General features: G+C 41.8%; 50 protein-coding genes and 1 riboswitch (1 of these 51 running past the window's edge). Of the genes, 26 read left to right on the top strand and 24 right to left on the bottom strand.

Going from position 1 to position 57,671, the window contains the following annotated elements; genetic code table 11:
• The 4 genes from TY87_RS19555 to TY87_RS19540 all read left to right on the top strand — a co-directional run.
• On the top strand, window positions 1-213 hold the final stretch of the coding sequence (locus TY87_RS19555; protein ID WP_072839440.1) for a BCCT family transporter. The gene continues 1,377 nt to the left of window position 1, outside the view; only the last 213 of its 1,590 coding nucleotides appear in the window; its start codon lies off the left edge, out of view; the stop codon is at window positions 211-213.
• 106 nt (window positions 214-319) lie between these two features.
• Window positions 320-515, top strand: a riboswitch (yybP-ykoY riboswitch).
• 6 nt (window positions 516-521) lie between these two features.
• A complete protein-coding gene (locus TY87_RS19550; RefSeq protein ID WP_100188350.1) occupies window positions 522-1,088 on the top strand; it encodes a TMEM165/GDT1 family protein in 567 nt (188 codons plus the stop codon).
• 57 nt (window positions 1,089-1,145) lie between these two features.
• A complete protein-coding gene (locus TY87_RS19545; protein ID WP_072839438.1) occupies window positions 1,146-3,002 on the top strand; it encodes a putative nucleotidyltransferase substrate binding domain-containing protein in 1,857 nt (618 codons plus the stop codon).
• The gene (locus tag TY87_RS19540) at window positions 3,003-3,719 is read left to right on the top strand and encodes a 3'-5' exonuclease (protein ID WP_100188349.1); all 717 of its coding nucleotides are present in this window, start codon (window positions 3,003-3,005) and stop codon (window positions 3,717-3,719) included.
• Between the two features lie 39 nt (window positions 3,720-3,758).
• On the opposite strand, the gene TY87_RS19535 is transcribed toward TY87_RS19540, so the two are convergent.
• The 7 genes from TY87_RS19535 to TY87_RS19505 form a co-directional block, all read right to left on the bottom strand.
• A complete protein-coding gene (locus TY87_RS19535; protein WP_072839436.1) occupies window positions 3,759-4,859 on the bottom strand; it encodes a LacI family DNA-binding transcriptional regulator in 1,101 nt (366 codons plus the stop codon).
• A gap of 115 nt (window positions 4,860-4,974) precedes the next feature.
• Window positions 4,975-6,594, bottom strand: coding sequence for an alpha-glucosidase family protein (locus TY87_RS19530; RefSeq protein WP_072839435.1), 1,620 nt, complete (start codon window positions 6,592-6,594; stop codon window positions 4,975-4,977).
• Window positions 6,595-6,689: 95 nt separating this feature from the next.
• Complete coding sequence (locus TY87_RS19525; RefSeq protein ID WP_100188348.1) at window positions 6,690-7,790, bottom strand: ABC transporter ATP-binding protein; 1,101 nt, start codon at window positions 7,788-7,790, stop codon at window positions 6,690-6,692.
• Window positions 7,791-7,862: 72 nt separating this feature from the next.
• The gene (locus TY87_RS19520; RefSeq protein ID WP_072839433.1) at window positions 7,863-9,005 is read right to left on the bottom strand and encodes a carbohydrate ABC transporter permease; all 1,143 of its coding nucleotides are present in this window, start codon (window positions 9,003-9,005) and stop codon (window positions 7,863-7,865) included.
• A gap of 1 nt (window position 9,006) precedes the next feature.
• Window positions 9,007-10,017: a carbohydrate ABC transporter permease gene (locus TY87_RS19515; RefSeq protein WP_072839432.1), complete on the bottom strand. Its 1,011-nt coding sequence runs from the start codon at window positions 10,015-10,017 to the stop codon at window positions 9,007-9,009.
• Window positions 10,018-10,129: 112 nt separating this feature from the next.
• Window positions 10,130-11,482, bottom strand: a complete 1,353-nt coding sequence (locus TY87_RS19510) for an ABC transporter substrate-binding protein (protein WP_100188347.1) — start codon at window positions 11,480-11,482, stop codon at window positions 10,130-10,132.
• 456 nt (window positions 11,483-11,938) lie between these two features.
• A complete protein-coding gene (locus TY87_RS19505; protein WP_072839430.1) occupies window positions 11,939-12,910 on the bottom strand; it encodes a carbohydrate kinase family protein in 972 nt (323 codons plus the stop codon).
• A 240-nt stretch (window positions 12,911-13,150) separates the two neighbouring features.
• On the opposite strand from TY87_RS19505, the gene TY87_RS19500 reads away from it, so the two are divergent.
• From TY87_RS19500 to ushA, 7 genes are all read left to right on the top strand, one after another.
• On the top strand, window positions 13,151-13,885 hold the full coding sequence (locus TY87_RS19500) for a response regulator (protein ID WP_072839429.1): 735 nt from the start codon (window positions 13,151-13,153) through the stop codon (window positions 13,883-13,885).
• Window positions 13,875-15,341 (top strand): ATP-binding protein, encoded by a 1,467-nt coding sequence (locus tag TY87_RS19495; protein ID WP_100188346.1) that lies wholly within the window; start codon window positions 13,875-13,877, stop codon window positions 15,339-15,341. The genes TY87_RS19500 and TY87_RS19495 overlap by 11 nt, the downstream gene beginning before the upstream one ends.
• A gap of 280 nt (window positions 15,342-15,621) precedes the next feature.
• Window positions 15,622-16,869 carry an ABC transporter substrate-binding protein gene (locus TY87_RS19490; protein ID WP_100188345.1) on the top strand — a complete coding sequence of 416 codons (1,248 nt, stop codon included), beginning with the start codon at window positions 15,622-15,624 and terminating at the stop codon, window positions 16,867-16,869.
• Window positions 16,870-16,965: 96 nt separating this feature from the next.
• Window positions 16,966-17,895, top strand: a complete 930-nt coding sequence (locus tag TY87_RS19485) for a carbohydrate ABC transporter permease (protein ID WP_100188344.1) — start codon at window positions 16,966-16,968, stop codon at window positions 17,893-17,895.
• Window positions 17,888-18,790, top strand: a complete 903-nt coding sequence (locus TY87_RS19480; protein WP_100188343.1) for a carbohydrate ABC transporter permease — start codon at window positions 17,888-17,890, stop codon at window positions 18,788-18,790. The genes TY87_RS19485 and TY87_RS19480 overlap by 8 nt, the downstream gene beginning before the upstream one ends.
• A 102-nt stretch (window positions 18,791-18,892) precedes the next feature.
• A complete protein-coding gene (locus tag TY87_RS19475; RefSeq protein WP_100188342.1) occupies window positions 18,893-20,002 on the top strand; it encodes an ABC transporter ATP-binding protein in 1,110 nt (369 codons plus the stop codon).
• A 248-nt stretch (window positions 20,003-20,250) separates the two neighbouring features.
• Entirely contained in the window at window positions 20,251-21,858 is a 1,608-nt protein-coding gene (ushA, locus tag TY87_RS19470; protein WP_100188341.1) for a bifunctional UDP-sugar hydrolase/5'-nucleotidase UshA, read from the top strand.
• Between the two features lie 124 nt (window positions 21,859-21,982).
• Here ushA and TY87_RS19465 read toward each other — a convergent pair whose 3' ends face one another.
• The 4 genes from TY87_RS19465 to rph all read right to left on the bottom strand — a co-directional run bounded on the left by TY87_RS19465 (window position 21,983) and on the right by rph (window position 26,828).
• Window positions 21,983-22,498, bottom strand: coding sequence for a hypothetical protein (locus TY87_RS19465; protein ID WP_072839422.1), 516 nt, complete (start codon window positions 22,496-22,498; stop codon window positions 21,983-21,985).
• 105 nt (window positions 22,499-22,603) lie between these two features.
• Window positions 22,604-25,018, bottom strand: coding sequence for a sensor domain-containing protein (locus TY87_RS19460; RefSeq protein ID WP_100188340.1), 2,415 nt, complete (start codon window positions 25,016-25,018; stop codon window positions 22,604-22,606).
• Window positions 25,019-25,041: 23 nt separating this feature from the next.
• Complete coding sequence (locus TY87_RS19455) at window positions 25,042-25,836, bottom strand: substrate-binding periplasmic protein (RefSeq protein ID WP_100188339.1); 795 nt, start codon at window positions 25,834-25,836, stop codon at window positions 25,042-25,044.
• Window positions 25,837-26,108: 272 nt separating this feature from the next.
• Window positions 26,109-26,828: a ribonuclease PH gene (rph, locus tag TY87_RS19450; RefSeq protein ID WP_012072021.1), complete on the bottom strand. Its 720-nt coding sequence runs from the start codon at window positions 26,826-26,828 to the stop codon at window positions 26,109-26,111.
• Between the two features lie 214 nt (window positions 26,829-27,042).
• On the opposite strand from rph, the gene TY87_RS19445 reads away from it, so the two are divergent.
• The 3 genes from TY87_RS19445 (at window position 27,043) to TY87_RS19435 (ending at window position 29,698) form a co-directional block, all read left to right on the top strand.
• On the top strand, window positions 27,043-27,909 hold the full coding sequence (locus TY87_RS19445) for a YicC/YloC family endoribonuclease (protein ID WP_100188338.1): 867 nt from the start codon (window positions 27,043-27,045) through the stop codon (window positions 27,907-27,909).
• A gap of 200 nt (window positions 27,910-28,109) precedes the next feature.
• Window positions 28,110-29,333 carry a tyrosine-type recombinase/integrase gene (locus TY87_RS19440; protein WP_100188337.1) on the top strand — a complete coding sequence of 408 codons (1,224 nt, stop codon included), beginning with the start codon at window positions 28,110-28,112 and terminating at the stop codon, window positions 29,331-29,333.
• A gap of 26 nt (window positions 29,334-29,359) precedes the next feature.
• A complete protein-coding gene (locus TY87_RS19435) occupies window positions 29,360-29,698 on the top strand; it encodes a hypothetical protein (RefSeq protein ID WP_100188336.1) in 339 nt (112 codons plus the stop codon).
• Window positions 29,699-29,717: 19 nt separating this feature from the next.
• Here TY87_RS19435 and TY87_RS19430 read toward each other — a convergent pair whose 3' ends face one another.
• From TY87_RS19430 to TY87_RS19400, 8 genes are all read right to left on the bottom strand, one after another.
• Complete coding sequence (locus tag TY87_RS19430; protein ID WP_100188335.1) at window positions 29,718-31,250, bottom strand: DNA cytosine methyltransferase; 1,533 nt, start codon at window positions 31,248-31,250, stop codon at window positions 29,718-29,720.
• A gap of 320 nt (window positions 31,251-31,570) precedes the next feature.
• Window positions 31,571-33,424 carry an AIPR family protein gene (locus tag TY87_RS19425; RefSeq protein WP_100188334.1) on the bottom strand — a complete coding sequence of 618 codons (1,854 nt, stop codon included), beginning with the start codon at window positions 33,422-33,424 and terminating at the stop codon, window positions 31,571-31,573.
• Window positions 33,425-34,387 carry a PD-(D/E)XK motif protein gene (locus TY87_RS19420; RefSeq protein WP_100188333.1) on the bottom strand — a complete coding sequence of 321 codons (963 nt, stop codon included), beginning with the start codon at window positions 34,385-34,387 and terminating at the stop codon, window positions 33,425-33,427. It abuts the gene before it with no gap.
• Entirely contained in the window at window positions 34,384-37,515 is a 3,132-nt protein-coding gene (locus tag TY87_RS19415; RefSeq protein WP_100188332.1) for a Z1 domain-containing protein, read from the bottom strand. Before TY87_RS19415 ends, TY87_RS19420 begins: the two co-directional genes overlap by 4 nt.
• 5 nt (window positions 37,516-37,520) lie before the next feature.
• Window positions 37,521-38,969 (bottom strand): ATP-binding protein, encoded by a 1,449-nt coding sequence (locus TY87_RS19410; protein ID WP_269777521.1) that lies wholly within the window; start codon window positions 38,967-38,969, stop codon window positions 37,521-37,523.
• Between the two features lie 244 nt (window positions 38,970-39,213).
• A complete protein-coding gene (locus TY87_RS22950; RefSeq protein ID WP_269777520.1) occupies window positions 39,214-39,339 on the bottom strand; it encodes a hypothetical protein in 126 nt (41 codons plus the stop codon).
• A gap of 104 nt (window positions 39,340-39,443) precedes the next feature.
• Window positions 39,444-39,629: an AlpA family phage regulatory protein gene (locus tag TY87_RS19405; protein ID WP_100188330.1), complete on the bottom strand. Its 186-nt coding sequence runs from the start codon at window positions 39,627-39,629 to the stop codon at window positions 39,444-39,446.
• 172 nt (window positions 39,630-39,801) lie between these two features.
• Complete coding sequence (locus TY87_RS19400; protein WP_100188329.1) at window positions 39,802-40,245, bottom strand: RNase H family protein; 444 nt, start codon at window positions 40,243-40,245, stop codon at window positions 39,802-39,804.
• Between the two features lie 249 nt (window positions 40,246-40,494).
• On the opposite strand from TY87_RS19400, the gene radC reads away from it, so the two are divergent.
• From radC to TY87_RS19385, 3 genes are all read left to right on the top strand, one after another.
• A complete protein-coding gene (radC, locus tag TY87_RS19395; RefSeq protein ID WP_100188328.1) occupies window positions 40,495-40,983 on the top strand; it encodes a RadC family protein in 489 nt (162 codons plus the stop codon).
• Window positions 40,984-41,079: 96 nt separating this feature from the next.
• Complete coding sequence (locus TY87_RS19390; RefSeq protein ID WP_198432142.1) at window positions 41,080-41,520, top strand: DUF2787 domain-containing protein; 441 nt, start codon at window positions 41,080-41,082, stop codon at window positions 41,518-41,520.
• A 215-nt stretch (window positions 41,521-41,735) separates the two neighbouring features.
• On the top strand, window positions 41,736-42,296 hold the full coding sequence (locus TY87_RS19385; protein WP_100188326.1) for a tyrosine-type recombinase/integrase: 561 nt from the start codon (window positions 41,736-41,738) through the stop codon (window positions 42,294-42,296).
• 108 nt (window positions 42,297-42,404) lie between these two features.
• Here TY87_RS19385 and TY87_RS19380 read toward each other — a convergent pair whose 3' ends face one another.
• A complete protein-coding gene (locus tag TY87_RS19380; protein WP_198432141.1) occupies window positions 42,405-42,629 on the bottom strand; it encodes a helix-turn-helix domain-containing protein in 225 nt (74 codons plus the stop codon).
• A gap of 100 nt (window positions 42,630-42,729) precedes the next feature.
• Here TY87_RS19380 and TY87_RS22635 point away from each other — a divergent pair, with 100 nt between their 5' ends.
• The gene (locus TY87_RS22635) at window positions 42,730-42,879 is read left to right on the top strand and encodes a hypothetical protein (protein WP_100188324.1); all 150 of its coding nucleotides are present in this window, start codon (window positions 42,730-42,732) and stop codon (window positions 42,877-42,879) included.
• A 336-nt stretch (window positions 42,880-43,215) separates the two neighbouring features.
• Entirely contained in the window at window positions 43,216-43,707 is a 492-nt protein-coding gene (locus TY87_RS19370) for a lecithin retinol acyltransferase family protein (protein ID WP_100188323.1), read from the top strand.
• A 167-nt stretch (window positions 43,708-43,874) separates the two neighbouring features.
• Here the strand turns inward: TY87_RS19370 and TY87_RS19365 are convergent, their stop codons facing one another.
• Entirely contained in the window at window positions 43,875-44,516 is a 642-nt protein-coding gene (locus tag TY87_RS19365; protein ID WP_100188322.1) for an inovirus Gp2 family protein, read from the bottom strand.
• A 560-nt stretch (window positions 44,517-45,076) separates the two neighbouring features.
• Here TY87_RS19365 and TY87_RS19360 point away from each other — a divergent pair.
• The 5 genes from TY87_RS19360 to TY87_RS19340 all read left to right on the top strand — a co-directional run bounded on the left by TY87_RS19360 (window position 45,077) and on the right by TY87_RS19340 (window position 52,059).
• A complete protein-coding gene (locus tag TY87_RS19360; protein WP_100188321.1) occupies window positions 45,077-45,577 on the top strand; it encodes a hypothetical protein in 501 nt (166 codons plus the stop codon).
• A complete protein-coding gene (locus TY87_RS19355) occupies window positions 45,519-46,097 on the top strand; it encodes a hypothetical protein (protein WP_100188320.1) in 579 nt (192 codons plus the stop codon). The genes TY87_RS19360 and TY87_RS19355 overlap by 59 nt, the downstream gene beginning before the upstream one ends.
• A 480-nt stretch (window positions 46,098-46,577) precedes the next feature.
• Window positions 46,578-48,986 (top strand): DEAD/DEAH box helicase family protein, encoded by a 2,409-nt coding sequence (locus tag TY87_RS19350; RefSeq protein WP_100188319.1) that lies wholly within the window; start codon window positions 46,578-46,580, stop codon window positions 48,984-48,986.
• Complete coding sequence (locus tag TY87_RS19345; RefSeq protein WP_100188318.1) at window positions 48,983-50,149, top strand: restriction endonuclease subunit S; 1,167 nt, start codon at window positions 48,983-48,985, stop codon at window positions 50,147-50,149. Before TY87_RS19350 ends, TY87_RS19345 begins: the two co-directional genes overlap by 4 nt.
• A gap of 2 nt (window positions 50,150-50,151) precedes the next feature.
• Window positions 50,152-52,059 carry a type I restriction-modification system subunit M gene (locus tag TY87_RS19340; RefSeq protein WP_100188317.1) on the top strand — a complete coding sequence of 636 codons (1,908 nt, stop codon included), beginning with the start codon at window positions 50,152-50,154 and terminating at the stop codon, window positions 52,057-52,059.
• 389 nt (window positions 52,060-52,448) lie between these two features.
• On the opposite strand, the gene TY87_RS19335 is transcribed toward TY87_RS19340, so the two are convergent.
• Entirely contained in the window at window positions 52,449-53,798 is a 1,350-nt protein-coding gene (locus tag TY87_RS19335; protein WP_100188316.1) for a type II toxin-antitoxin system HipA family toxin, read from the bottom strand.
• Window positions 53,788-54,111: a helix-turn-helix domain-containing protein gene (locus tag TY87_RS19330; protein ID WP_442919216.1), complete on the bottom strand. Its 324-nt coding sequence runs from the start codon at window positions 54,109-54,111 to the stop codon at window positions 53,788-53,790. The genes TY87_RS19335 and TY87_RS19330 overlap by 11 nt, the downstream gene beginning before the upstream one ends.
• A 468-nt stretch (window positions 54,112-54,579) precedes the next feature.
• Here TY87_RS19330 and TY87_RS19325 point away from each other — a divergent pair, with 468 nt between their 5' ends.
• Window positions 54,580-56,289: a diguanylate cyclase gene (locus TY87_RS19325; protein WP_100188315.1), complete on the top strand. Its 1,710-nt coding sequence runs from the start codon at window positions 54,580-54,582 to the stop codon at window positions 56,287-56,289.
• A gap of 84 nt (window positions 56,290-56,373) precedes the next feature.
• Here the strand turns inward: TY87_RS19325 and TY87_RS19320 are convergent, their stop codons facing one another.
• Window positions 56,374-57,207 carry an ion transporter gene (locus TY87_RS19320; protein WP_100188314.1) on the bottom strand — a complete coding sequence of 278 codons (834 nt, stop codon included), beginning with the start codon at window positions 57,205-57,207 and terminating at the stop codon, window positions 56,374-56,376.
• Between the two features lie 258 nt (window positions 57,208-57,465).
• Here TY87_RS19320 and TY87_RS22945 point away from each other — a divergent pair, with 258 nt between their 5' ends.
• Window positions 57,466-57,600 carry an entericidin EcnAB gene (locus TY87_RS22945; protein ID WP_100188313.1) on the top strand — a complete coding sequence of 45 codons (135 nt, stop codon included), beginning with the start codon at window positions 57,466-57,468 and terminating at the stop codon, window positions 57,598-57,600.
• The last annotated feature ends 71 nt before the right edge of the window (window positions 57,601-57,671 follow it).

Below are 57,671 nucleotides of genomic sequence, written 5' to 3'. Positions count from 1 at the left end.
ACTGATGCACCAATGATTCAACGTGTTTTCTGGGCGGTTCTAGAAGGTATCATCGCGATTGCTTTGCTTGTTGGTGGTGGTTCTGAAGCACTTGGTGCAATTCAAGCGGCTGCAATCACTATTGGCTTACCATTCACATTGCTCATGTTAATCATGTGTGTGAGCTTGTGGAAAGGTTTGCATAGCGATATGCATCTTTATAAAAAAGCATAGCGTTATAGCGACTTTATAGAGATTCATTGCTACTAAAAAACAACGCGAATGGCCGTAACTGGACGTTCGCGTTGTTTTCTTTTTGTAAATACTCTATTATCGGCGTCCTCTTAGGGGAGTAATCTTCTTTGCACTACACATATGTACTGCAAAGATTCTTTGTCAACATAATTGAGCCTCAAGCTCGTGGCAAAGAAGTCCTGATCCGATACAGTATCGACAGGGTTGATGAGACTTAAGACAATGACTTGGCTCAGGTGGGCTCAGGTTTGTTGTCTTTCGTTTATTGCCCACCTAGGACCTGTCAAATGGAAGCACTACTCACTTCTATCTCTACTGTTGCTCTTGCTGAAATGGGCGATAAAACCCAACTTTTAGCCTTATTCCTTGCTACTCGTTTCGCGTCTAAATCCTCTATTGTGCTTGGTATTCTTGCTGCGACATTGCTCAATCATGCGCTATCAGCATGGCTTGGCGTAGAAATTGCAAAATGGATTCCAGAAAGTGCAATCAGTTGGATTGTTGGTCTAAGCTTTATCGCCGTAGGTTTATGGTTATTGATCCCAGATAAAGACGACAGTGAAGACAATAGCATGCTGAAGTATGGTGCGTTTGGTGCGACGTTTATCTTGTTTTTCCTTGCCGAAATTGGTGACAAAACTCAAATCGCAACCGTCTTATTAGGCGCTCACTATGGCAGTGTCTGGATGGTCTTGCTAGGCTCAACTATCGGTATGATGCTGGCGAACGTACCTGTTGTGTTTGCAGGTAACTGGATAATGGACAGAATCAATGCCGACCGCACACGTCAGCTTGCTTGTTTGCTTTTCCTCATTATGGGAATCGTGACAATAGCGGCGCCGCTGCTTAAATAAAGAGGCGGTTAACCAACCGGTTCGAAAAACTGCTTTTTAATAAACAGGAACAGAACAATGGATGTCGAATTAACCGAAATACTCGAAGCACTTTGTCAGCACGCGCCATTCAATGAGATTGCCGACGATCCGCAACTCAATGATATGACCAAAGAAATAGAGATTCAGTATGTTCGTGCTGGCGAGTGGGTTATCGCTCCAAGCGCACTGAACAATACCTTGTTCTTTATTCGCAGTGGTGCAATTGAAGTGCTTAGCAAAGAGGAAAAGTTAATTCGACGTATGAATGAAGGCGAGCTATTTGGCTACTTTTCTCTATTGCGAGGTGGCAAGTCTTCACAATCCATGCGAACCATCGAAGACAGCTTGCTGTATCGCATTCCGGCGCGCTGGTTTCTAAAGCTCTACGAAGAAAACGACAATTTTTCTGACTTCTTTGAACTCGCTCGCGAAGTGCGTTTGCGCGTTGCGATGGATTCACAAAACTCAGATGTATCGTTAATGACTTGTCCTGTTGTCAGCTTGTTGAGACGACCACCGATTAGCGCAGACATCAGCTCAGACATTCTGACTTCTGCGCAAATCATGGCGGAGCATCGTGTTTCAAGCTTGCTTATTACTGAAAATGACGAATTGATTGGCATTGTCACAGACCGAGATTTACGTACTCGTGCGGTTGCCAAAGGTCTTGCCTACAGCACCTCTATCGCAGATATAATGACCCGCGATCCCATTGTTATGGACAGCGGTGATTATGCATCTGAAGCCGTTTTAAAAATGATGGAGCGTAACGTTCACCATATTCCCATTGTCAAAAATGGTCGCCCTATCGGCGTGGTGAGCACCGGAGATATTATTCAAAAAGAAAGCCACGGCAGCGTCTATCTGATAAGCGATATTTATAAGCAAACCAGCATCGAAGGCTTGAAAAGTATCAGCCGCAAGATGACACATACGTTTACTCAGCTTGTGGTTGCAGATGCTAATACACAAATGATTGGTAACGCCATGTCCCACATAGGTACTGCCTTTGTGAAACGACTGCTGCAACTTGGTGAAGAGAAGTTCGGGCCACCACCTGTGCCATATTGTTTTATCGCGCTTGGTTCACAGGCAAGAGAAGAGCAAACCATTAAAACCGATCAAGATAATGCACTTGTCTTGAGTGACAAGTACGATAAAAAACTTCACGGCGAATATTTCGAAGCGCTGACAGATTGGGTTTGCCGTCATCTGGATGACTGCGGCTACACACTTTGTACTGGCGACATCATGGCATCCAATCCACGCTGGCGTCAGCCGCTAAGAGTTTGGAAAGAAAACTTCAGTGAGTGGATACAAAAACCCAAAGCCGAAGCTCTGCTACGACTGTCTATCTTCTTTGATTTACGCGGTATCTACGGCGATAAAACACTCGCCAAACAACTAAACCAACACATACGCCAAGAAGCTCTGCAGCACTCAGGCTTTCTAACCTTTATGGCGAGAAATGCCAATCAGCGTAAACCGCCATTGGGATTTTTTCGACAATTTGTTTTAGATGGCGAAGGTGAACAGTCACGCACTTTCAATCTCAAAGAGCGAGGAATCGCTCCGATTATCGATATCGTTCGTGTCCACGCCCTTGCCTGTGGCAGTGACAAACTCAACACTCTTGAGCGCATCGAAGACATTGAAGCGGCAGGATTATTACCGGAAGGCCGAGCTAAAGATCTTGCGCTGGCATTGGAAATGATAGGTATGGTGCGGATCAAACATCAGAAAGACCAGATCGAAGCAGGCGAAGAACCGAATAACCACGTTAACCCTGAGCACTTGTCGTCCTTTGAAAAACGCCATCTACGAGATGCTTTTCATATCGTTACTCGCCAACAGGAGTTCATTAAATTCCGTTACGCAGGGAAACGCAGCTAAATGGCAAAGTTATTATTGAAAAATAAATCCAAAGAAGGCATTCAAGATTGGCAAGCCATGTTTTCAGAATGGGCAGAAGAAGCGCCAGAAGGTCCTCTGAAACGCTATTATCAAGCGGGAATGATTGCACCGCAAACAGAATTGAAAGATACGCCGTTGCTGGCCTTGGATCTAGAAACCACAGGACTTGACTCAAGCCAAGATGAAATAATCAGCCTCGGTTTAATCCCCCTCAGCCACAAAACCATTCGTTGCCAAGGTGCGCAATATTGGATGGCAAAACCAGAACGGTCGCTGAATGCAGAATCTGTCACTATCCATGAAATCACCCATTCGGAATTGGCTGAAGCACCGCGACTTCATGCCATTTTGGATGAGATTTTACTGGCACTCACACATCAAGTCATCGTTGTGCATTGTGTTGCCATCGAGCGTCAGTTTTTACTCGAAGCGTCGATGAAAATATATGGTTTCCCACTGTATTTTCCCGTGCTCGACACCATGGATATTGAGCGCCAAGCGACCTTTAAACCTTGGTGGAAACGCTTTGGCAGACAGCCTTCTTTACGCTTAGACGCTTGCCGTCAACGCTATAAACTACCGCGCTATAAAGCACACCATGCACTCACCGACGCGTTGTCATCGGCCGAATTATTGCAAGCGCAAATTTCCTATCATATGGACCCAAACGCAGATATATCAAACTATTGGGTGTGATGCTTTGCGGCCTGCTTCTGTCTTTTTTGCTGCTAACTCTTAAGCAAGTGCAGACTCGGCAAGAGCTGGTTCAGCATGCTCAGAAACTGAAGGGCAACTTTCGCGAATAACCAATTCGGTTTCTAACACCACGTCTTTGGCTTCTCGAAGCCCTAAAAACACTTCTGCAGCAACACGGCCTTTTTCCACTGTATGTTGATGTATGGTGGTGATCGAAGGATGAATATTGGCACTTTCAGGGATGCCATCAAAACCAACCACTTGCAAATCTTCCGGCACACGCAAGCCTAAATGCAAGGCCGCTTGCACCGCCGCAATCGCTATACAATCACTCATGCACAATAATAATTGCGGACGCTTAGCCATAGTTAGAGCTTCACGAGCAGCCTGATAAGCCAGTTTATGGTTGTTCTCAGGGATATTCCAAATATGCTCGGATGCGACCGACAACTGATGTTCTTCCAATGCTTGAAAGTAACCATACAAACGTTGGATCGAAATAGACGCCGCACGATCAAACAATTCGTCTTCGCGTATACGACACACTCGATCTGTCGCCAATAGACTCAAACCTAAAATAGCCACGGCGTCAGGCTTATGCTTTAAAGCGTGGCTGGCAATTCGATATGCGCCACTGTGGTTTTCGATGTTGACCGATGTGGTACCAGGAATGAAGCTATCCACTGTGATGATGTTCTTATTCGGCATCAACCAAGGCGCATTAATACATTGCTGTGGTTTATGACCATAAACGATAAAACCATCTACCATGGAAGATTGCATACGGCTTTGTGCATCTTGCTCAACTTGATCGGAAGACAACAGCAGCATGTTGTATTCATTGGCTTCAAAGACTTCCGCCATGCCTTTTAGAAACTGATTAGCTACAGGATCAGTTAAGCTATAACTGAGGTCATCAGACAACACAATGCCAACGATTCCCGTGCGACCAGTGCGTAAACTACGAGCAGCTGCATTAGGGCCAAAATAACCCATTTTTTCGCATTCGCTCAGAATATTTTCACGCAATGTCGCCGACAATTGATCGGGGCGATTAAAGGCGTTTGAGATGGTTGCCGTGGAGACTTCTAATCGCTCAGCAACGTCTTTTAAAGTCAGTTTTTTTATGTTTTTTGTCATACTAACTACTCGCAAACCAAAAGAACTTCGACAAACAAGCCGATTCACGCAAAACGCAAATCGGCTTGAAATGACAAAAGCTCAATTAAAAACTCAATTAACTGCGTAATACGACTTAAGACAACTTAGCGTAGAGCGCTTGATAAGCAGGTAAGGTCAACACCTCACCATCCAAAGTCGATTCAAAACCATGACCTTGCAATACTTCTGCAACATTCGCATTTAGCGTCGCTTGCTGCTCTTCACTTGTCATGTTTAATACAACTAACAAACGCTCACCATCGTATTCACGAACCAAAGCAATCAATTGCTCATTATCCAAATTAAGCTGAGACAATTCGCCATTCACCAAAACAGGTTGTTGCTGACGCCAATGAATCAGCTGACGAACCTTATGCAACAAGGCATCTGGATTCGCTTCTTGCTCAGCAACACTTAGCGGTAAGTGATTTTTATCGACTGGCAACCAAGGTTCGATTGTTGAGAATCCGCCCAATGTCGAATTATCCCACACCATCGGCGTACGACAGCCGTCACGGCCTTTAAAAACTGGCCATAGCGGAATGCCATAAGGGTCTTGAATACGCTCAAACGGCACCTCAGCTTCAGGTAAGCCAAGTTCTTCACCTTGATACAAACAAACACTGCCACGTAGAGACAAGATCAATGCTAACGCGATTAGAGGGTAAGCTTTGCCATCTTCGTCTGCGCCCCAACGAGTGCGAGAACGCACCACATCATGATTCGATAATGCCCAGCAAGGCCAACCATCACCCACGATGTTATTCATGTCCGCCAAGGTTTTACGAATGTATTCTGGAGAATGAGGCGTGTTCAAAAAGTCGAAGGTGTAAGCCATATGCAACTTATCGCCACCAGACGTATATTCCGCCATGCGTTTCAGAGGAAAATCGTCACCAATTTCACCAACCATGGTGCTGCCTGGAAACTCATTCATCATAACGCGTAAATCTTTTAAGAAATCCAAGTTTTCTGGACGGCTAAGATCGTACACATGACGCTGATAAGTATAAGGGTTATCGTGTGGCGCACCCATGGTTTTTGGCTCGCCAGCTGGTACAGGTGGGTTGTCTTCCAAGCCTTCGCTGTGGAAATAGAAGTTCACCGTATCCAAACGGAAACCATCCACACCAAGCTCTAGCCAAAAGCGCATATTATCCAAATGTGCCTGACGAACTTCTGGATTATGGAAGTTAAAATCTGGCTGAGACTCTAAGAAGTTATGCAAATAATACTGCAAACGACGGCTATCCCATTTCCAAGCACTGCCTCCAAAGATAGACAGCCAATTATTTGGCGGTGAACCATCCGGCTTTGGATCAGACCAAACATACCAATCTGCTTTAGGATTAGTTTTATCTTGACGACTTTCTTCAAACCAAGGATGGACATCAGCCGAGTGACTAATCACCTGATCGATCATGACTTTCAGTCCCAGTTCATGGGAGCGGTCAACCAAGACTTTAAAATCCGCTAACGAACCGAACATTGGATCAATGTCACAATAATCGGACACATCGTAGCCAAAATCTTTCATTGGGGAAGTAAAGATAGGCGAGAGCCAAATAGCATCTACACCAAGCGATGCAACGTAATCTAACTTACTTGTAATACCAGCTAAATCGCCAACGCCATCGCCATTTGCATCCATAAAACTACGTGGGTAAATTTGATAAATAATCCCACCTTTCCACCAATTCAGATTGGTTGTCATCAGACTCTCCAAAAAAGATAAAACGTGGAGCAACGCCAAAGCATTGCCCCATTTAAATAACAAGATTACTAACTGCTCAATAACATACTAGCCAGTTAGCCTTTGCGTAAGTAAGACTGCTCGTGTTCATCAAACAAATGCATTTTTTCAGCCGGTGCGGACAAATACACTTTATCCCCACGCTTAATGTTCAATGTGCCAGCTTGCTTCGCAATCACCATCTCGTCTGCGCCAGGGATTTTCACATACAGTAAAGTCGCTTCGCCGAGAGATTCCACGAAGGATACTTCACCAGAGAAAAGGCTTTCTTGTTCCGCAGACACAACCACCAAGTCTTCTGGACGAATGCCAAAGAAAGCAGGTTTCGCTTGTTCACTTGATTCCGTCACGATAGGCGTTTGAATGGAGGCAGAAGCCGACAAAGACACCAAGGTTTGTGCGCCAGTTTGCTCAATTCGGCAAGGCACAATATTCATCGCTGGCGAACCAATAAATTTCGCCACAAATACGTTCGCAGGATGCTCATAAAGATCCAATGGTGAACCCACTTGCTCAATATCACCACCAGATAACAACACAATGCGATCAGCCAACGTCATGGCTTCCACCTGATCATGGGTCACATAAATCATCGTAGAATCAGGCATGCTGTCTTTCAGGTTGGCAATTTCCATGCGTGTCGCAACACGAAGTGCCGCATCCAAGTTAGACAAAGGTTCATCAAACAAGAATACTTTAGGACGACGTACAATCGCACGACCAATCGCCACACGTTGACGTTGACCGCCAGAAAGCGCCTTTGGCAAACGATCTAAATACGGTGTTAGTTGCAGCATATCCGCGGCTTTACGAACTTGTTGATCGATATCTGCTTTGCTCACCTTAGCGATTTGTAAGCTGAACGCCATGTTGTCATACACCGTCATGTGCGGGTACAAAGCGTAGCTTTGGAACACCATAGCAATACCACGCAATGCAGGCGGCACGTCATTTACCACAACACCATCGATCTCTAACGTACCAGCGGAGATTTCCTCTAAACCAGAAATCATGCGCAATAACGTGGACTTACCACAACCGGATGGACCGACGAAAACAATGAATTCGCCCTGCTTGATATCTAGATTAATGTCTTTCAATACTTCAACATTATTCGAATAAATTTTCTTAACATTGGTGAGTTTTACATCAGCCATGATTTTACTGCCTCAATCTAAATTCATACCTTAGGTGAGGAGCAAACGCTCAACTCACCTGCCTAGGTTTTGTTATTTCACCGAGCCTGCTAGCAAACCGCGCACTAAATAGCGCTGTAGGCCAAAGAAGACACATAAAGGAATAATGATGGTAATAAACGCCGATGCCGTCAGAATTTCCCAGTTACCACCGCGAGAGCCAAGCAATTCACGAAGCTGACCTGTTAGCACCATGTGATCAGCATCATTACCTAGGAACACCATGGCAATCAGCAAATCATTCCATACCCAAAGGAACTGGAAGATGGCAAATGACGCTAATGCAGGGAAAGACAAAGGCAATACAATTTTACGGAAAATATCAAAATCTGAAGCGCCATCCACACGGGCGGATTCGATGATTTCTCTAGGCAATCCAACAATATAGTTGCGCAGCAAATAAATAGCCAACGGCAAACCAAACCCAGTATGCGCTAACCAAATCCCCACATAAGTTTTCGATCCGACACCAAAAAACTCGCCAATCATGTTGTAGCTTTTTAGCAACGGAATCAGTGACATTTGTAACGGAACGACTAACAAACCAACCACCGCAGCGACCAGCAATGCACGTCCAGGAAAACGCATCCAAGCCAGAGCATAAGCGGCAAACGCGGCCACTAGAATAGGAATAATGGTCGCAGGTATGGTCACGGTTAAAGAGTTAATAAAAGACTTACCCAAACCTTCCGCACTCAATACTTCACGATAGTTTTCTAAGGTGAAGCGTGGTGGAATCTCGGCTGTATAGAAAATACGGTCGCCACGGGAGCCCTTCCATTCCACAGGAGAAGAAAACGCATAATCGCCGTTTTCCATGACTTGCAAGGTCTCGCCTTTATTAAGTTCGGCCACTGTGCCTACTTCGAATTCATCGGGTCTTAATGAACTAGAACCAAACTTGGTAATTTCCCCCGCTGAACCTTCGAATAGGTTACCGCGAATAACAAAGCGATTACCCTCTTGAACTTGTTTTTTCGGTTCATGGGCTCGCGCCACGAGACGCTGCTCTGAGGTCGCTAATGCTGTCCACCAGCCAGACGTAGAAAGCTGATTTTTATCTCGAATAGAAGAGATAAACAAACCCGCTGTCGGGATCGTCCAAATGATCACAAGAAACAAGACAGTCGCATGTACCAAATAAGTTAACGGAGTGCGTTTAGATGACGTAATCATATTAACGACCCTCCATTTCGGCATTAGCGCGGCGAATATTCCACACCATGATTGGGATAACCAGAACCATAATAACCAACGCAATCACCGCGCCACGACCAAAGTCGCCACCGCCATTAAACATCCAACTAAACATCTGATTGGCCAACACTTGTGTGCCCCATTGGGCATTCGTCATTGCCAATACGATATCGAATACTTTCAATACCAAGATGGTAATCGTGGTCCAAACCACCGCAATGGTTCCCCAAATTTGTGGCACCATAATTTTGTAGAAGATTTGAAAGCCATTGGCACCATCTAACACTGCTGCTTCAATGGTTTCATCTGGAATACCACGTAGCGCAGCAGACAAAATGACCATAGCAAAACCGGTTTGAATCCAAATCAGGATGACCATCAAGAAGAAATTGTTCCAAATTGGAATCGTCAGCCATGTCTGAGGTTCGCCACCGAAGAAGACAACCAAGGCATTCAGCAAGCCGATTTGGTCTTCACCGCCGGTACGAAAATCGTAAATGAATTTCCAAATAACCGACGCACCTACAAAGGAAATCGCCATCGGCATGAAGATTAGACTTTTTGCGATATTGCCCCACCAAATACGATCGGTCATAGTCGCGATAATCAAACCAAAAAATGTTGCCGCTGTTGGTACAACAATCAACCACAGCATGTTATTGCGGAAAGATTCATAGAACTCATCACTGCTAAATAGCCATTTGTAGTTCGCAAGACCAACAAAATCTTCGCCGCTGCGGCCATAAAAAGACAAGCGGATGGAATCAATAACAGGATAGAAAAGATAAAATGTCAGTAATAAAACTGCTGGCCCCAAAAACAGCCAAGGGCGAATATTGTTCGCCACACGTAAATTACGAGCAACTTCAGCAGCTGCGCCACTTTTAGTTGGAAAAATTTTATCTAAAAGGAAATTTGAGCCGTAGAAATACGCGGCACACCCCATAACACCTAGAATCATGGTAACTAACGCCGAGGCAAGCTGTCCCATAGAATCTCCAAAATATATCAATGCAGTGACAATTAAAACGGCAACCGCTTTACTTATAAAACAAATACAAAAAGCCCCAGAGTGAACAGTCACTCTAGGGCTTTACAAAGAATTACTTCAAGGCATCCCATGTTTTTTGGATGTCGTGAGCAACTTCTTTGGCATCTTTACCGCCAGTGTAGTCAACCATTCCTGTCCAGAAAGAACCGGCGCCGATTTTACCAGGCATCAAGTCAGATCCGTCAAAGCGGAAGGTTGTCGCGTAGCGTAAAATCTCGCCTTGTTTTTTCGCCGCTTCACTTGAGTAAACTTCAGGGTTTGCTTTCAAGTGAGCAGAGATAAAGCCAGTTTGCGCCATCCACAACTCATGAGCGATTGGCGAGCGAATGAAATCAATAAACGCACGAGCGCCTTTAGAATCATTAGTCACACTCATCAATGTTCCGGCACCCAATACTGGGTTACCTAAATCTTTAGACGCATAAGATGGGAAGTAGAAGAAATCAGCGTCTAGACCCAGCTTCGTTCCTTCAGGGAAGAAAGCAGGAATAAACGAAGCTTGACGATGTAAGTAACATTTAGGTGGAGACTGGAACAAGCCTTTTGGGCTGTCACGGAAGTCAGTAGACGCTACAGCACCTGCGCCACCATCAACGAACTTGTCATTACGAGCAAACCAACCAAACTCTTCAATGGCACCAACAATACGTGGATCATCAAACTTAATTTCGTTAGTTACCCATTTATCGTAAACCGATGCTGGCTGAGTACGAAGTAGTAAATCTTCAACCCAATCCGTTGCTGGCCAACCTGTAGCCGCACCGGAACCTAAACCGATACACCAAGGCGTACCACCATCAGCAACGATTTGCTTGGTTAAGGCTTTTAGATCTTCCATAGTTTCAGGAACTTCATAGCCTGCGTCTTCAAAGTTCTCTGGTGAGTACCAAACTAGTGACTTCAAATCTGCACGGTAAAAAACACCGTAGAATTCTTTCTGACCTTTTTGATCTTTAAACGTAGCTAGATCAACCCAAGACTGACCTGCTGCGTAATCCTTTTTCACGCCATCTTTTACAGTATCGCTAAGCGGTGTTAAAAAGCCCTTAGCGGCTAAATCTGCTGCCAAACCAGGTTGAGGGAAAACAGAAATATTTGGCGCGCTGCCCGCTTGAGTATCAATAACGATTTGCTGTTCAAAAGAATCAGAACCCGCGTATTTCACTTTAGCGCCAGTGGCTTGTTCAAAGTAAGCAGCAACTCGTTCGAAGTTGGTTTTTTCATCACCAGTCCAAGGACCAAAAATAGAGATGGTTTCACCAGATAGCTTATTCGATTTCAGAGCCTCATAGCTGCTCCAACTAAAACGAGAATCTTCACCAGGCTTAAACAAGAGGTCTGCTGCATGAACAGCATTTGCGGAAAGTGTCAGGGCGACTGCCATAGACAAAAGAGATTTTTTCATCATTGCTCCTTACAGGCCCGCTTGGGAAACCCCTAGCACGCCTTTGTTTTTATTATCGTAGGTCGAAACAAGGTAAACATGTCTTCTATAAGGATTAAGAAGGAATCCGATTATTAACAAACAAAACCCGCGCTTCAAGCACCTCACTCCCTTAATATTGACTTAATTATTTTTTAAATTTAGTAGATCCTTCTAAAAATGCGAATCTTATTTATTCCACCGCATCTGTATAAAAAACCAACAATATAGGGTTTTTATCGTAAATTCAGCAAGTTAATGAACAATTTTCAATCATTAATTGTTCATTTTGTTCTCTATTTTTACTCATTTAGACCGCTTTTTTTAGGCATAAAAAAAGCGTGATCTAGCACGCTTTTCATTCTAACAAACAGGCTTAATACTTTCTTAACCGTTTAACAAAAGTATATTCTAAAAGTAAAATCATATTCTTAGAGCCTAAAACTGGCTTAACTGCGCCTCCGCTTCGCTCAACGAAGGCAAAGAAGGATAGGCACCCAACTTTGTCACAGAATCTGCGCCGCAAGCCGCAGCAAAGCGCACAATATCCACTAGCTGTTGTTGAGATAAAGCCGCTAACGCTGCGCGATCGCCACCTTGTTCTGCCAATTTATAAAGCAAGCCGCCAACAAACGCATCGCCTGCTGCTGTAGTGTCTTTTACCTCAACTTTTGGTGTAATCACTTCACTTACGCCATGAGTCGCCGTATAAAAACGAATCGGGTTGCCACCATCAGTTAATACAAACAAGGTCACGCCCGCAGTAAGAGACTGTTCGATAAGAGCAAATGGATCTTCTGCTAACACAGCCAATTCTTCTAGACTGGCTTTCACTACATCACCACTTTGCATCCAATCAATAACGCGCTTTGTATCCACTTGCCCATTCGGCCAAAGGTTCATACGCAAGTTCACATCAATACTAACGATCCAATTAGCCTTACGAGCCATGCTCACACCGGCCAAGGTGGCTTTGGTAATATCCGCATCGGTCAATGTATTTGAACAGGTATGGAACACACCTTGGCTATCAGCAAACCAGGTTGCATCAAAATCACTTTCGCGGAACAAAATATCCGCAGAAGGGCTACGGTAAAATTCAAAGCTACGCTCGCCAGTTTGATCCAAGCTTACAAACGCCAAGGCTGTTTTGGCTTCCTTGGTCATCAGCATATTGCTCGTATTCACGCCGTAACCATCAAGAGACTCTTTCAAAAAATGACCAAACGCATCGTCACCTACTTGGCCGACAAAATGACTATTGCCTCCTAAGCGGGCCACAGCCACAGCAACGTTTGCTGGCGCACCGCCAGGGAACTTAGTAAAAGATTCAAGCTCTCCTGCTTTGGTTGCTCCATTAGAAAGGAAATCGATCAAGGCTTCGCCGAACGCCATTACTTTTGTTGTCATTATTGTGTTCTCTTTTTGGTTTGCAGACATAATCTGCGCAGATCTAAATAAGGGTAGATGAAAAATTATGCAGGGGAGAAAGCATTAAATCAATTTAATTTATTTAAAGACTGTTCGTATCAAGCCTATATGAGCAATTGGTTCACTGTAAGTTTCTTGCTAGACTCGAAACCTACATAACAATTTTATAATAACTTTTTATAATAACTAACAGACCTCAACCTTCCACTGAGCAAGATAATGACCAACGCAAAATGTATCTATGTTGTAGACGATGACGACGAGATTCGCACCCTGCTCAAAACTTACCTAGAAAAGCATCAATTCACAGTGTTAACCGCTGATTCAGGTGAAGCGTTTTTAGCAAATTTCCGAGCAGAGCAAGAAGTTGATCTGGTGATTTTAGACATCATGCTTCCGGGACAAGATGGCTTTGCAGTTTGTCGTTCCCTACGAACGCAATCACAAGTTCCGGTGATTATGCTAACGGCAAACTCTGACGAAATGGATCGTATCATCGGTTTGGAAATTGGCGCTGATGATTATCTTGCGAAGCCCTTTAACCCGCGAGAGTTACTGGCGAGAATCAAAGCTATTTTGCGCCGTATGGAACACACAGAAGTCATAGAAATTGCACCGGTTGCCCATCGCTTCTATCGTTTTGCGCAATTTACTCTGGATACGCTGTCGCGTGAATTGCACTTTAAAGACGAAAAAGAGTCGTTATCCGGCGCAGATTACAATCTTTTAATGTTGTTCTTAACTCATCCTGGCGCTGTGCTCACTCGCGAACTTATCGCCGAAAATACGCGTGGACGCGATAGCGCTCCGCTGGATCGTTTTATTGATGTGCACGTTAGCCGCTTACGCCAGCGTTTGCGCGAAGATGCCCGCCAGCCACAGTTGATCAAAACCATTCGTGGTCAAGGTTATATATTAACCGCTAGCGTCGAAGCCATTAGTGATGCCCGTTAATACACCGATCAGTAAACGCTCACGAATCAAGCGCTGGTCCCAGTCTCTGACAGGACAAATTCTGATCATTATGGCACTGGGCGTGGCCAGCGCTCAGTTCATTAGTTCATCCATTTGGTTGCGTCAACTCGAATCCGATACCGAAGAAAACGTACGTGAAGTGTCTAAACACATGGCGTTTCGTATTGCCGCCACTGTTAGCTACTTCACTTCTTTGCCAACCAATTATCGCCATATCGTCATTGATCAATTACAAGACATGGGCGGAACACGCTTCTTTGTGACGCTCAATAAAGAAGAAATTCTCATCAACAATATTCCCGACTCGCCGCTCAAAGACATTGTCAAAAACGAGGTTCAGTCGACGCTGATCAAACAGCTAGGCATTCACAACGCCAAGATTGCATTTTCCAGCCCAAGCGATTTGCACGTGATCAACAACCATACTCGCCTTGTGGATTTGCCCGAGCGCTGGGGACATCACAGCTTATTGGTGAAACCTCTTACACCACCGATTATCGTGATTCAAATCCCTATTAATGACAAAGACTGGCTGTATCTTGCCAGCTTGATGCCTGATCCGTACTTTTTGGATGGCACCACGGCACTCAGTGGGGATCGTTTGTTTTCCATGGCGATGTCGGTGATTACCGTGTTGCTGCTGAGCATTCTTATTTTGAGACGCGTAACACGACCACTGGCAACCTTGGCTCGTGCGGCGGAACGTTTTGGGCAAGGCGATTGGCAACCAATAAAAGAAGTCGGCAGTGTCGAAGTACGCAATACAGCCAAAGCTTTTAACGATATGCAGCGCCGCATTCAGCGTTATCTCAACGACCGAGAGAGGCTTTTTGCTTCCATCTCTCACGATTTAAAAACGCCTATCACGCGCTTACGATTACGCGCTGAGATGCTAGACGAAGATGATATCCGCGACGCCATGATCCGCGATTTAGAAGATCTAGATATGTTGCTAAAAGGCGCCTTACAAAGCGTAAAAGAAACCGATATTCATGAAAACCGTGTCGAAGTGAATATTTCAAGAATGCTCAGAGACATGCAATCTACCGCCAACTTACATGGTGTGAAACTGACTGTTGTCGGCGAATTACAACATCCGTTTATTGGTAAACCATTCGCCATAAAACGCTGCCTTGGCAACCTTGTCGATAACGCGTTGTATTATGGAAAAACTGCTATTGTGTACATCGAAGATGATGAAGACGAAGTCTGTATTCGTGTTTGTGACCAAGGCCCAGGTATTCCAATAGATAAAATGGATAAAGTTTTTCAGCCTTACACTCGTCTTACACCCGACCATTCCGGTCATCCTGGCGGCATGGGGTTAGGCTTGAGTATTGCGCGGAATATTGCACGTGCTCATGGTGGTGAAGTCACCTTAAGTAACCATATACAACAAGGCTTAGAAGCCAAACTCTGGCTGCCAAGACATTAATTTTTAGTGAGCTAAAGGGCTCTTTTAAACCCACTATAAAATGAAATAAATCGTCAATTAAAAAGCAAACAAAGGTCATTTCAAAACATCTTTTGCAAGACTTCGTTACAATAGGTTGCTCTACTTTACCCTCCCTTGTCAGATCCTTTGCTAAATTCTATAACTCGAATGTTCGCTTAAGCTGATCTTCAGATAGCGAAGTCGATACAAAAATAACGCAACATCAAAGTCTATAAAATGTCTTTGATTGGATGATATAACAATAACAAAGGTTCCTATCATGAAAAAAATTGCTTTCGGTTTAACCACAGTTGCACTTTCTCTAGCCGCGGCTACGGCTCAGGCTGGTGAAGTAGAAGTTCTACATTGGTGGACATCAGGTGGCGAAGCCGCTGCGATCAATGTACTTAAAGAAGAAATGGTAGACGCTGGCCACACCTGGAAAGACTTCGCAGTCGCTGGTGGCGGTGGTGAATCTGCTATGACCGTTCTAAAATCTCGTGCCATTTCTGGCAACCCACCATCTGCTGCTCAAATCAAAGGCCCAACCATTCAAGAATGGGGTGACCTTGGCTTCCTAACAAATCTTGATGATGTTGCTAAAGCGGGCGAATGGGACGTTATCCTTCCTCAAGTTGTTAGTAACGTAATGAAGTACAACGGCCACTACGTAGCGGCTCCAGTAAACGTTCACCGTGTAAACTGGATGTGGGCTAACCCTGAAGTATTCCGTAAATCAGGCGCGTCTATCCCGACTACTTGGGAACAATTCATTGTTGAAGCGAAAAAGATCAAAGCAGCTGGTTTCACACCACTCGCTCATGGTGGTCAAAACTGGCAAGACGCAACCCTATTCGAAGCAATCGCTTTGGCTAAAGGCGCTAAATTCTACAACAGCGCGTTCATCGGCTTGTCTGACAAAACACTACGTAGCCAAGACATGATCGACGTATTTGATACTTTCAAACAAATGCGCGAATTCGTTGATCCAGGTTTCTCTGGTCGCGATTGGAACATCGCAACGTCTATGGTTATCAATGGTGATGCAGCTATGCAAATCATGGGTGACTGGGCGAAAGGCGAGTTTACAGCTGCAGGCAAAAAAGCAGGCATCGATTACGTTTGTTACCCAGCGCCAGGCACAAGCGGTTCTTTCACTTTCAACATCGACTCTCTAGCAATGTTTAAAGTGGATGGCAAAGACAAACAAGCAGCTCAAAAAGATCTTGCTCGTTTGATTCTTGAACCTAAATTCCAAGAAACATTCAACTTGAATAAAGGCTCTATTCCAGTTCGCTTGAATATGCCTCGCGAGAAATTTGATACTTGTGCACATTCTTCAATGGATGCGTTCCTAGCAAGCTCAACGACTGGCAACCTAGTACCAAGTATGGCTCACGGCATGGCTGTGAACTCTATGGTTCAAGGCGCTATCTTTGACGTCGTGACTAACTTCTTCAATGACGAGTCTATGACGTCTAAAGAAGCGGTAGACAAGCTAGCTCGTGCTGTTAAAGCAAGTATGTAAGATCTAAATCTGCAAAGTCCTAATTTGCAGTAAACATAAGAGGCTGGCCACCTAGCCAGCCTCGTCTTAATACCTCCGAATAGTGAAGCATCAACTATGAATACTAAAGCCGCCAATTCTGGGTCAGGACAGACTCAGTCAGGACGTCCTGCGCGCCTAAGCTTGGCCGATTGGATGCCTAAAATCGTCATGGCACCAACGGTACTGGTTACCTTGGTGTGCATCTACGGCTATATGATTTGGACAGCCGTACTCTCTTTCACTGGTTCTCGCATGTTGCCGTCGTACAATTTTGTCGGCTTCGAACAATACGAGCGCCTATTCAATAACGACCGCTGGATGGTAGCCCTAACCAACCTTGGTATTTTCGGCGGCCTGTTTATTGGTATCTGTTTGTTCCTTGGCGTTACCTTGGCCATTTTCTTGGATCAAAAAATTCGTGCTGAAGGCGCGATCCGTACTATTTATCTTTACCCGATGGCGATTTCCTTCATAGTTACAGGTACCGCTTGGAAATGGTTACTTAACCCAACCAACGGTCTAGAAAAAATGATGGTCGACTTTGGTTTTGTAAACTTCAAATTCGATTGGTTGATTAACCCAGACATGGTTATTTACTGTTTGGTTATCGCGGCTGTTTGGCAAGCATCTGGTTTCGTCATGGCGCTATTTTTAGCTGGCCTGCGTGGGGTTGATGGTGATCTTATCAAAGCGGCACACCTTGATGGCGCAAGCACGTTTACCACTTACCGTCGTATTATTCTACCTTCTTTGAAGCCAGTATTCTTTAGTGCCTTGGTTGTTCTTTCGCACATTGCGATTAAGAGTTTCGACTTGGTCGCGGCTTTGACCAATGGCGGACCGGGTTATGCGTCTGATTTGCCAGCTAACTTCATGTACACCTACACCTTTACTCGTAGCCAAATCGGCTTAGGTTCGGCGTCTGCTATGGTGATGCTCGGCTGTGTGTTGGCGATTTTGGTTCCTTATTTGTACTCTGAATTGCGAGGTAAACGCCATGAGTAACCTTAATTCTACAAGTAAAAAAGCTGTTGGCCGTAAAACGTCTGGCCTAGACAAAGTATTGCGCGTTGCCTTGTACACAGTATTAATCGTCGTTGCAGCGTTTTATCTGATGCCGTTTATTGTCATGTTGATTACATCGCTAAAAGACGTTGAAGAAATTCGTACTGGTACGCTACTTTCTTTGCCTGCTTCCTTGCATTTCGACTCTTGGTCAAAAGCTTGGTCAAGCGCATGTACGGGTAGTAGTTGTGGTGGTATCTCACCTTACTTCATGAACTCGTTTCAAATCGTGTTACCGGCTGTGGCGATTTCTACTCTGGTAGGTGCTATTAACGGTTATGTTATTTCTCTATGGAAATTCCGTGGCAGTGACTTTTTCTTTGCGGCGATGCTAGTTGGCTGTTTCATTCCGTTCCAAGTGATCTTGTTGCCAATGGCGCAAACACTCGGCTGGTTAGGCATCGCCAATACCACCTCTGGTTTGGTCTTCGTGCACGTGGTTTACGGTGTGGCATTTACAACCTTGTTCTTCCGTAATTTCTACCAGTCCATTCCTGGCGAATTGGTAAAAGCGGCTCGCCTAGATGGCGCTGGCTTCTTTACGATTTTCTACCGCATCATTTTGCCCGTTTCTACGCCTATTATCGTGGTAACGGTGATTTGGCAGTTTACGCAGATTTGGAATGACTTCTTATTTGGTGTGGCCTTCTCTGGTTTTGATACTCAGCCAGTAACGGTTGCCTTGAACAACTTGGTAAACACCAGCTTCGGCGGTAAGGAATACAACGTTGATATGGCCGCTGCCATTATCGCAGCTCTACCAACACTGGCGGTTTACGTGTTTGCAGGAAAATACTTCGTCCGTGGCTTAACAGCTGGTGCTGTAAAAGGCTAACAACGCTGCTAAGCAACCTAGCGAACATCGATAAAGACAAAATGCACTCGTGCCTTTTTACCTAACACAGCACGAGTGAACTAAAAAATTCGGAGTAATAACATGGCAAACCTAGTCATTGATAATGTTAAAAAACGCTACGGCGAGACTGAAATTTTAAAAGGCATCAATATTTCTATCAAAGCAGGTGAATTCCTGATTTTGGTTGGGCCATCTGGTTGTGGTAAATCCACGCTAATGAATTCAATTGCGGGTCTTGAAGACGTAACCGAAGGTCGCATTCTCATCGCCGACAAAGACGTGACTTACACTAGCCCAAAAGATCGTGATATCGCGATGGTGTTCCAGTCTTACGCCTTGTATCCAAATATGACCGTAGAACAAAACATCTCTTTCGGTTTGGAAATGCGCAAAGTACCAAAAGCAGAGCGTGACGTTGAAGTACAGCGCGTAGCGGAACTATTACAAATTAGTCATCTACTTGACCGTAAACCAGCGCAATTGTCTGGTGGTCAGCGTCAACGTGTTGCCATGGGTCGTGCCTTAGCGCGTCGCCCTCAGCTTTACTTGTTTGATGAGCCATTGTCTAACTTAGACGCCAAATTACGCGTAGAGATGCGTACAGAGATCAAGAAGCTGCATAAAAAGCTGGGCACAACCATTGTTTATGTAACGCACGATCAGATCGAAGCCATGACCTTGGCAGATCGCATCGCCGTAATGAAAGATGGACAAGTTCAACAGCTTGGTACACCACAAGAAATCTACGACAACCCAGCAAATTTGTTCGTTGCAGGTTTCATGGGTTCTCCAGCAATGAACTTCATTCCAACTAAGGTCGTCGAACAAGATGGCGTCCCTATGTTGGAACTGGCCACCAGCACAACCGTTGCTTTGCCATTCCCAAAACCAGAAGCATTAAAAGACTACATTGGTAAAACCATCCTACTTGGCTTGCGCCCTGAAATGATCACTGAACCTCAGCCGCACAAAGAAGGGCAGCCTTTTGTGACAACGACAGATGTCGAAGTCGAAGTGACTGAACCAATGGGTGCCGACACCATGATTCTGACTCGTGTTAACGATGCCGAGATCAACTGTCGTTCTAACCCAATGTACCCAGCTGACGCAGGTTCCATCATCAAAATGATGTTTGATACCTCCAAAGCAGTTGCTTTTGATAAAGAAACGGGACGACGTCTAGATCTCTAATTATTTATATTGCTAATGGTGTAACCGTTTAAGCAGCCTGCACAGAGTCTATCTCTCTGTCGCAGGCTTTTTTTTGGGAAAAACGTCAAGTTTTTGCACAAATGGTCAAAATTACTGCACAGTCTCTCGAACTTGTCACAAATTTGAGATACATTTTAGAACCGTAATCAAAAAAGCAACTCCATAGTGGCATTTGGTTATCTCGAATCGAAGAACTGCCGACTAATATCATGTAAAGGAATCAAACCATGAATTTTACCAAGCGTTTTATCACGCAACTGGCCATTACTGGTGTCGCATTATCTGTGACTGCGTGTTCTATGATGGGACCGCAAAAACCAGATTGGCAAGAAGACAAAGAATATCGAGTCACTATTTTGCACACTAATGACCATCACGGTCGTTTCTGGCAAAACGGCAATGGCGAATACGGCATGGCCGCTCGTAAAACCTTGATCGACAACATTCGTGAAGAAGTAGCGCTAGACGATGGTAATTCCCTATTGCTATCCGGAGGTGATATCAACACAGGTGTACCAGAATCAGATCTACAAGACGCGGAGCCAGATTTCCGCGGAATGAATATGCTGAAGTACGATGCGATGGCGCTGGGTAACCACGAATTCGACAACCCGCTTTCTGTACTGAAGAAGCAACAAGAATGGGCGGGCTTCCCTTTCCTTTCTGCGAACATTTTAGATGCAAAAACTGGCAAACCTTTGTTTGAAGCCTATAAAATCTTCCAAGTAAATGATCTTAAAATCGCTGTCGTTGGTTTCACTACAGACGATACAGCGAAACTGGGCAACCCTGAGTTCCTAGATGGCATCAAGATCGAATCACCTATTACTGTTGCTAAAAAATTGATCCCTGAACTGCGTAAAAAAGCTGACTTAGTCGTTGCGGTTACTCACATGGGTCACTACCAAGATGGTAACTACGGTGGCAATGCACCTGGCGATGTAACACTAGCACGTACAGTTCCTGGTATTGATGTAATTGTGGGTGGCCATTCTCAAAACCCACTTTTCCAACCTGATGAGCAAAACGGTACGCTGATTCTGCAAGCGCATGAATGGGGTAAATACGTAGGTCGCCTAGACTTTGTCTACAAAAATGGCGCGATTGTTTGGTCTCAATACAAACTTATTCCGGTTAACTTGAAGAAAAAAGTCACTAATGCAGATGGCAAGTCTGAACGTGTTTTCATTGAAGACGAAATCGCCCAAGATCCAACCATGCTTGATATGTTAACGCCGTTCCAAGAAAAAGGTCAGAAAGAGCTTAATATCGAGATTGGCTTCTCTGACACAGACTTCGTTGGTGACCGCGATGTCGTTCGTAACCAAGAAACCAACTTAGGTAACTTGATTGCTCTAGCAATGAAGCAAAAAGTGAATGCGGATATCGGCGTCATGAACTCTGGTGGTATCCGTGACAACTTAGAAAAAGGTGTTGTTACTTATAAAAGCGTTTTGAAAGTTCAGCCTTTCGGCAACATGGTGTCGTATGTTGATTTCACTGCCAATGAGCTAACAGATTACCTTTCTGCAGCAGCAGCGAAACAAGCGGGAACTGGTGCATTTGCTCAATTCAGCGGTGTATCTTTGACACTTAAAGATGGCAAAGCGACTAACATCATGGTCAACGGTAAAGCGCTGGACGTTAGCAAAACTTACCGCATCGCGATGAACAACTACTCTGCTTCAGGTGGTGATGGTTACCCTAAAATCGTTGATCATCCAAACTACGTTAACTCAGGTTATGTAGATGCAGACGTTCTAGTGGAATACATTCAGAAGAACTCACCACTTGATGGCGCTAAATTTGCTCCAACAGGTGCCGTTAAGCGTTAATACCATTGATTTTTCACTAAAGTAACCAAGTAATTGGCTACTACTAAAAAGCCTCAATAGACAACAACCTATTGGGGCTTTTTCATGAATAAAATTCGCAGTGAATATTACTTCCCAGTAATGCTTATCTTTTATAAGTCAAAGACCAGGTCAAAGGCGTCGGTAGCTTTTCAGATTCTAATTTAACGGTGAACAGCAGCTCGTTCTCGCCAACTTGTTTCCAAGTATTAGTGCGCTTGCCTCGCTCAGATTCAAGCACTACAACCACTGCATCGCTAGTTTGCTGATACGTGCCAGAGATCTCAACGCCTTCTTCGTCTTTCTTGATCACTTCGCCATTAGCAGTAAGCGGTATGGTATCGGCTTTAGCATCGTCACACTGGAACTGGAACTGTGTGGCTTGCCAATCCAATAACCATTGCTGACAAATTTGCGTTTGCTTTTTCAACACAGGTCGCGCCAAAGCACGAATAAAAAAGTTCATCTCTTGCGCCACGTTTTCAACCGCCACGTCTAACTTGGCCTGAGTGCTATCTGCATCTTGCAACATCCACTTACCTGCTAAAACATCGCCTGATGCTTGCGCGCCAGAACTAAACACCATAGCGGCAACGATTCCAACACCAATCAGTTTCTTCACCTTGCTTCTCCTTATTTTTATTGTGAATAGATAATGGCAAAGAAGCACAATATTGTAAGGCGCAAAAACGCGCACAATGACTGACATTTAACGCCATTCTTGCTATTAAGCGTTTTGGTACTGCAATGGAAACGTGATATCGCCAGAGAGATATTGAGTTGCTGTGTCGGCTTTTACAGGTTTAGAGAAGAAATAACCCTGATATTTCGCGCAGCCCATGTTTTCTAGAATATCTTTTTCTACCTCATGCTCTACGCCTTCAGCGAGTACTGACAAGTTCATGTGAGTCGCCATAGACACGATTGTATTAATGATGACATGACTCTGTGGATCACTAGTCAGATCTCGCACAAACGACTGATCAATTTTTAGCTGGTTAATAGGGAAATGCTGTAAATAACGCAGCGACGAATACCCAGTTCCAAAGTCATCGATAGAAAAACGAATATTATGCTCTTTGAGTCGCCACATTTTTTCAGCAACAGAAGCAATATTTTCGACCAACATACCTTCGGTGATTTCTAAATCGAGCAAGCTTGAATCAACTTGAGTCCGGCCGATCACATCGCAGACGCTTTCAACAAAGCTCTCCTTAGCAAACTGATACGGACTGATGTTTATCGCCACGCCTTTAAAAGTCGGCGGAAGGCCAATATCTTGCCACGCCTTTAATTGCTGACAGACATTTTCTAGAACCCAGTTTCCGACGTCGTAAATTAAACCAATTTCTTCCGCTATTGGGATAAAACGATTTGGTGGCACTAATCCTAGCTCTTCATTACTCCAGCGAATGAGCGCTTCAAAGCCTATCAATTGGCCATGCTCATTCACTTGAGGCTGATAAACTAAATAAAACTCATCGTTGCTAATCGCACGGTGTAGAGCTTTTTCTAACGCAGCTCGCTCGGCAACTTGCTGCTGCATTTCTTGTCGATAAAAACGGTATGCATTACGGCCGCTTTCTTTCGCTTCGTACATGGCAGTATCAGCTTGACGTAATATCTGCGCATCATTCGCACCATCAAAAGGAAACAAGCTAATACCAATACTCGCAGAGATAAATAAATCCGTTTGCTCTAAACGAAACACCTGGCATAGCTGTGACAGCAAGGTTTCTGCCAGTAAAGTGACTCTGCTTTGAGCTTCTTCGCCGTTACCTCCCAATACAGGAATCAATAACACAAATTCATCACCGCCCATGCGGACCGCAATATCAGCTTGTGACAAACAGGCTAGAATACGTTTTGAGGCTTCCACCAAAAGCGCATCACCAACGTGATGTCCCATGGAATCATTGATATTTTTAAAGCGATCCAAATCGATAAACAACAAACCACCAATATGGCCATTATTCTGTGCGGTGGTGATGACTTTTTCGATGTTCTGATTTAAAAATCGTCGATTAGGCAAATTGGTCAAAGCATCATAATAGGCCAAAAACTTAACTTGCTCTTGGTCTAATTTACGTTGCGTAATATCCCGAAAAGACGCCAAAAAATGCGCTTCATGGTCCAAAGTAATGATGTTCCCACACACCTCAACCGGAAAACTTACACCACTACTGCGACGATACTGCGCTTCGAATATTTTAGGGTCGCCCTGTGAATTATTCGTCCACTCTCTAAGTAAACTAGGTGTTTGCTCAGGATCAATTTCTTGAATGGTTAGCGTTAATAAAGTGGGCTTATCATAAGCTAATAAACGGCACGTCTCGCTGTTACAATCTAATATCTGGCCTTTCAAGTTCGTCAGCAACATACACTCACTGGACTGATGCAAAACCGCTTTAAAGTACGCCTCACTTTTTGCCAGCTCAGTTTCGACCTTCTTCCGTTTATGCCAAAGCGCTGTAATAGTGCGCGCTAAAATTCCTAATTCGTCTTCTCGAGCCGTTTGTTTAAATTTCAACTGGGCGGGATCATTATCTTCTCTTTCTAACTGGCCCAATTGATCAATTAGTCGTGATAGTGGATGCGATATCTGCACATAAAACAGCATAAACATCGCTGCACCTAGCAAAAAAGCCGACATTAGGGACGTAGTGATTAAACGAATATTTCGACGGATAAAACCATTGGTTACCGTACCACTGTCAATGGCTACCATAAGAGTTCCAACAGACAAATGGTTGTTACGCATTAACGGCAAACTAAAATGTTGTGGCAAGCCGCTAAACACCTTTTCAGATAACCAACGTAACGACAAAGGTTCTAAAGAACGATACGAGCTTGCTAATTCAGTACCTAAATCGTCTTCCAAGCGCGCCTTATAAAAACTATTTGAACGCATTAAGCCTGTCAGTACTTTTTTAGCTAGCTCTTCATCTAAAGAATATGCCGCTTCCGTCGCGGCATTTTCGACAATATGTAAGGTCGACATGACTTGATTCTGGATAGTGGCTTTTTCATCCTGCCAATCAATAACAATTTGAAAAGTACTCATCGACAGACTAAGCAACAATATCAGCACTAATGCCCATTTAGCTTGTTTGTAAGATAGACGCTTGTGCAGTGGTAGCATAATCCCTCGCGGTGTATAGGCTGCTAATTAGGCAAGGAAGAAAATCCATATCGCTTGAATATTTCATCCCTTTTGCCGTTTTCATCCAACTCTTTCAAACCCTTATTTAATACATCACGCCATTTTTCAGCATCTGGATATTTTTTACTAAAACAGCCAGAGTAATAATCCAGTCCCAACTCAGCAACATCATAAAAACTAAGCTGATCTATTACACCCATGCGCTGGGCTGCAAAAATAGCACTGTCGCGTTCTGTCATGAAAATATCTTGGTTGCGTCGCAACACCAGATTAATCCCCTGATCCAATCCAGAGACTGAAGAATAAGGTATTTTTGCGCTGTCCAAGATATCGGTCTGAGACCAACCATTTACGGCAGATACATGGAATTTTTTTAAAACAGCCAAGGTCGAAACATCATCATCCAAGAAAGAACGACGAGTCACAAAGGCATTAGCAGAATCACTGAGAGGTGTTGAGAAAAAAGCGAATTTTTCGCGTATAGGGAGCGGTCTACAAGACACTGCGCCCAATATTAAACCCTCCTCAACGTCACGCATAATACGCTTCCAAGGTGTTAACTCAATTCGTACCGTAACGCCTTGTGTTGCATAAGCTGCGCGCAACACATCCACATCAAAACCATATACAGCCTCCACTTTCCCAAAATCTGATGGCGGTGGTAATTCAGCAGAATCAATAATATGAGGCGGTAAATGTATAGTATGTAAAACAATTTCTTCGGCATAAATAGATGTGGCAGGCATTAACAAACAGCCCAAAGTACAAGAGATTAAAAAATGATTAGCTCCTTTCATTAAACTCTATTCTCCTCTCTACTCTAGGGAAAGTTAGGCTGTCACAGCCTATTTTTTTATCGTTCAAATATGCAGCAGAATACAAAGTGACTCAAGCTTTATACATCGTCCAGCTTGCTTCGTTGCAAATTGTTACATTGCAAAAAACTAACCACCAAGCCATATAACAGACAAAAAAAATCTAGCCGACGCTAGATTTTAGAAAACCGGAATATACGAGTCTCGATTTTTATTTATCGAACTCTTCTTTGTCCGTTCTTATTTATCAACTTTTATTTGTCGAACAAGGCCGCACGCTGTGCTTCCATAATTTCTGCAATGCCTTTACGAGCCACTGCCAACATGCCCATCATATGCTCGTCGCTGAATGCTTCGCCTTCTGCTGTACCTTGGATCTCAATGAAGCCACCTTTGTCGTTCATGATGACGTTCATGTCCGTTTCGGCATTAGAATCTTCTGGGTAATCCAAATCCAATACTGGAACGCCTTTGTAGACACCCACAGATATCGCAGCAATTTGTGACACGATTGGATTCTCTTTTACTTTTTTGTTCTCAACCAATACACGCATAGCATCAGCCAAAGCAACAAAGCCACCAGTGATAGACGCTGTACGTGTACCGCCGTCGGCTTGAATCACGTCACAGTCAATCGTGATCGTGTTTTCACCCAATTTCTTAAGATCCACCGCCGCACGCAAAGAACGACCAATCAAACGCTGAATCTCAACCGTACGGCCACCTTGCTTACCGCGAGCCGCTTCACGATCCATACGGCTGTGTGTAGAACGAGGCAACATACCGTATTCCGCTGTGATCCAACCTTGGCCCTTGCCTTTCAAAAAACGCGGCACACCAGAAACCACAGTCGCAGTACAAATAACTTTCGTGTCGCCACATTCGATCAGCACCGAGCCTTCGGCATGTTTGGTAAAATTACGTGTGATTTTAAGTGGACGTAATTGATCTGCTTCTCTTCCGCTTGGACGCATACTTGCTCTCTCTGTCGATAAACCATCATAAAGGCGCAATTATAACGAACCCACACAAAATTGCGCCCCCAGCGATGGGAAAACATGACATTTAGCAAACCTGTCGAACACAGCCTCATTAGGCTACAATATCGCCTCTATTTTTAACAAAGTATTGGCACGCACGGTAATCGTGCAAAGGTCTCTCTATTAATTTTTTACTTAGGTACTCAAGATGACAGCAAGCATGACAGCCTTCTCTCGCCAAGAAGCCGTATACGATTGGGGAACCATCAGCTGGGAAGTTCGCTCGGTGAATCAGCGCTACCTAGAACCTAGCTTTCGTCTACCAGAAAACTTCCGCGAGCTTGAGTTTGCTTTTCGTGACGTGCTGCGCAAAAAAATAAACCGCGGCAAACTGGAATGCCAACTGCGTTTTCAAGGCGTAGACAAAGCGGCTACCAACTTAACCATTAATCCAAGCAATGCCCAAGCCTTGGCAAACGCCATCGAAACACTAAGCACTTGGTTTAAAGATCTAGATCCTGCCAATCCACTCGACATTCTCAAATGGCCAGGCATTCTGAGTGACGAAGGCAGCGACTTTGAAATGATGAAAAAAGCCGTCGTAGAGCTCTTTAATAAATCTGTCGACGAAATGATCCAAGTTCGTCTACGCGAAGGTGCGCAGCTGAAAGAAATTATCGAACAACGCTTAGACGCCATCGATGCTATCATCATAGAAGTACAGGCCAAACTGCCAGAGATCATCGCTGCGCAAAAGCAAAACTTACTGGATAAACTTGAAGCCGCCAAAGTCGACCTAGACCCAATGCGCGTCGAAGCGGAAATCGTCCTACTGGCCCAAAAAGCCGACGTGGCCGAAGAACTGGATCGCCTAGCGACGCACACCAAAGAAGTCCGCCGACAGCTACAACAAAAAGGCCCCATCGGCCGCCGTCTCGACTTCTTAATGCAAGAACTCAACCGTGAAGCCAACACGCTTTCATCTAAATCCATCGTCGTGGAAACCACACAAAGCGCCGTGGAATTGAAAGTTCTGATTGAACAAATGAGAGAACAGATACAGAATATTGAATAATTATTATAGCTGTATTTTATTATATTTTTATTTTTTAAAATCAATAAATTAAACTAAATATTAGTCCATACCTGTATTCTACAAACCACCTTTAACCACCACCATATGGTGGTTAATTTGGTGGTTGTGATAGAATCAGTAGAAAGCTGAGTGGTGGGTAAAAAATACCTACCCATATCACGCATTACTGTAGGTGGGCTATGGCTAAGTTAACTGTTAAGAAAGTAGAAGCGCTGATCAAAGCTGGTGGCGATAAAACGAAGCGCCATGCTGACGGCGAGGGTTTGTACCTTGTTGTCCCTGCTTCAGGCACTGCAAGTTGGATGCTTCGTTTTACAGTAAATACTAAACGTCGTGAGATGACGCTAGGTAAGGTACAAGACCTTTCTTTATCCAACGCTCGCCTAGAAGCTGCTACAAAGATGAAACAGGTAAGAGAGGGTTATGATCCTCTCTTACAACGGAAACGCGCTGAACAAGAAAATATTAAAACGGTTAATGACCTCTTTGAAGACTGGTATCCAACCTTAGTTAAACGCCTTAAACATCCTCATATCCCTAAACGGGTTTACACCAAAGACATTGCTCCTCATATCGGCGACCTACGTTTAGATCAAATTACTGCTCGTGATATCAGAACCACAATTAACGCTATTAACGAGTCTGGTCGCCCCACCATTGCCAATGATGCACTAGGACACTGTAAACAGCTTTTTAACCACGGTATTAAACTTGACCTTATCCAAGGTAACCCCGCATCAGCCTTTACCATAAGAGACGCTGGTGGCATTGAACAAAGTAAAGACAGAACCCTCACAGAAGCGGAATTAAAACAATTCTTTGATACTGCAAGAGAACATAGCACGAGCTTTACTCGCGACAATTACTTAGCCTGTGCATTGTTAGTTTGTTTGGGAGTTCGTAAATCTGAATTGTGTGAAGCAAAATGGGAGGAGTTTGAGCTAGAGAAAGGCTTATGGCACCTACCAAAAGAACGTAGCAAAACCAATGTTGGCTTTACCATTCCATTAGCACCAGAAGTATTGGAGTGGCTTAATGAGCTGAAGATAAGAGGCTTTGGCTCTGATTACGTGCTGCCTAGCCGTAGAAGTAGCAAAAACCTACATATGGGCTCAGACACGCTTAACAGAGCTATTACCAAGCTATTTGGACATGAGGCAGGCAAAAAGAAACAACCGCCTAATTTGATGGGTGATATGCTGCACTTTACAGTACATGACTTACGCCGTACTTGCCGTACGCTACTAGCAAAACAAGGCACCCCCGGTCATGTGGCCGAGAGGTGCTTGAATCATAAGCTGAAGGGCGTTGAAGGTATTTATGATAAGTATGACTACTTTGAAGAGCGGAGAGAGGCCCTCAAGTCGTTATCCAAGCATCTACATCTAATTATCAATCAATAAACTTAAATATAGTGAGGAATCGACATATGTCATATAAAAGTGAGTTCGGTGCAGGCTTCGATTTAGGTTTTGATTTATACAACTACCCATATCTAAAAGACAATAGTTGGCATAACAATGTCAGTCCAAGTTTTTACTTTAACGTTGGCTCTCAGTACTACGTTCTATGGGTTGATTATGCCGATCGCGCACGGCGTGAAGACACAAACCCTCGATATTTAATTCAAAAGGCCATAAACGAGGGTGACGAAAAACACCCTGAAGTTTATGCATCTGGTGGAGATATCATTTTTGAAAGCGAACTAGTTGTAGATCTTAATCAATTTCTCAATAGCTTAAGTGATTCTCATGACCATACCAGTTAACTAAGACGTTCTGCTCACCTTAGTTAAGCAACTCCAACACAACTCTACCTATTTGCTGTGCCAAATACGGTGGCACAGCATTCCCCACCTGTACATACTGCTGAGTTCTATTGCCTTCAAAAAGATAATTATCAGGAAACGTCTGTAAGCGTGCCGCTTCTCTAACTGTTAAGCTGCGACATTGTTTCGGGTCATAGTGGATAAAGTAATGCCCATCCTTTGAAATATGACTCGTCACAGTAGTCGCACACTTATTTGCTGCTTGGGTACGAAAGCGATCCGCATGAGCACCTGTATCCCAATTTCCATGATCAGGAGCTAGCTCTACCGGGAAATCTCTCGCTTTAGGCGATGTGCCGCCACTTAACTTGGTAAACGCAGCACTGAAAGCATATCGTAGTAAATCAGATGCCATATGGCCACGCGTCGCGTGGTTCAACACACAACCAGGATGATTTTCTAAGTACCAGTTTTCTAAATATGGTGGCATACATCGAGCCACTTCCACTAATAAGCTACTTTGACGCTCTAACCCTAAGATAGGCTCAAGGTTTAATTTATCTACAGCTTCATTATCAAATTGTTTTTTCAACAGAAGTTTTAGTTTTTTAGCATTTGCTAACACTTCTCTTTCCCAGCTTTGTTGGAAGTCTTTCTGTTTAGAGAATCCGCTTCGGAGTGGCGGTAAATCTGATAATACTTGCTCAACAGTTACTGTCTGTGTTGTTGGACGAATTATACTTGGTATACGAGTTATATCTTGTCGTACTCCCAATAAAATTACGCGATGTCTAGCCTGTGGCACCCCATAATTCTCTGAGCGAATAAGAAAGTCTGAAGAGTCTAAGTATTTTGGATCTTTGAGGTCACTTGCCTGAACAACAAGTGAGAAAATATTGTATTTAAAATGATCTGGAAATCCGGTTACTCGACCTGGATCTCTCAAGTCTTCCAATATCTGAGGAAATATAGCTTCGCCATTAATTTTAGCCGATAAAATGCCACGAACGTTCTCCATAACAAACACATCAGGTTGTGCTATAGACAATACTTTTAAGTATTCTTTGTATAGAAAATTTCTATGATCATCTTCTGCTTTATAGCCTTTGATTCCAGCGTTACGCGAACGTCCGGCGAGTGAGTAGGCTTGGCAAGGCGGTCCGCCGATGACTACTTTTGGTCCTTGGTGAAGAGCTACTAACTCACGTATTCGTTCGTGAATTAGTTCGTTGTCTTCACCAAGAGCTCTAGGTTCCTGCAATGTTTCAGCGATTGCTTCCTGAGTTTGCTTTGGATACAAACTAAAAATTTCATCACGGGTTAATTCACCACGAACATATTTAAAATAGCTATCTAACCCACCATCCAGCGCTTTAATTTTTCGATAAAATGCTCGTGTAGTTAATGTTTTATGCGCAGAGGGCTCTTTCTCGACCGAAACGCCAATCTTGAATGGATTATAGCCATTTTCGTCTGTAACTGACGACATCCCTTCACCAAGCCCACCAGGGCCAGAAAAGAGATCTATTACAAGTACTTCACCAGTTTCCATTACTCTACCACTGTCGAAAAATTGCCTGGCAATCATACCAGGCTTAAGCTGTCGAGCAATAGATTTATCTAATTTCTTTAGATTACTCCTCAACTGCTCTTACTTGTTTTCAGTTACTCAAGTCGCCATGAAAAAAATTCTATTTGTAACCTATAAATTGAAAAATTTCCTTGGAGGCGGTACTTTAATAAATGCTCTTACACAGATCTATAAGACAATTTCCTTGAGGGGAGACTTGGTTACTTAACAGCTTATTAAAGTGCCAAACTTTCGACCATACCACCTCAACAAGTCAATTTTACCAATTAATCTAAAATAGCTTAGAAATTGAGCGCTGCTTTTGTACTCGCTGAAGCCATGAATTCTTTTAACTCTGATGATCTTTTTACTGCCACCCACAACTCTTCCTTTTTAGAATACTCTCCATAATCGTCACTTAAAGAGTATTTTTTAATAAGTTCATTCATAAGGAATAGTAGCTCTTTTAGATACTCTATGAGTCCATCACTTAAGCATTCCTGTTTCCATATTTTTTGTAAAAGCAATGTGCCATTATTAGTAGTATTAGACCACTTGTAAATAGCAGATATAGCATATGGTACGGCCGCTGAACGAAGCTGCCCAATAGCATTCTTTCCTTGGCCATACACTTCTTCCATAGTCCTAAATAGTATTATTTTGGCTATAAGTTGTTCATAGAATTCACGGTTTATATCTATACCGTCACCCTGTTCTGGCTCAATATCTTCAATAAACATGCGAAAAATTTTCTCTCCACCTTTTTTAACGAGATGTGGTGCATCTCCCCATGCACAATAATATTTGGCGAGAAGCTCTTTAGTGAAGCGTTTTTTAGGAGGAAAATCATTCTTTAACTTCTGGCCATTTGTACTTTTCCTAACTTGAGTATTGAAGTCACCTTTTGCTCGCTCAAAAAACCACTTCTTTCCTGATGGGGACAGGACACTTTCGCTGAGTGATTTTAACTTTACTAATTTAGGACTACGAGATCGAAGGTCTACTTTAGACACTCTAGATTGACTATTTGAAAACTCACTTATTTTAGTAATCAGATCGTCTAAATCCTTAGATTTACTAGTCTTGGCGATGTTAATCTTAGCCACTACTTTTACATTACTAATATCCAACCCTTCTTTACTAGAAAAATAAATAGAAGCCGTAGTCTGGCCACCATTTACAATTTGAAAGTCGTCTAGGCTTTCTAGATATAGTGATTTTTTGTAGTAAGAAGTTTTTGCTTCTGTAGCAGTGATAGTTAAACCATTATTAAAGGCAATAAACTTCTCTGGATCATCTTTAATAGTTTTCTTAATCCCCTTGTTAACACCTTTGAACTGTAAAAATGAACGAACATTCTTTTCCAATAGCTGACTTGAATATCTTTTATAAAGATTAGCCAAAATAGGTGCATCTAAAACACATAAGTAGGATTCAAAATCCTCTTCATCAGCTGCTTTAATAACTTCAATATTTTTGCCAATTATATCTTTAAAAATGACTTTAAGTGGCTCAGCTCTACCTTGTGAGGCATATATATTCGCCAAATAATTTAGATCAACAACTCTTCTGATAAAAAGAAGTTCTTTTGATTGAGCTTCTTTTCCTGAAACTCTATATGAGAAACTTTTATTTTCATCTTTATAATTAATAGTACGTAACTGAGGCTCTTCTCCCCTAAAAGAAACAGTAGCAGATAAAGTTATCAAAAATATTTCAACAACATCAAATTGAGTCAATCCGTCTTCGCTTCCTAATTTAGCAACTAGTGTCTTAATAGGCTCAGATTCTTGGACGTTTTCAAGATTTTTTTTAATTGCAGACGAAACTAATCGAATAGCTCTCTTAAACTGTTCTTCATAGTTATTTCGTTGAGATACATAGAAATCATCATTGCTTTCTGATAAGTAACTATCATCAACTATAAATATTTGTAAGCGCTCGCCAGTGCTATTAACCGTATACCCATTGATTTTGATTTTATCGTCATTCGAAAGATAATAAGTATGATTAATATCTTCTGAGTCAACCACCTTAACCTCTAATAACAATGGCATAACTTCATCAATCAACAAATATTGTTGTAAAAAACCGTCATCATCTTTGCTAGAGTTTAATAGGTCTTCTCTAGTATTTAATACTGTGCCTAATTCCACCTAATAGTTCTCCTGTGAAACTCTAAACTCTTGTAATTCTCTGACATCTAAACTGTATTTAACTGTCGAAATGGCCTTATGTAACCCAGAGGATTTAATTTTGGGGAAGTAATCAACATCACAATCGAAGGTTTCTGTCACCTTTCTAGAAAACAAAAATTTTGAATACTTTGACAGACATTCCTCATTAAGACTTTCCTTTTCTAAAGCAGATAAAAGTATAGTGATATCTCCACTTTTCTTATTTATATGCTCCTTAATTTTCATAAATAAATCTTTGAGCGATAAGCCATGTTCCGACTCTATAACAGAGATGACTTCTAAATTGAGAGGTTTTTCATCAACATTATCGAGTTGGTATTCACTAGATATTTTTATCATCCAAGAATTTAATGGCTTGGTCTTTACTTCAATTGAGGAGCTGGAAAACTCAAAATCATGTGATGCACCAAGAGGTCCTACCCACGACTTTAAAATATTATCGATCGGAACACTTGAACATGCATCTTGAATTAATTTTAGTAAATAACTCAATTCCCCCCAAAGCCCTATTACTCTCTCATTGCTCAGCTTTTTATCTAAAGTTTTTGTAAAAAATGTACTCCACTTTAAATAGCAAGTTATGAAGTTTTTAGATGCTTCCTCTGCGTTGACAGTGTTTTTTATTGAATAAATTAAAGAAATAATTAGGTCATCGAACAATGATGTAAAGTCTGAGTCTAATAATTTAATTTGGAGATAATGCCCTTGTTTGACAAAAAACAACTCCAAGTTATCGTTATTTAGAGCATCAAATTTAGGAGTAAATGAGGAAGGAAGATAAATCAATATCGCATGACTCGATTTTTCGTCAACAGCCAAAAAAACCTCTAACGGCCCACTAGACTCAAATCTGATTGTACTTAAACCAGAATCAATCTCTTGAGATTCTAATAGCTTCCATTTATCACTTAACTCCATCATATCTCCGCATCTGTTGGTAATAAGTCATCCGAAGCTTCATCTTGATCTTCATCTGATATTTCTAGATCATAATCACCTTTAACATACTCTCCACAAGGGTCTAGCTTTCTTGATATTGGAGGGAAACCCATTGCCATACCGACCAATGGTTCATTAAGTAATTGGCCTCTTTCTTTCAATAGATTTTGAATATTAGTGTCTATGTTGCCAGGAACTTGATTGAAAACGTAGTAGGGATCAAATAAATAAAATATAAGCACACCTTGGTTTTGAGTTAGCTTTTCTCGATATATTCTTTCCGGTTTGGTTTTTAGTTGAGCTTTTATTAGAGCCTCTGCTTCGCTTATATTTGGTTCAGATTTTAAAATTTCAGAAACTTTTTGAGTGATAAATTCTTTTTCAGCTAAAAGTATTTGGTCCTTTTCAAGTGCAACCGTCATATCTTTTCCTCCGCTCATTATATTCGCAGATGAACCAGTAGGTTTAAAGATCTGATCTTTTATGAACTCATCATAAAAATGATTTCCTTTTTCTTGAGCGGGCCCACGTCGAATTGCTAATTGAACATCATTAGGTAAGCCTGTTTCATCAGAGGTGAGTATTCCTAAACCACTATCTTTAGTAGCTGTACCTGTCAGTTTAATTGCTATAGTCCAAGATGTTAGTAAGTTTTTTTCAACACATTTATTTACATATTGTTTTATTAGGTTATTTCTAGCCTCATCAAAATTGTTATTTGATTCAATAATTTTAATGAGTTCTTTAGATGATACTGTGATAGCAAGTAATGAATCTATTTTTTTTGCAGCAGAAAACAAAGGTGAAACTATCGTTTTAAAATCTGCCCATACGTTACTAATTTTTTCTTTAGAAATATCAAGCTCTGTTGTCATTACTAGAGAGTCTTGGTACGACCACTTTATGCTTGTAGTGTTTTTCAAAATAGTTGGACGAGTAATTTTTAAAACTCCAGGATGCTTTCTAACCCTTAATTCAAATTCTCTTGGCGTAGCTCCCTTTTGATCCATCTTTTTGAATTCTTCTTTTAACTCATCTATACATAGGGATGTTGAATCATATTTAGAAATTAAATCCCTAGATGTAAACAATTTACAGCAATCTAAATAACCCGGCCGATAACCAAACCATCGGCCCATTTGCAAAAGAGAGTCAGAATAGTTTGTCGAACGTACAAAATAGCTAACTGTTAAGCCTTCAAGAGTAAAGCCCCTAGATAATCTATTCCCCCCAATAGCGATAACTTTGCGAGGTTTTTCATCTTGGTATTTAAGCTCATTTCCTGTAGTGCTGTTTAGCGCCAGAACCTCAATATTTGACACTGCATCCACTAATAAAGGACTTATAGAATTAAAGGTGACAGGCTGCATGTAGTCATCGACATAATTTTTTGGCAAGTAGCTATGAATAGATCCGACAATTTCAGCGTAATAATCAGACCAAACTTTTTCAAATTTTCGATAGATCGAATTTTCCCCATTTGGCTTATCCATTTTCAAGCTAGTATTGATATAGCTATAAAAGTCATTAATCAATTTACTAGATTTATTTTGCCATGAAGTGAATCTTGAAATATGTACAAGCATAGTATTATGGGGTTGATATACTTTAGAGAGAATAAGGTCTTTTCGCCTGGTTTCTCTGACTGCAATGCCAAGAACAAAGCACATTACAGCATCTTTAATACTGTTAGGTAAATCAATTGGGAAATTATCGACAGATTTTGAAGCTCGAGTGCCTTTTTTGTATTCACCAAATGAAGTGAAGTTTAAATAGTTACCAAACTTGCCTACTTTACTTTCCCAGTCTTGTTTATTATCAAACCGTTCGACACCAATTATTTTATCACCATCTTCCATTACTCGACTTGGAAAATCATCTGTATAGTCATCAATATCAAATACAATCGGAAGTTTTTGGCAGTGCTGTAATGTTTCAAAAACCCGATGTGCCCCGATATAATTGGTAGGCGTATCTAACAGAAATATAAAGTCATCAGGAAATAGATTATCAACTGGGTCAAATAAGGATTCTGTTATCATTTTATTTGACTTATCAAGAATACTCCACTTTTCTTCTGATGCTGTATTTCTATCCTGAATGACATTAGCGAATGGAGTGGCTGTGTACCCCAAATAAGACTTTTTATGAAAGATACCTAATATAGATCTAATATGACCATTAATTTTAGATGCATAGTTTTGACCTTTATAGCCTTCATTGTTAAGCGAAGCATTGTCTGCTTCATCATCAATAATCAATAAAGGTAGGCTGTGTTTTGCTGTACCTTTAGGCAAGTTGTCTTTTAACCAAAGTAAGATGTTTTTCAATATGCTGACGTTTTTTTTACAAACCATGATATTAGTTTGATTTAATGAGAAGTTAGCATCAGCTAAAGGTCTATTAAAATCAGCCTCTTCAGAGGTAATTGAAACAACTTGGAAAACACTTTCATCACCTTGATGTCCAAAAGCTTGTCTAAGGCCAACACCTTTACCATCTCCAATTATGTCTGTGTCTATCCGAGCTTGCGTTTGTGACCTGAGGTCATCCATGATTCCAGATAAAACTATAATCAGCTTATAACCAGAATCTAGTGCTCTATTGATTACAGCATTAAAATTACCTGTTTTACCTGACTGTACATCACCATCGACAAGCCCTTTAATAAAAGTAGGAGATTGACTCTTAGGGTCTGCCAATTTACTTAAAATTTTAAAGCTAGAGTTTTTAATTTCTTCTACTACTGATTCTGCACGCCCTTTTCCACGTAAATACTCTAAGTACCTTTCAGTGTAATTCCATGTGATTTCATTCTCTCGAGAATCATTTAACCAAGTTGATTTATTCTTTGATAAAAGGTTGGGAGCTTTAATTGTTGTTACATGATTTGATTGAACTTCTTTTCTAACAACTTCAAAGTAACTCTCAAAGGTTTCTCTATCTATATTCGGCCAATTTAAATGCTCAGCAACGATTGCTAAACTATAAAATATTTCATCTTTTAATCCTGAACGTACGGCGTCTAAAGATTCAAAACTCGATGTTTTTAAGTGCTCTTTAATTTTATCTTTTATCGCATCTTGGTATTTAAAACGATAGCTATCCATATCTGTTACTCCAGTATATCAAGAATATAAGCAGGTAACGTAATTAGGTCTATTCCTAGCTCATTGATAATATTTTTCTTAATAAATTCATTGCTATAACCATGTTTCTTTAGATTCAAAATGGCTTCAACAAAATTAGTACTTTTAGTTTCTTCGCATTTATAAAAAGGTACGTCTTCATGTGTATCTCTAATTTTATTTATAGTGGTATTAATCATTCTAACTAATAAATTCAACTGAATTTTTTGTTTTGAGTCACATGACTCTACCAAATCATTCAGTAATGGAAATTCATAATTCATCTCTAGCAACGGACCTTTATTAGAATGAATTTTTCGAAGAAACTTAGCTTCTTTATTACTTGAGTTATGATCAAATTTTTTTATACCCCTATTATAAAATTCCTTTTCAGCTTCAGCTGTTAGCTCTTCAACATATCCTTTAAAAGCTTTAATTAAGTCATGAGGGATCATAACTTGAGATTTAGCTACATTTAAGTGGAGTAAATGATCCGCTTTATTTCCAATATCAACTCTTAACCTAGCCAGTTGGATTCTGGGAGCCTTTCTGATTAAGCCATTCCAACCACCATAAATTATCAATCGATTTGCGCGATAGATATATACACCTTCCATATCTAACAAGCTTTTATTAGGTGTTGTCCAAGCATTATCTGGTTGTTGTGATTCTTTAATACTGGATGAGGGTAAAATAAACCCTTCTAATTTTATATTGTCGTCACCAAAATCTTTCTGCCTAAACTCAATTTTTCTAAGGCTTTGTTTACTTTCAGGAAATGGGTTAAACGACCTAATATGGGAGTTATTAACTCTAATAGTTAATGGATCTTCAGTGTTTGCTAAAAACCTATGGAAAACGATCCCCAAATGCTCTGTGGTATTTTGAACGATTTCTCGATGTAATGCCTTTTTCCTATTGTGCTCTTTAAGATATTTTTCAAACTTATAAAGGCCTGACCATATAACTATCGTATTTGGAGAAAACTCTGAAACCTGACTGTTAAATTCATTGTTTAATTTATTAAATTCACTTACAAGTTGATCAATTTCAGCCTGGTTATTAACTATAATCTCCCACTTCTTGGTTTTTTCTAAGTGATCTACATCCCAAGTTAGGCCATAGTAATCCTCTTCTCCTTGCTTTCTTGACAATACAGTAAATTTCCGAGTCTGAGAGAATGAGGCTGCCTTCATGCCAAGCCCAAATCGGCCTAAATCAAGCTTAGTTCTTTCTCCCTCTGGACTCGAACTTGGAAATTGCATGTTATGGATAAGCTCATCAATAGACATGCCATCACCGTTATCAGCAAGAAATAGATGAAATGGCTCGATGTCAGAATCTATCAAGACTTGGATTACATTAGAGTTAGCTGTAACAGAGTTATCGATTAAATCAGCAATTGCTGCCTCAAGAGTATAACCTTGTTCGGCAATAGACTTTATTAGAAAGTCAGCCTTCGGTGTCGCATCAATTACATTTATATAGTTAGACAGCGTTGCCTCCAGAAGCGTTTTATAACCAAGAACTTACATCCTATTTTTACCATTAAAACGAAAGACATTCATATTTTTTTATAACACCACTCTGTTGATCTATAAGTTAATTAAAACTGTTCCACAGACATTTCGATGTCTTCAAATAGTAAATATGGAGGCTTTATAGGTAACAGGATGAAATCTAGTCATGATGCCCTACAACTGCAATACTAGGTAGCTTGCTTCCACCGCCAAGTCGATGTGCGCTTTCCTGTTCCAACTTTAGATAAGCAGCTACTTCTTTAAGGGTTAGGATTTGGTCAATCATCCAGTTGTACTCTCTATTATGTTATTTTAATGATTAATAAAGAGGATAGGGGAAAATTGGGGAAGCAACAATGTATAGGTGTTAATTTATCGAAGTTTTGAGTCTTAATCTAGTTCAGCTGCTTGCATCCTCTCTATCATCCAATCCTCAATCTCACTTTCCAACCACGCTTTGCGCTTGCCCATCACCGTGACGTTCTTAGGAAATTTTCCAGTGTTAATCAGGTTATAAATACTGCTGCGGCACAAAGATGTTTTGTCCATTACTTGTTGTAGTTTCAAAAATCTCATTGGGTAGTCCTTGTCATGCTGTTTCTGTCATAACAAGGGCCGCAGCGTTATTTTTTACTTGCTACCTCCTTACCCGTCTGACTTGTTCACATCCCTAACAATGCCTCTACCGTTTAAAGTGCCAAAAAAACAAGAATCACTTGCTGGCATTGCCAGCAAGTGATTCTTGTTATTACAATTGTTGGCTCGCCGCCGAATACGCAAGTTTATAGGCAGCTTCCTTCCCTGCCACAGCTGAATAGGCTTCCACCTTTTCGACTTCTACAAACTTTTCTGATCGAAGTTTATCCACCAGCTGCCAAAGATCTCTATTCGCGATAGGCTTTTTACTTGCCTTACGCCACCCTCGACGTTTCCAGCTATCTAACCATTCATGAAAGCCTTTGACGCAATACTCACTACTTGAGTAGATAACATCGCTATCACTAGCAAACTCTAACCCTTCAATGAAGGCCAATAGCTCTAACCGCGTCAGCTCTATTGTGCTTTCAAAGCGCACCGAATCCTCATAAGAAATCTGCCCGTTATCATCAAGCGCAACCAAACCAGTCCCACCACAAGGGCCGCCTCTTTGCTTATCTACCACAGTCGATTCCACATATATTTTTTTAGTCATTTTAATCGTGTCCAGATACTAAAAAGCCGATACGTAGTTGCACCGGCTCTATTATGTTGATTTTTAAATACTCAATTTAGTTGAGTCGTCTTGTTGTGCTGTTCCTGTCATAACAAGACTGCATATGTAATTTTTCACCTTAACGAGCTATCTCCTCTCACCGCATTACATTCTCTGTCATCGAAAGCTTTTTCAGATATATATCATCGTTACGCATAGCCCCATTAACCATGTCAAAGGAGACACTCTATGCGTTCATCTAAACCGTTATCCAATAATGCATCTTATCCATCACACCAAGCTTCAAACTTAACAGAGCTACTTGAGCAAGCTGCTGATGCGCTTGCTCAGAAGTACAAACGCGAAGGCACATTCACCAACGCTAGCAACGTGAAGGAATACCTAAAACTAAAGCTTGGGTCTTATGATCGAGAAGTATTCGCTCTTATGCTGCTAGATAGCCAGCATCAGTTAATTCGATTTGAAGAGTTGTTCTTTGGAACGATTGATGCCGCTGCGGTTTATCCAAGAGAAGTGGTTAAAGCTTCTTTAAATGCCAATGCTGCCGCTGTCATTCTGGCTCATAACCATCCGTCAGGCTCAGCAGAGCCATCACAAGCAGACATAAACATCACCGACACGTTAGTCCGCGCACTCAAGCTTATTGATGTTCGGGTGCTCGACCATATCGTCGTGGGGGAACAATGTGTGTCACTCGCGGAAAGAGGACTGCTCTAAATTACCCGCTATTGAAGCTACAGCCTTATCTGACAAAACCTTTCTTTCTAGATCAATCTACCAATGGTGTTACTCAGCGAATACCAAGGAGTACTTATGTCTGCTCAAATTTCTGCTATTTCATTTTGCAAATCAGCGTTACCCATTTCTACTGAGTTTATGGATCAACTAAGGCGCGTTATTGGTAAACATGTCGTGGATCTAAACGACAACCACATCACGATTAATTTTAGAGATAGCAGCTACTCAGCAGCCAAAGGTGGGTATCACCCTGTTGAAATTTCTTTGATCAAAATGGCTGATCACCATTACGTGATTAGCTACATCACGGACTTCAGTTACTGTGGGCATTCACAAGAAGAACTTGAAAGAGACTTAGATTTTGATTTTGGTAACTCATTAGCCCTTTCTCGTCCTTTTGGCTGGATAGACATTTCGTTGCCAGAGATGGCTGAGCTTTATCAGCTATGGGAAAGTAATTTTATCGCTTACTTAGAGATGGATGTTTACGACCAGATTCGAATACAAAGTCTTTAACACCATCACTCTCTCTGCAAACTCATCTTTTCAGTTCATCACGTTTCAATCTATCGCAACAAACTAACACCGTTAGCACAGACACGCGCCTAAGCAACTGCTTCCCATATTGTTAAAACGGGAAGCTGCAAACCCACGTAGAATAAGGGGTTAGCTATCGCCCTCCCTCTGTGCTTCTCAAAACCTATCCCTACAATCAAAAAAGGAAGCAGACCATGGCTGAAGTACAAGCGGTAAAAGATAACGACACTATCCGTCTTATCGGCCACCTGTTATCTGTTCGCTTTAATCCGCAGATGGCAGACGTATGGAATATTGGACTCAACCTAGCATTACGAATTTCCGATTTACTTTCTATTCGCTTTGAAGACATTCACGGAAACCGTCTCATCATTCGTGAAAGCAAAACGGGCAAGGTAGCCAACATTCAATTGAACACCAAAACACTGGAGCTTATTTCAAAAATTCAAACGCAGTACCCGACACATACTTACCTGTTCCAATCCCACCGATGCCAACAAATAAAGCATAAAGCACCGCAGCCGCTTTCACGGCGTGCAGTGTCTATGGCATTTCAGCAAGTTGGAAAAGAGGTCAATATTACTCTTGGCACCCACTCTATGCGTAAAACGCGTGGTTACTTTTTATATCAAGCAACTAAGGACATTGCGCGAGTAATGAAGATGCTTCGCCATAGCTCTGAGGGAGTTACCTTGCGCTATATAGGCATCACCCAGGATGAAGTCGACAAAGACTTTGTCTCTCTTGAACTTTAAGTCAGATTATTTAGTGAGGGAGCGGGAGCAACAATCCCTTGCAGCATATAGCTTAAGAGGTTGTTTAAACCGCAATATTAAATAAGTTATTCATTGCTGGAGCAGCTATTAATAGAAAAACTCTTCGACACTGACATTCAAAACATCTGCAAGGTTCTTTAGCATCTCATCCGTCACACGGACCATGCCAGACTCAACCTTGGCTAATTTGCTTCTTGTCATATCAACCCCCTTCAGACTACACATGCGTTCAACATCTTGCTGAGAGAGCTGCTTAGACAATCTGATATTGCGGATTTGATTTCCAGTAATGTTTTTCTCAATCTTGTTCACAAACACACCTGCACCTTTATGGGTGCAGGTAGATTATGTTTAATGTACTATTCAAATGGCACCCATATAGGTGCAAACAATTCAAATAGGAGAATAAATTATGATATTAGTGCTTTTATGGGTATTTTTCGCTTTTATACTTGCGTTGTATGCGAAGAGTAATGGTCGCAGCTTTATTTGGTGGCTTATACTCGGACTGGTAATTGACCCTATATTGGCATGGATTCTTTATAAAGTCGTTGCAGATTAAGAAGCATCAAGCCCGTCAGCGTCAAAACTTCGCCCTTCCCTGTAAATTAACTGGGTAATAAACAGCCAGGTACTGACTATGGGATGAAGGGAACTAAAACGGTAGTCAGTAATTAGTGTTTAACCACTAACACAACATCTAAGTCAGCTACCGTTTCTAAATAAATCGGACATTCCTACCAGATCATCTAATGCCTCATAACGGTAGCTTTCAAAGCTAGTTGCCGACAAAGACTTTGTTTCACTTGAGCTGTAGCCATAGAACGGCTAGCAGCTCGACCTTAACTATCCCCATAACCTTACCTCGTTCTACGCGGACTAAACGGAGTAAAACACAATGAATCCATTAGCACTCTTAGGAAATATACTGATAGGCAATTTAGCGAAAAGCCTAACCGACAACCTCTTCTGGAAAACGGATGGACCCGTTAGAGGAAGTATTCTTTATTGTGACTTAGCATTTGGCGTTGGTGAACACTCCGGTGTCTATGTTGGCAATAAACAAGTAGTCCACAAGAATGGTCGAGGGCTGGTTGAAATCGTATCGATAAATCAATTCAAAGACACGGTTAGCGCCATTACCATTTATGTAAGCTGTGATAGCAACGGGGACCCGATAGGACTTGAGAGTATTGCCAATGACGCAGAAAGGATGATTGGAGCCAAAAGTGAATATTCCCTTCTAAGCAATAATTGCCACCAATTTTGTAGCTACTGCATTACAGGGGATTTTACATCGAATACCTTCACTCTCAGACAGCTCAAAAAGGACACTAAGCTATTTTTAGGATCATCCCAATGGAGAGCATGGGATTTAGCAAAGCGATAAGGAAGGGGCTTATGAGCCCCTTCAACTTTCTAACGAGAACTACAGCCAAAGCAACGGCTGCGTTCTCCATAGCGCTTAGTTCTTTTTTGCTACATAACTGATCTTTGATAAATACCTACCTAAACAACCCTCATGATTGCTTAATAAGGCATAACGACCAAACAAAGCTAATGACGGCTGCAACCAAAGGCATGACGATAATCGCCAAAGTCTTTAGTTATCGCTTTGCATAAATAGCTAGCTCGGTATAACAATAAAGGCAATTGTGTCTCATAATTACTTGGCATAATTTTATATGTACCTTTTTCACAAAAATGAACTAGTGTGTCGATATCTTCCACCAGACACCCTAATGCACTAGCCCATGCTTTTTTGATTCGCCCAGCCATGTTTCCCTCATGCGCATTTACCTTTCCTAAAGAATCAAAGGCATCGGCATTAAATAAAAGCAGAACATGATAATGTGCGTTCTTACTTTTTTCTCGTTCTCTGCACCATACATATCTAACATCACTCAGATGTGTCCGTACATTATTTCTGGACGCTTTAGTACGATTTGCCTTTATCTGTGCCTTTAAAGACTCAAAGAATTTAGTGATAATAAAGCTTTCAGAGCTTTCAATTTCAGGAAAAAAATGTAAATCAAATCGTATAGCAAATGTCCGAGGGTTTGACTTTATCGCCTGTTTAATCGTATGAAAAGTTTTAACTAAATAATTTTCAACAAGAGCACCTTTTTTGGTATATACCCTTACGCCTTGATATTTAGAACCATAATATAGGGAATGGCCTTGATCATTGAATTTCATTGCTGCTAGTCCTATTTAATTTTGTCATAGGACTAGCAGCAATGTATTAATTTAATGCTATTAAATCATCTAATACTAACCAATCCCGAACAAATTACCAGCATCTATCGCTTATATATAGTGCAATAAAACCTATATATCACTCTGATAAAAACATAGACAGATTTAATGAGGAAAATAATAGCACTATTTTTACTTACATCCAGAAATAGTCATTATTATTCGTACTACACCTATCTGTGACTATAGCCCACTAAGAAAAGCCTGCGCCATACAATCATGTAAGTCTAAAAAGAGGCCCTTAATCGACCATGGTCGATTAAGGGCCTCTTACATAAATCCCTATGAAGCAATTTAATCTTTTACATCTCATTTATATGGCAAAATCCAGCTTACAATCCAGCTTACAATCCAGCATATCTAGTATGTTTTAACCTTAATTTCACAAACAACCAATCACTAAAAAATAACGTTATAATCAACAAAAAACAACGCTATAATCAGCAAAAATAACGACTAAATAACTCATTTATGGACTATCAACACAAGGAAAAATTGATATGAGCGCGTCAGATAAGTTAGAAGCAAAATCATGGAGAGAGGCTATTTACTATGCAAATAGACTTGAGGAAGAAATCAATATAGACGCAAAAGAAATAATAAAAGCAACAGAAACATCTCACGCTCTAAACAGAAAGCTTAATGAAGAGATCCAGTTTTTTGTAGATAGAAAGAATATTGAAGACCTGTCAAAAAAATTAAAAGATGATTTTAATAATCTCCAACAGTTATCTGACGCTGATTTTTTTTGGCTAAAAAAAAATGATAGAGCCATCGGGTTCTGTGTTATTTTTTTAAAAATGCACCATTCATTAAACTCTATAGAAGAAAACAATGAAGAACCTGGAAGATTTAATAATACCGCTTTCGAAGGCGAAATGAGATTAATTCATAGTGAAAAAAAAATTACCCAGAATAAAACCATTAACTGTAGAGCATTTTTTGAGGAATCCAGAAAAACGCCTAAGAGTTTATCTACCAAAAAATGCAAATTTAAATAGTAATAATAATAGAATAGATTTTATAAAAAATTCATTTAAAAATAGCAATATAAACCTAGAAGGTCAAAAATATACTGTATGGTTTTTAAGTGAACTATGGGGGGAATGCTATCACTCGGAAAGTAATTATAATTTTATTAAATGGCTTAAACGTGATGATGAAGAGAAAATAAATTTCTGCCTAAACTACCAATTAAGTTATGATAAAGATAACCAACTACCATGGTTACCAATAAATATGAATGAAAAATACCTAGCTCTTGTTGCAATATTTGATTATAAATCATTGATAAATCCAGACGAATTCGACTTATTTATCAAAAAAATCAAGTCCGCATGGAACCAAAAGACATATAGAGATAGATCTAAAGAAAAGAAATCTGATACATTACTGATAAAAGGAGAAACTAAAGAAAAGCTTAGCTATATAGCAAAGGAAAAAGGCTACAGCAATCAAAAAATGATAAAATATCTAATAGATGAGCAATATGAAAAAATAAATAAATTTTATAGCTTATAAATTCACCTGTCTGAACTGAAGTATTTTGCAATAAAAAGTGCTACTTGTTACTGATATCTAGTAACCTAAGGGACAAACTTGATTTTCTATTTGGTGGCTAAAAAGGTAAAAAATCAAAAAAAACCATATAAATTATTGATAAACAAGTCTTTTTAAACTAACTCGATATTCAGATCCAGAATATTGAGTAAAGGCATTCTTCTATCGAACAGCTTGCAAAATAGATCGAAGAGGTGAGCTCCACCTCTTCACTAGCTCTCTGATTCTGGCTATGGAATAACGTTAGCTTAATTTAACTCTGACCCGTTTTATTAATTACAATAAAACAGTAGGTTAGATTTTATTTCCCGTAAGTTCTATGAGGTAACTACTCATGGGCTTTGTATTCAGTTTAGGTTTCTAGTGGCTTCCAAGATGAGATAAACATAAAAACTAATCTATCTAGTCATAAAAAATTTTAAGAATAAGGACTAAAAAATCATGAGCATGAATGAAGCGGATACCCGTTATCATCTTATAGACCCAGTTTTACGTGACAAAGGATACGTCAACAAAGATCGAATAACCCTAGAAACTATTTTAACACCCGCTCCAGTTGAACCTAGTGGTAGCAAAGGACGCCGTCGCAAAGGCCCAGGTAGAACCGATTACCTCCTTTGTGTGAAGATTGATCCTATGCCTAAGGCTCTCCCAGTCGCCGTTCTCGAAGCAAAAAGAGAAAGCGAAGATCCTCTCAAAGGAATGCAACAGGCCAAGGGCTATGCAGATTGCGAACGCTTTGATGTTAAATATGTGTTTTCCACAAACGGACATCTCTATGGCGAGTTTGATTGCACCACCAGTTTACAGAATGGACCATTTCCGTTTACAAACTTTCCTCCTCATGCTGATTTAACCGCTCGCTATGCGAAAGACATAGGTATAGATATAAGCCAACCGGCCTCAGCAATGCTATTTCAGGCTGATAGTCCTGCTTGGTCGCAATCTCGCTACTATCAGGATGCCGCTATCCGCGCAGCGTTTGAGAAAATTCTACTCGAACAACAGGCAGGTAACCCACCACGTGTCTTACTCACCCTAGCCACAGGTGCTGGCAAAACCATTATTGCCACCAACCTGCTTTGGCGTATGAGTCAGGCAGGTCAATTACCTAAACCCGCACTATTTTTGTGTGACCGTGATGAATTGCGCGAGCAAGCATACACAAAACTCAAAGCAGCTTTTGGCGATAATGCTCGTATTGTACGAACCGAAAAAGGTGGTAATGCAGCAGCAAATGCCCGCGTTCACATTGCAACTTATCAAACACTGGGGCTTGATGACGATGACGGTTTTGCAAGTTTTCTTTCTGAGCATTACGGTGAAGATGCCTTTAGTGTAATTATTATCGACGAATGCCATCGCTCGGCATGGGGACGTTGGTCGGAAGTGCTTAAACGTAACCCGAACGCAATTCATATAGGCCTAACAGCGACACCGCGAAAACTGGAAGAATCCAAACACGCAAGCCAAGAAGACCAAGAAATAACAGCCAATAACCGCCAGTATTTTGGTGAGACAGTTTATGAATATACGCTAATTCAAGCTCAGGAGGATGGCTACCTCGCGGCCTGTGAAATAGTCAAACGTAAAGCAAGTATTGATAACGCCACCTTTACCAGGGACGAAATACTCAAAGCAGGTGTGAAGGATATAAAAACGGGATTACCACTTACGGAAGATGACCTCACCAAAAGTGAATACACTGGCAAAGACTTCGACGATGAACTTTTTATAGAACTACGTACGCCAAGAATGTGCGCAGATCTATTCAAACTACTGTGTGAAAATGGCGGGCCAGAGCAGAAAGTGATAGTCTTCTGCACCCGTGAAATACACGCGGATCGCGTGGCTCAACACATGAACAACTTGTACGTTCGCTGGTGTAAAGAGCACGGCCAAACACCTAAAGACCACTATGCGTTTAAATGTATGGGAGGTGCTAACAACGGCTCGGACATGATTGAACCTATGCGTGGCTCCGCTGAGCGGGCATTTATTGCTTGTACCGTGGACTTGTTAGAAGCTGGTGTCGATATTGAGCGTTTAAACGCAGTAGTGTTTTTCCGCTACTTGCAATCGCCCATCAAGTTTTATCAGATGGTAGGCCGCGGTACCCGCATTCACGAAGAAACCCAAAAATACAAATTCTGGCTATACGACTATACCGACGTGACCCAATTATTTGGTACTGATTTTATTACTAAGCCACCCCGTTCTGGCTCTGGTGGCAAAAGTGGTGGTGGAGAGCCTCCCGGTGGGGGCGGTGGGAATAGCGGTCCTACCGTAGCAGAAATCGGCGGGGAAAGCGTGATTATCAACCCGCAAGGGCGATTCATTCTCAGCCGACGAGATGGACGAGACACTCCAATACCGGTAGATGAATACCGCCGAGAAGTAATGCAATGTGTATTGAGCGAAGCACGTAATTTAAATGATTTCCGTGCGCTATGGATTGAAACTCAGAAGCGCCGACAATTAATTGATCATCTGCTAGGCGATAATTTTAGCCCGGAAGTGATCCGCGAAATAGATGAAATGAACGATTTTGATTTATACGACTTTTTTGGTCACCACGGCTACCATACACGAGCCCTGACACGCCCTGAGCGTGGTGAACATTTTATAAACAACAATCAAAACTGGTTTGAAAGTATGAATGATAAAACTGCAATTGTGTTGAAAGGCCTTGGACACCAATTTGCCCAAGGTGGCACCGATGCCCTAGAAACTCCAAGCTTATGGGAAGTGCCTGAGATTAAATTAGCTGGAGGTTTAAATACCTTGCGCGGTTTAGGAGCTCCGGTACAAGTGATGCGTGAGGCTAAGACAAGGTTATTTGGAGTATGAAATGGAAGAAGCTTCAACTAAGTAAAATCGCAAGAGAGGACAAAGTGATTGTACCGCCTAATTCGACTAAGGCGGAGACTCGCTCATATCTTGGACTTGAACAAGTAGAATCGGGAACAGGAAGGATTCTATCTTATAACAACAATTCAGCAGAAGGTAAAAGTACAACCTTTGCCTTTGACAATAGACATGTGCTGTATGGAAAACTGCGCCCTTACTTGAACAAAGTTGCAGTTCCAAAAATCAATGGCCGCTGTTCAACCGAAATTATTCCATTATTGCCTGTAGATGTAGATCGGGAATTCCTAGCTTTCTTGCTTCGCACAGACAAAATTGTTAACGCTGCGATGGCCGATAAGACCGGTTCAAGAATGCCTCGGACTGACATGAAGCAACTTTTAAATCAAGAGGTTATAATTCCAGAAACACTCATCGAACAACGCCAAATCGCCTCCCATCTAAAAGCCCAACTGGAAGAAGTGGAAAACGCCCGGCAGGCGGCACAGGTACAGTTAAGTGATATTCACCTATTACGCACTCGCATGCTAAAAGCGTTCTTTGCTGAACTTGATTCCGTTCCGAAAAAACGCTTGGGAGACAACGCTCCAACTACCAGCGGATCAACACCATCACGTGGTAATAAGCAATATTGGGAACCGGCGGAAATTGCTTGGGTAAAAACAGGTGAAGTCGCTTTTACGCCTATAACATCGACTAAAGAAGCTATTTCTAATTTAGCTCTTGCTGAGTGTTCGGTAAAATTACTTCCGCCTAAGAGCGTGCTGATTGCAATGATTGGTCAAGGAAAGACTCGCGGGCAATCCGCGATTTTAGAAATTCCAGCTACGACAAACCAAAACTGTTTCGCTGTAATGCCAAACGACACTTGGGAGCCTGAGTTTTTATATCTATGGATGAAATCTTCTTATCAAGATTTACGAGATTTATCATCTGATCGTGGAGGAAGTCAATCAGCGCTTAATGGTACGCTTCTGAATGCACTTGAAGTGCCCGCCCCAACAAAAGCTGAACAGCTAGAGTTAGTTGCTCATATTCAATCGGCTATAACAGAAATAGACGCTCTAGAGCAATCCACCAAAGCCAAATTAGCAGATATTGAAAAACTGCCCGCCCGTATACTTGCCAAATCATTTGAGAATTAATTATGGCTAAAGCAACAAAGACAACCAAACAACCTAAGGCTATTGCCTCAACTCAATCCCTTTCCTCTTTTGTAAAGAGCATCTGTGATGTTATGCGACGCTCAAATTGTAGCAGCGCATTACAATATGTGCCCGAACTAACTTGGATTCTATTTTTACGTATTCTCGATGCGCAGGAAACCAAAGCTCGCGAAGAAGCAGAAGTATTAGGGGCCAACTTTACCCCTGCGTTAAACAGCCCATACCGCTGGCAGGATTGGGCTGCTCCATTTTCTGAAAAAAGTGACCACCCTAAAACAGCAGAAGGAAAACCATTCGGCTGGAAACGACAGGAGTTATTTGCGGCAGGTGATGGCAAATTGTTCGACTTTATCAATAAAGAGTTGCTGCCCCACCTGCACAGCATGGATATAGACCCGCAAACCGGTTTACCCACCCCTGAGGCTAGCCGAAAACAGCGTATCATAGGTCGCACTATGACTGCTGTGGAGCGCATTCGAGTCGATAGCGAAGCTAATCTACGTGATATTCTGGACAAAGTGCACGAGATCAATATTGAGTATGTTGACGACACTCACTTCTTCACCCTATCACAAGTGTATGAAGACCTATTGCTGAAAATGGGTGAGAAAAACTCCGACGGCGGTCAGTTTTTTACTCCACGTGAAGTCATTCGCGCAATGGTTCACACAGTGAAACCACAACTAGGTCAAACCGTTTATGACCCTTGTTGTGGTACCGGTGGCTTTCTTGCGATTGCTTATGAACATATCGCCCGACAACTTGGACAAAGCCCTGCGAGTACTGATCTCGACACACTAAAATACGATACGTTTTTTGGCCGAGAAAAAGAGAACCTAGTAATCCCTATAGCACTGGCTAACTTAGTCCTACACGGTATCGACCAGCCCAACCTTTGGCATGGCAACTCATTAACTCGCCGCGCTACTTACGCCGGACTATTTGAGCAAGCCCCGAAGCAATTTGATGTAATTTTGACAAACCCTCCGTTTGGTGGCAAAGAAGGCAAAGACGCTCAGAAAAACTTTGCATTTGAAACCAGTTCGACTCAAGTGCTTTTTGTTCAGGACATTTTAAGTGAACTTGCACCTGAGGGCTCCTGTGCAATCGTATTGGATGAAGGTCTGCTATTCCGCACTAACGAAAGCGCTTTTGTCGAAACCAAACGAAAACTTGTAGATGAATGCAATCTATGGGCAATTGTCAGTTTACCCGGTGGTGTATTTTCAACAGCGGGAGCGGGCGTAAAAACCAATCTACTGTTTTTTACCAAAGGAAAGAAAACCGAAAAAATTTGGTACTACGACTTATCACACATCAAAGTCGGTAAGAAAACACCATTAACACTAGCGCACTTTGGTTTAGCGTCTGATGGTACAGTTCTTCCCGATGCTCAACTACCCAATAGTCTTACCGCTGATTGGTTCGAAGATAAAACTCATTCGGATAAGCCGTTCCCAAGCTACGCTCGTATGTTGGAAAACCACGGCAAACCAGAAGGTGATAGTCGCTATTCTTGGACAGTGGATTTTTCTAATCGCCGAGCTAAAGCCCGCGAAGAAATGCAGCCTTTACTCGAAGAGGCCGCGGTCATTAAAGCCGAGGTTATTGATTTAAAAGAACAGCATAAGCAACTTAAAAAGGATAAAGCTGAGAAAACAGCTCTAGATGCCGTAAATGAACAGATTGTCCAGAAGCAAAAGGCGGCCAAAGCGCTAGAGACTAAGGCCTCCGATATCGATGCTGCAACGTTTGATCTTAAGGCTGTCAACCCGTATGCGGTTGTAGAACAAGATACCCGAACGCCAGCGGAGATAATCTCAAGTATCAAAGAGAAAGAGGCTGTCATTGCAAACGCATTGAAAAAACTAGAAGAGTTATTAGCATAATCTGAGATTCATTTAAGAATATAACCTCCAGTTCAAGACCATGCGGTGATTTTGAAAAAACGAACAATTCCAAACTGGTGACATTAACGGTAACAAAAAGAGAATAAATGAGCTGCAATATTATATAAATCAAATACTTAAACAAAAGATCATCATTCAGATCCAGAATATTGAGTAAGGCATTCTTCTATTAAGCTGCCTATAAATGCAGTGAAGAGGTGGACTCCACCTCTTCACTAGCTCTCTGATTCTGGTTATGGAATAACGTTAGCTTAATTTAACTCTGACCCGTTTTATTCCGTTTTATTCAGAGGTCTACACAAAGTGACTTTATGGGTAACAACCTGTAGACCTTGTATTTATTGTGGATTGCATAGTTTGTTTTACTTTCATTGAAAAAGCGCTGCATTTTCCTGTTTGCGCTGATCCAATGTCTTAGCAATCGCAGACACTGTTGTTTTACTGATCCCTTGCTGCTGTGCCAGATACGTAAATTGACTGATGGCTTCTGCGACTTCTTCAATGACTTGCTTTGCATCATTCCAATTCGCAAAACCAGCACTTGCTGCCAGTTTCTGCATCACCTTAAGCGGTGGCGCTTTACCATAACCTCCGAACGCAGTGGCGTGTTCATTAAATGGATGCGGGCTGTAGGTAACATCGTAAAAAGGTGCAGGATCCCATTGACCGTCGTCCGCTTGCAAAAACGCCCAGTTTTTACTGTGGTCGTCTTGATTAGACGACAGCAGGTTAAAAATGGCGCGGCGAAATTGCAGTTGTCCAGCCGCTGGAGATTTACACAACTGACGGCTGGCTTTAATTAAATCAATGTAATCTAAACTTGGTGTTCGAAAATCTGCATCCAGCAGCCCACACGCGCTGTGCATATGCAATCGACCTGAACTACGATTGCTGCCTAAGTCGGCCTGTTCAGTGACATAATCAAAACGCTTAAGTGCTAACCAGGCAGATGCACCGCTTGAGGATGGTGCTTCAATGAGTTGCCATAGCGGTGGTTGACACTTAGCTTGCTCAGCCATTTGTAAATAGACTGCCTCACACAAACCTTCTTCATGGCCGAGCGCGAGATTTTTAGAAGTAAATTTAATCAGCCACGCTTCATCACCTGGCTGTGCAAAGGTTCGACAATGCCGAGTTTCTCCAGCAGGCATATAAATCTGTGCCTTGGGTCTTGCCCCACCCGAGCTACCTCCGGCGACTAATGCAGCCAACACCTGTTGCGTATGCCCATCCAACTCATCGTGGTTGTCGTCCATATAATCTGACATCGAAGAATCGAACAGCGTTTGTGCTTCTAAGCCCAAAGTTGCTAAATCAATATCCGCGTGCGTGGTGGCTAAAAACTCAGACACCGGAGAAAAAGACAATGCTCCCATTCCTTTATCACCCACAAAAGCCAGTCTATCCATCGCCGTTAATTGATTAGGTAGGATGCCCTTTTGCCGGAAAATACGATCTTGCAACAGCATGCCCCAGCCATCGGGTAAACAATCTCCAAATACGCCATGTACTCCTTGATGAGGCGCTCTAGGTGCGGCTTGAACTTGCTCGTTCGCTTGCAAGGTAAAAGGTGATAAATTGCCAAACTGCTGCAAATAGCTGTCTGCATACTGAAAAAAAACGCCTTGCCGATTCTGCGCCAAGACCCCGGCAGCGAGCTGCTCGCCAGAGCTTAACGTACGAGTTACGGCGAGTTTTTGAATGGGTTTAAAACTCATCTTTTAGCACCTCATCAATACTCGTGGGCATAGCAGCGCGTTCTTTGTTAGGTTGTGTGAGCTGATAAAGCCTATCCAATGAATCGAGGGTCTGCCAAAGCAACAATAATTGGCGAAATGAAATTTGCCCGGTCAGCTCAAACTTCTTAATGGTGGCCGCAGGTACGCAGCTTCGCTCAGCAAGCGCCGCTCGTGACAGCTTTGCCTGCTTTCGTAACTCACGTAAATAAGCCGCATAGGCTTGGCTTACATCGGTATCATCAAGTAAAGTAAAATTCATCCGAAAAGACCAAATAGATACAGTTATATCCATTATAGCGAAATAAAACAAAAAGTGGATATTATTGTATCCATTATTAAATGAAGTGTTGAAATAATTACTCGATAAAGCCTTTCAAAACTGCCATTTCTAGACCCTAACAGCAGCATAAAAACGGCACTGTTTTTCCATTGCTAACCACTAAGATTTAGTAAAAGCCATAGGCACGTGGTGGGCAGTTTGGTGGGCAAACAGGCATTTTTGAACGGTTTCTTTTCGATAACTCATTGAGTTTGTTGGGGTCTAGGCCGCTACTCAATGAGCAGATACAGAACATTGAATAATCCTGCTCTGGGGAATGTCATCTGAAATGCAGATATTCCCCATACCCTTCTTATTATCTTCTTAATAACAACGCTACAAATACAAACAATTCACACACGATCTTTTTTTGATCAATCGGCTAGAATGCATTCCTCAACGAAAAATGCAAAACACAGCTCTCGTTACGGAAGATGATTCATGATGTTTAATCGCCCACTACTTTTTACTCGTTTATTTATAATGCTGTGGTGCGTTTTGGTCTCTGCTGTGGCTCTGGCTGATATTCCCACGCAAGTCATTCAAGGTTCATCTGTAAAATTAGAGCAATTTCAGATGGGATACTTTGTTGATAAAACAGAGGGAATGCTTTTCTCGGATGTACAAAAACAAGAGTTCCAGTTATCTCCAAATGGCGTGTCATTAGGCACAACATCAAGGATGACGTGGGCGAAAATCGAAATTGAGAACGAAAATACGACGCCAGTTAAAGTGTATCTTCACCATCCTTATGCGTATCACAATCACAAAGTAGAACTTTATGAAGTAGTAAATGGCACGCTAACCCGTGAACGCGTGCTTGATATGGATAGAAAAGAAACACAACAGTGGATGTATCGTGGTAGCGCTGTGTTTGATATCACATTAGAGCCGAACCAGCACAAAACATTGTTTGTCAAAAGCCAGTCTTTTTCGCATCAATGGTTCACTCTTAATCTATACGATGAAGACCAGTCTAAAAGAGCCTTATTGGGTTTATACACAGACATCGCCTTGCTTGCCGGTATGTTATTGGCACTGATAATCTACAACTTCCTGCTATTTTTTTCTTCGCGTTTAAGAGAGCACTTCTTTTACGCCTGCTATCTAGTTGCTGGTGGTTTTTGGGTTGCGCTCTCTTATGGATTACTCGCTGACCTTTTTAATGTGTACGGCTCGATCACCTTAAAATGGCATTTATCGCTAGTGGCTATGCCTATATTCTTACTGCTTTTCATGATCAATATTTTTGAAACTAAGAAGAAATACCCCATAGAGCATTGGGCACTGCTTTCAATTCTTACCTTACTAATCTGTGACTTTGTTTATGGCCTGTTTGATATGATAACGGCCCTTAACTATTCCAGTACTTTGGCAGCTATCATGATGGTCGTCAGTATTTCTGTGACTATTTCTATGCTGATCCGAAAGCATCCTATCGCACCTTTCTTTTTGCTGGGTCACGGTCTATTCGCCATATTTAGCACCATGGCCGTGTTATTTTACAAAGGCAAAGCCGAATTTACTTATATCAATAGCCACGGCGTTGGCATCGGTATCATGCTTGAGGCGCTGGTATTATCTCTCATCATTGCGTATCGCATTCGTTCATTGGAAACCATGAAGGCCGCGCAAGATGAGCTGAAATTATTAGCGTCGACAGATTCACTCACTCAACTATTTAATCGACGTCACTTCAATACAGAAGCAGAATATCTATTGCAGCAAGCCAAACAGCTCCAGCAACCCGCAGCCATAGCGATGCTTGATATTGACCACTTTAAGAAAGTCAATGACACACATGGGCACAGCTTTGGTGACAAGGTCATTATTCAAGTGGCCAATACCTTAATGGCGGAATGTCGCCAACAAGATGTCTTAGCGCGTTATGGCGGCGAGGAATTTATTATCTTAATGACCAATACATCAATAGGTGAAGCATTCAACTTGGTTGAACAGATACGACAAGAACTAGCAAAAGCAACTGTAATACTAAATAACACTCAATCCGTTAACTTCACCATTAGCGCGGGTATTGCAGCTATAGATTTAGAAAACCCCATTCTAAAAAACAGCATAAACCAAGCTGACAAAGCCCTTTATCAAGCTAAAGAAAACGGCCGAAATCAATCTCTAGTATATAAAGTTTAGAGCCCCAACACGTTGAGAAAAGCGGCCTTACATCAAACATCCAATAAGTAGTAATAGCCTATAGGTTTAATTTGGCTCGCCTTCTTATTCCTGCGGTTTATTAATGTCTCGACGTAATGCCTTTAATTCGAGTTGGAGTTGTTGCATTTGCTCCAATAACTGCTGCTGTGTCGCTTTTTCAGCATCTAGCTCGTCTTTGATATCATCGTCATGCATAGTCTGAACAGCGTTGACGATGACGGCGATGAAAAGGTTGAGCATGGTAAAAGTGGCAATAAGTATAAAAGGAATAAAGAACGCCCAAGCGTAAGGGAAGGCTTCCATCACTGGTCGTGCAATACCCATGGACCAGCTTTCTAAGGTCATGACTTGGAACAGTGTATACAGTGAAGCGCCTAAGCTGCCAAACCACTCTGGAAAAGCCTCACCAAATAGCTTGGTTACCATCACCGCAGCCACGTAATACACAAGTCCCAACACCATGGCGATGGACAACATGCCATTCAGGGATTTGATTAAAGCACCGACAATTTTTCTCATTGATGGCACGAAAGTAAGTACGCGTAATACACGTAATACTCTGAGCGCGCGCAACACAGCAAAAGGACCGCTGGCTGGGACTAATGCGATCCCCACGACAATAAAATCAAATACATTCCAACCGTCTTTGAAAAAAGCAAAACGGTGCACAAGCAAACGAATAGTGAGCTCAATAACAAACACCGCCAATATGGCTTTATCCAATGCCATCAAAAACGAGCCCGCTGTTGTCATCACCTCAGGCGAGGTTTCTAATCCTAGAATAACGGCATTGATTAAAATCAAGGCCAATAAAATACGTTGTACTAGCAAATTTTCAATAAAGGCCTTTAAACGCTGACGCATGGAATTCGTTGCAACCGCTGTTGAACCGGGCATCTATCACCTCAATACTAAATCACCCCCAAATAGGGCTAAATTGACGTCATTCTATGCTAGAGCCCAATAAGATCAATCTATTTTGATGTCAATACATGGACCTGCTTAAGAATTTTTCCTATAAGGTTTACAGTAAGCAGGGAATAGAAAACAGTCTGTAAAAAAACCATATGTTCTAAGTTAAATCAAAATAGTGGACTATTCTTTACAAAACTTTTTGCTAATCTGTAATGACTCATATTAAAGAGAGGTTTAAACATGAAGTTTCCATTATTAGCAATTGCGGTAACACTGGTACTAGCTGGCTGCTCCAATACTTGGGAAGGTGTGAAAGAAGATTCCTCAAAAGCCTACGAAAGCACAAAAGAAACGATTCATGAGGCAACGGAATAAACCATTCTTTAAGCGAAGCCCCAAATTTAAAAGCCCGCTTCTGAACTGACCCCATAAAGTTGGACTCTATT

The organism is Marinomonas sp. BSi20584 (genome assembly GCF_002792415.1).
Taxonomy (GTDB): domain Bacteria; phylum Pseudomonadota; class Gammaproteobacteria; order Pseudomonadales; family Marinomonadaceae; genus Marinomonas; species Marinomonas polaris.
This window is presented reverse-complemented; position numbering and strand designations above follow the sequence as displayed.

Excerpts from the sequence above, each read along its gene's own strand:
- TY87_RS19500 (WP_072839429.1), top strand. The coding sequence starts at position 13,151 with ATGACCAACGCAAAATGTATCTATGTTGTAGACGATGACGACGAGATT.
- TY87_RS19370 (WP_100188323.1), top strand. The coding sequence starts at position 43,216 with ATGAATCCATTAGCACTCTTAGGAAATATACTGATAGGCAATTTAGCG.
- TY87_RS19340 (WP_100188317.1), top strand. The coding sequence starts at position 50,152 with ATGGCTAAAGCAACAAAGACAACCAAACAACCTAAGGCTATTGCCTCA.
- ushA (WP_100188341.1), top strand. The coding sequence starts at position 20,251 with ATGAATTTTACCAAGCGTTTTATCACGCAACTGGCCATTACTGGTGTC.
- TY87_RS19515 (WP_072839432.1), bottom strand. The coding sequence starts at position 10,017 with ATGGGACAGCTTGCCTCGGCGTTAGTTACCATGATTCTAGGTGTTATG.
- TY87_RS19495 (WP_100188346.1), top strand. The coding sequence starts at position 13,875 with ATGCCCGTTAATACACCGATCAGTAAACGCTCACGAATCAAGCGCTGG.
- TY87_RS19475 (WP_100188342.1), top strand. The coding sequence starts at position 18,893 with ATGGCAAACCTAGTCATTGATAATGTTAAAAAACGCTACGGCGAGACT.
- TY87_RS19455 (WP_100188339.1), bottom strand. The coding sequence starts at position 25,836 with ATGAAAGGAGCTAATCATTTTTTAATCTCTTGTACTTTGGGCTGTTTG.
- TY87_RS19505 (WP_072839430.1), bottom strand. The coding sequence starts at position 12,910 with ATGACAACAAAAGTAATGGCGTTCGGCGAAGCCTTGATCGATTTCCTT.
- TY87_RS19535 (WP_072839436.1), bottom strand. The coding sequence starts at position 4,859 with ATGACAAAAAACATAAAAAAACTGACTTTAAAAGACGTTGCTGAGCGA.
- radC (WP_100188328.1), top strand. The coding sequence starts at position 40,495 with ATGCGTTCATCTAAACCGTTATCCAATAATGCATCTTATCCATCACAC.
- TY87_RS19520 (WP_072839433.1), bottom strand. The coding sequence starts at position 9,005 with ATGATTACGTCATCTAAACGCACTCCGTTAACTTATTTGGTACATGCG.
- TY87_RS19420 (WP_100188333.1), bottom strand. The coding sequence starts at position 34,387 with ATGATGGAGTTAAGTGATAAATGGAAGCTATTAGAATCTCAAGAGATT.
- TY87_RS22945 (WP_100188313.1), top strand. The coding sequence starts at position 57,466 with ATGAAGTTTCCATTATTAGCAATTGCGGTAACACTGGTACTAGCTGGC.
- TY87_RS19460 (WP_100188340.1), bottom strand. The coding sequence starts at position 25,018 with ATGCTACCACTGCACAAGCGTCTATCTTACAAACAAGCTAAATGGGCA.
- TY87_RS19360 (WP_100188321.1), top strand. The coding sequence starts at position 45,077 with ATGAGCGCGTCAGATAAGTTAGAAGCAAAATCATGGAGAGAGGCTATT.
- TY87_RS19405 (WP_100188330.1), bottom strand. The coding sequence starts at position 39,629 with ATGAGATTTTTGAAACTACAACAAGTAATGGACAAAACATCTTTGTGC.
- TY87_RS22950 (WP_269777520.1), bottom strand. The coding sequence starts at position 39,339 with ATGATTGACCAAATCCTAACCCTTAAAGAAGTAGCTGCTTATCTAAAG.
- TY87_RS19480 (WP_100188343.1), top strand. The coding sequence starts at position 17,888 with ATGAGTAACCTTAATTCTACAAGTAAAAAAGCTGTTGGCCGTAAAACG.
- TY87_RS19435 (WP_100188336.1), top strand. The coding sequence starts at position 29,360 with ATGTCATATAAAAGTGAGTTCGGTGCAGGCTTCGATTTAGGTTTTGAT.
- TY87_RS19445 (WP_100188338.1), top strand. The coding sequence starts at position 27,043 with ATGACAGCAAGCATGACAGCCTTCTCTCGCCAAGAAGCCGTATACGAT.
- TY87_RS19525 (WP_100188348.1), bottom strand. The coding sequence starts at position 7,790 with ATGGCTGATGTAAAACTCACCAATGTTAAGAAAATTTATTCGAATAAT.
- TY87_RS19430 (WP_100188335.1), bottom strand. The coding sequence starts at position 31,250 with ATGGAAACTGGTGAAGTACTTGTAATAGATCTCTTTTCTGGCCCTGGT.
- TY87_RS19385 (WP_100188326.1), top strand. The coding sequence starts at position 41,736 with ATGGCTGAAGTACAAGCGGTAAAAGATAACGACACTATCCGTCTTATC.
- TY87_RS19540 (WP_100188349.1), top strand. The coding sequence starts at position 3,003 with ATGGCAAAGTTATTATTGAAAAATAAATCCAAAGAAGGCATTCAAGAT.
- TY87_RS19510 (WP_100188347.1), bottom strand. The coding sequence starts at position 11,482 with ATGAAAAAATCTCTTTTGTCTATGGCAGTCGCCCTGACACTTTCCGCA.
- TY87_RS19440 (WP_100188337.1), top strand. The coding sequence starts at position 28,110 with ATGGCTAAGTTAACTGTTAAGAAAGTAGAAGCGCTGATCAAAGCTGGT.
- TY87_RS19400 (WP_100188329.1), bottom strand. The coding sequence starts at position 40,245 with ATGACTAAAAAAATATATGTGGAATCGACTGTGGTAGATAAGCAAAGA.
- TY87_RS19350 (WP_100188319.1), top strand. The coding sequence starts at position 46,578 with ATGAGCATGAATGAAGCGGATACCCGTTATCATCTTATAGACCCAGTT.
- TY87_RS22635 (WP_100188324.1), top strand. The coding sequence starts at position 42,730 with ATGATATTAGTGCTTTTATGGGTATTTTTCGCTTTTATACTTGCGTTG.
- TY87_RS19390 (WP_198432142.1), top strand. The coding sequence starts at position 41,080 with ATGTCTGCTCAAATTTCTGCTATTTCATTTTGCAAATCAGCGTTACCC.
- TY87_RS19530 (WP_072839435.1), bottom strand. The coding sequence starts at position 6,594 with ATGACAACCAATCTGAATTGGTGGAAAGGTGGGATTATTTATCAAATT.
- TY87_RS19325 (WP_100188315.1), top strand. The coding sequence starts at position 54,580 with ATGATGTTTAATCGCCCACTACTTTTTACTCGTTTATTTATAATGCTG.
- TY87_RS19320 (WP_100188314.1), bottom strand. The coding sequence starts at position 57,207 with ATGCCCGGTTCAACAGCGGTTGCAACGAATTCCATGCGTCAGCGTTTA.
- rph (WP_012072021.1), bottom strand. The coding sequence starts at position 26,828 with ATGCGTCCAAGCGGAAGAGAAGCAGATCAATTACGTCCACTTAAAATC.
- TY87_RS19345 (WP_100188318.1), top strand. The coding sequence starts at position 48,983 with ATGAAATGGAAGAAGCTTCAACTAAGTAAAATCGCAAGAGAGGACAAA.
- TY87_RS19550 (WP_100188350.1), top strand. The coding sequence starts at position 522 with ATGGAAGCACTACTCACTTCTATCTCTACTGTTGCTCTTGCTGAAATG.
- TY87_RS19485 (WP_100188344.1), top strand. The coding sequence starts at position 16,966 with ATGAATACTAAAGCCGCCAATTCTGGGTCAGGACAGACTCAGTCAGGA.
- TY87_RS19330 (WP_442919216.1), bottom strand. The coding sequence starts at position 54,111 with ATGGATATAACTGTATCTATTTGGTCTTTTCGGATGAATTTTACTTTA.
- TY87_RS19490 (WP_100188345.1), top strand. The coding sequence starts at position 15,622 with ATGAAAAAAATTGCTTTCGGTTTAACCACAGTTGCACTTTCTCTAGCC.
- TY87_RS19415 (WP_100188332.1), bottom strand. The coding sequence starts at position 37,515 with ATGGATAGCTATCGTTTTAAATACCAAGATGCGATAAAAGATAAAATT.
- TY87_RS19335 (WP_100188316.1), bottom strand. The coding sequence starts at position 53,798 with ATGAGTTTTAAACCCATTCAAAAACTCGCCGTAACTCGTACGTTAAGC.
- TY87_RS19545 (WP_072839438.1), top strand. The coding sequence starts at position 1,146 with ATGGATGTCGAATTAACCGAAATACTCGAAGCACTTTGTCAGCACGCG.
- TY87_RS19365 (WP_100188322.1), bottom strand. The coding sequence starts at position 44,516 with ATGAAATTCAATGATCAAGGCCATTCCCTATATTATGGTTCTAAATAT.